Consider the following 56,192-nt stretch of genomic DNA (forward strand, 5'->3'; position numbering starts at 1 on the left):
TCTGGTCGCAGCCGAAGCCGACGACCAGGGCGCGGATGCGCGCATCCTGCTGGCTGCGCCAGTGCAGGAGAAGAGATTGCTGGACTTTGGTCCACATCTGCTGCATGAAGAGGTTCAGGTCGCCTGGGACCGAAACACCCGCAGTGTGCGGGCACATAGAAGGCTGCGAATTGGAGCCATTACGTTGAAAGAGAGCGGCATTGCACAGCCACCCGAAGATCAGGTGCTCGAAGCATTACTCTCGGGAATACGTATCGAAGGGCTGGATTGTTTGCCTTGGACAAAATCATCACGACAGCTGGCGGACAGGATGCGCTTTTTACATCATCATTTGCCAGAATGGCCTGATCTCATCGAAGATCATCTGACCGAAGAACTGGCAGAACATCTCAGCCCTTTTCTAACAGGCATGCGATCTGCTGCGGATCTCAAGAGATTGTCGATGCAGGATGTGCTGCTCGGCGGACTGAGCTGGGAACAGCGACAGCAATTGGATCGTGAAGCGCCTACACATATTCAGGTGCCTAGTGGTTCACGTATTCCGGTGGACTATAGCCGACCTGAAGATCCTACGCTCGCGGTGAGACTGCAGGAGATGTTTGGACAGCAGGAGACCCCGCGTATTGGCGGTGGTCGAGTACCACTGACCATACACTTGCTTTCCCCGGCGCAGCGGCCTGTACAGGTCACACGAGATCTGGCGAACTTTTGGCGGGAAACTTATTTTGAGGTCAAGAAAGACTTGAAAGGTCGTTATCCCAAGCATTATTGGCCGGATGATCCCCTCGAAGCGATAGCGACTAACCGGGCTAAACCACGAGTTTAGCTAGAATGTGTTTGCCAGCCTCGGTCTGGAAGTTGAGTCTGAACGTGCTCTGAATGGGCGAGTATGCGATCGGCAGATTAGGCGTCTTGAGCACTAACGAACCACGTGCAGGCCCTAGCGCGGTGACTCGCCGCATATCAATGGTCAACCATCCTCCTAGGCCTTCAAGGATATGATATTGCGGTGGAAGCGTTTGAAAGACAACAAGGCGGGTAATAACATAGCGAACCACTCAATTAGATGAGGAGGGATTCACTATGCAGAAGAAAATCGTAGGTGTGTTTAATACAGAACGTGAGGCATCATCCGCAATCGAGGGACTGAAAGCGCAAGGATTTACTTCAGATGAAATCTCGGTAGTTACACAGGATCGGGATGAACTGAAGGCCATTCGCGAAGAGATGGGTACAAAAGCACCCGAAGGTGTAGCTGCAGGTGCGGCAACAGGCGGAGTGCTAGGTGGAGTAGCTGGATTGCTCGCTGGCATTGGAGCATTGGCGATTCCGGGCATCGGTCCTATTCTGGCGGCAGGCCCTATTGCCGCAGCCTTTACGGGTGCAGCTGTAGGTGCAGGAGCAGGCGGACTTGTAGGTGGACTCGTGGGTCTCGGCATTCCGGAAGAGGATGCAAGACAGTATGAGGAATACGTGCAAAGTGGTAAAATCCTGCTACTCGTGGACTCTACGGATCGGGACACGGATGTTTATGACGTGTTCAGCAATAACAGTTATGTGAACCGGGACAGAATCGATGTCAATCGGGATGATGTTACGGTTGAGCGCACGGATCTCGATATGGAAAATCAAAGATTGGAAGCTCGGGATAAGGCCGCTCGACTTGGCAACAATACTTTTCTATAATAAATCGGATCACCAAAGACAGGATTCTTCAACTGGAATGATATATGTGAACCACCAGGTGGTCATCAGCCGGTTTCCTTAGAGGAAGCCGGCTTTTGTTCCTGTGTATGATGCATAAATGAACGTCAGAGGTTCAGGTGTTAAACCTGCCAAGCAGGGAATAACAATACATACAGTAATACGGCCAGGGCCAGTCCAATCACCAGCAACATCAGTGTCAGGAACCGAATTAATTTCGTGGATGCCTGGAATGTTTTTGAATTAATCTGATTGCGTTTTCGGTGGTAAGCGGCTGCAGAACACAGGATGATCAGAATGCCGCTGACTAAGGAAGTAATACCAATGATGATTGCTGCGATATGGGCCATCCGATCATAGGCCGTTGAACTGAAGCCGAAGCCAGCTGCGAGAAAGCCAATGCCAACCATGGCAATGCCGGTACGAACCCAAGCCAGAAAGGTCCGCTCGTTAGCCAGATGCTGTTGTACATATTTGGAGTCAATGGTAGTTATGTCTTGGTCTGTATCTGAGATGTGAATCACCCCGTTCATCAATATATGGCTTCATTGTACGTCGTTTTCATGGCAAAACCAAGAAAGGAGGCAGTCTGTTATGCCTCGTAAAGAACGAATTACAGAAATCGAGAGTCTGAGGGGAATTGCTTTTGCGGCGGTCGTCCTTCAGCACTCCATAGCACATTATTCCCTGGTCCCAGAAGCGGGACTGGAAGATGGCGTATTGCTCGCCATCCTGCTGATGCTGTCCAAATTTGCAGTACCTCTATTTATTTTTATCACAGGCATGGTGCTTTTCTATAATACAGGAGACAAGTTGAATTATGGACGTTTCATGCAAAAGCGATTAACCGATGTAATCGTCCCCTATATTATTTGGTCAATGATCTACTTCACACTCGCGCCTCGCGGCTGGAACGGATTTGGTTGGCAGGATATTCCTGACCTTGGTTTAAAATTAATCACGGGTAAGACGACCTCGCATTTTTGGTACATTATTATGCTTATTCAGTTTTATCTGTTGTTTCCCCTGTTTTTGCGGGCAATCCGTTATGTCTATAACCGATATGAGGCGAAGGGGCGCACAATAGCTCTTCTGATTTCCGGTGTGGTGTACCTTGTGCTCGCGGATCAATTGCGAAATATCGCCAGGTTCATGGAATGGTTGAATGTCCCGGTGCTGACCGATGCCTTTACAACCTATGCCGATCGAAATTTTCTGTATTTCTTTTTTTATTTTGTGCTTGGTGCGGCAGCCGGGCTATCGGTTCAACGCTGGAATGAGTGGATTCAACGTTTGCGCTGGGGATATTGGACCGTGTTTATAGTCCTTGGTCTTCGGTTTATATATAAGTTAATGCAAGAGTTCCAGAAGCCGGAGGGCATACAGATTACATTCTATACAGTCAGTCTCATCCGGCCGGATATGATCTTATTCCTCATTGCTTCCATCATGGTGATGTACCAGCTGGCTGGCAAGCTCCACAATATCAGAGTAACACGATTGCTGGCGTGGATTGGCGGGGTTTCGTACGGGGGCTACCTGATGCACATGCTGATGTTGCGCTACAGCTACATTCCGGATGAACAGTTTTATGTGGCATTGGGTTTAAACCCCGTAGTGCGCATGATCATCACCTGGCTCCTGGCGCTTACGTTATCCTGCGTACTCACATGGCTCATCTCTCGCGTAAGCTGGGGCAAGTGGATTGTGGGAACTGTACCGAAGTCCAAACCTGATTAAAAGGTGAATACATCATTATATGAAAAATTCAGAACAACAGTGAGTTGAAGGCCGATAAAGAGGACCGATAAAAATGAAGGCAGTAACCTGAAAAAAAAGTGACGCCAATACCACGACGAACACTTTTGAAATAAATTTTAAAATTTCATTACCTGAAAAATTCATAACAGAAAACTTCAAATCCCGCTCTACCTTACGTTTCTGCCTATCCATTTCTCCTTCTTGCCTTCCAACGCCCATGGATTAAAGGGAGAAGGACGGATAAAGATGGCAGAAGGGGAACATAAGTTTTATAATACTAGATATATAGAGCTGACAGGAGGGGAATGAACGTGGCTTTTATGATTGCGCAGCGGGCATTTATTAAGCTGTATCTGATTACGATGGTTGAACAGCATAGGGGATACGGCTATGAAATGCTGGAGGCAATGAAGCAGGAATTCAAAGCCTACGGTTATGTACCACCCCAGAGCGAGATATACCGGGCGCTGCATGAATTGGTTCAACAGGGTGTCTTTTATCGGACAAAGAAGCTGAAGGGCAGTGATCCCAAAGTCGATTTTCAGGAAATCGTTTTATATCACTTCACGGATGATGGTGCGGAGAAAGCTGAATTATATAAAAAACAGGTTAAGGCCGATCTCGATCGTTGTCTCGGCATGTTACACAAGGCAGAAGAGGACAATTACGGAGTGAAAGGAAGATAAGCATGGACAGACACTTACAGTGGGGAGTACTTGGTACATCCACAATCGCGAAAAATGCAGTCATTCCGGCGATTCAACAATCCGAACGGGGTGAGGTCTTGGCGATAGCCAGCCGCAGCAAGGAGAAGGCGGAAGCTCTTGCGAATGAACTCGACATTGCCAGAGCGTATGGCAGCTATGATGAACTCATTGCGGACCCGGATATTGAAGCTGTGTATATTCCTCTGCCGAACCATATGCATAAGGAGTGGACGATTAAGGCTGCTCAGGCTGGAAAACATGTATTATGTGAGAAACCGGCTGCTCTGAATTCAGAAGAAGCGGCGGAAATGATTGAGGTATGTCAACAGCACGGCGTACTGTTTGCAGAAGCCATCATGTATCGATACCATCCAAAGCACAGACGTGTGCAAGAGATAATAGCCAGTGGAGAGATTGGTACGGTCAGAGCCCTCCATGGCAATTTCACCTGCAATACCGCTGAGGATAAAGACAATGTAAGGTTCAAAAGGGAGATGGGCGGAGGATCATTATTTGATCTTGGCGTATATCCAATCTCGGCAGCCCGCATGTATCTGGGGCAGGAGCCGGAAGCGGTAACGGTACACGCTCTTTTTTCGGAAGAACATGATGGCGTCGATATGATGGCTTCAGGACTTGTGGAGTTTCCCAATTCAGTAGCATTAACGTTTGACTGCGGCATGTGGGCCTCTGGAAGAGCCGAGATGGAGATTCTCGGTACCGATGGGCGGATTGAACTTCCTAAGGTGTTCGGCTGGGAGAATAGTGATATTCCACCACAGATTATCGTGCACACCGATTCCGTCAGCCGTGAGGAACGTGTATCGGTATCCAACTCCTATGTTTTGCAGGTGGAGACTTTTGCAGCCGCAGTGCTTGAAGGAAAAGCGCTACCGTTCAGTCCGCAAAATACCATTCAGAATATGCGTGTCATTGATGCATGCCTAGAATCGGCGCGAACCCGTCAACGGGTGCAGTTAGTGGATTAAAGCAGGAGCTAACATGCTAGCATGTTAGATGATAGGAAATGATCGAAATGGCAGACTCCATCCCCCGGGATGTGAGTCTTTTTTTATATTTAAATGTTATATTTATATATTTTTACAAAAATAGCAGTTGAATTTGATCTTTCCTCCAAAATGATGTGATATAAATAGTAAATAGATGGCTTGTTCACTATAATCTAGCAGAACGTACATCCTGGCAGAATTTACATCTCATATCACTTACATAGTGGCAACGTTCATCCATTTTAAGTCATTGGGAGGCGAATTTATGAAAAAGTTTTTGTCTACGGCTCTGCTCGCGGTTATGTTGACGATTGTTTTCTTCACAGGTTCACAGATCGCTCCGGTTGGACAGCAGAAGGCTTCAGCTGCAACGTGTACCATTATCAATACGTTTACTGGTGTGGCCAACTATCTCAGCGCCAACGGGCAACTGCCATGCAACTACATTACCAAAGCACAGGCAACGGCACTAGGCTGGGTATCTTCTCAAGGCAACCTCGCTACGGTTGCTCCGGGCAAAAGTATCGGTGGAGACGTGTTTAGCAACCGGGAAGGCTTGCTTCCAGCAGCGAGTGGCCGTACTTGGCGTGAAGCGGATATCAACTACACTTCCGGTTTCCGTAATTCGGACCGCATCCTGTATTCCAGTGACGGCTTGATTTACAAAACGACAGATCACTATGCATCATTTACTCGCTTGAAATAAGGAAGGACAGGACAGACATGAAGAGGGTAGTACTTAACGGTGAGGACTTTTCCAGCACAACAGAGCTGCATGAGCTATTGAAGCAAAAGCTTGAACTGCCAGACTTTTATGGTGCAAATCTGGACGCCTTGTGGGACTGCCTTACAGGCATGATTGAGCTGCCGCTTGAATTAACCTGGACGAACTACCAGATCAGCAAGAAACGGCTGGGTAGTGAAGCAGAGATGGTATACCAGTTGATGCTGGAGGCAGAAGAAGAGAGTATCGGATTTCAATTCAAGACTGAGGACTAGTACATGAACTACGAATCATAGCAGCAAATATTGGTGCAAAGAGAACAGACCATTCGGTCTGTTTTTTTGTGTTTATAGGGATATACACAACGTTAAAAATATTTTCACGAAAGGGTTGATTTTCGCATATCATACGTTAAAATAAAATTAACATTAAAAATATTTTCACGTTGAGAGGCGGAGTAATCATGAGCGAAGGTACAGTCGCACGCAAACAAGGGATCGGGGAATTAATTCGGATTAAACCATATGTGCAGTTTATGGTGAGTAAGGTAGTATCCAGATTCGGCGATTCGATTGATTCCATTGCCTATAGCTGGATGGTGTACATTTTGACAGGTTCAAAGCTGCTGATGGGAACACTGCTGGCAGTTAACTTTTTGCCAAGTATCTTTCTGGGGCTGTTTGTCGGCGCACTGGTTGATCGCATGTCGCCCAAAAAGGTGATTGTGCTCACGAATACTGGTCGAGGATTATTTGTTGGCATTACAGCACTATTATTTGGTCTGGGTGAGCTGCAAGTCTGGCATCTGTTCGTCATCACCATTCTGAATTCCCTTCTGGAATGTTTCGCGTCACCCGCTGAGGTATCCACTGTACCGCGATTACTTCCCAAATCAATGCTGCTGTCTGGTAATGCCATGGCATCATCTGCAACCCGGGTTGCAGAACTCGCAGGACTTGCAGTGGCGGGAACGTTAATTGCAACGGCAGGGATCACGTGGACGATATTGATCGATGCGGGCTTGTTTGCTTTAAGTGCACTCCTGATGAGCCGTGTGGGGTACCCGAAAACTCAAACATCATCTAACAATGAAAATAAAACATTAGAATCATCTGATTCTCCTCCAGCAAGAAAAAGTATATTCTCTGAAATGACAGAAGCCTTTCATTTTATGCGTAAACATGTGTTGTTACTGATCGTCTCCATTCTGTTTGCCTTTGTTAACTTTTGTCTGATGCCATTCAATGTTCTTCGCACGCCATATGTCATTGAAACGTTGCACGCCGGAGCGGGAGGATTAAGTCTACTCAGTGGGCTGATTGTGGCAGGCATGGTACTGAGTGGCTTGTGGCTGTCTCATCGAGGATCGAATTACCGTAAAAGTGTGCTGGTCATTGTAGGTATTGTCATGTTGGGGCTCAGTTATGCCATGACCGCACTCCCGGCTTACATGACGTCCTACCAGCTGCCTGTTGCTGCTGTCTTTTGTCTGATGATGGGTATGGGGATTCCACTTGCTACAACACCCCTTGCGTCCTATCTCATGGAAGTTACGCCTTCCGAGATGCTTGGCAGAGTGTATGCCCTTCAAACTATGCTCGTCGTGAGTGTTGCTCCATTAGGTAGCTTGGTTTCAGGAGCCCTTGCCGATTGGGTGGCATTGCCGATTCTATTTATCGTGTTTGGTGTTTTGCTTGCCATGTCAGCCGTTTTGGTGCTTCTGAGCAAGACTTTCCGCACCGTTCTATAAAAAGGCTTCCTCAAACGTGTTATCGCTAGCCTGTTTTGACCGTAACCCTGTCCGGACGGTATAATATACACATGATGGGCAACAGGTACCCCGGAAATGAGGATACAGGTATGCAGCGCAAAGTACTTTCAACGATTGAAGAAATCAAGGTCTACTCCGATCCGTATCGGATACAGATCATGAATATGTTTAATAAACAGGGTAGACCCTCTACGGTTAAAGAGATCGCAGACCAGATGGGCGAAGTGCCAGCCAAGGTACATTATCATGTGAAAAAACTGGAGAAAATCGGTCTGCTCACCATCGTATCCACTCGTGAAATTAATGGAATCATCGCCAAATATTATGAGCCCTTCAAGGGAGAAATCCAGCTCCGTAACGAAGATGAAGAGAATTCACCTTTGAAGGAGGTATTTCGTTCCGAAACCTTCAAATTGTTAAATGAAATGTTTGAGCAGAGCCGTCGGCGATTCATGAATCAGGCGGAAAACGGGGACCGTATGTTTATCTCAGATATGACGTTGTATGCTAGCCGGGAAGAAGTAGAGCAGTTGTACAACAACATTACGAAGATGTGTGAACCCTATTTAACGAAAGACAGGCATGATGCGGACCAAGAGGTCTTTCATTTATTCAGTTCCCTATCCAAAGATACGGTGAATAAGCCTGCTTCGGGAACCACTGGGAAATTGAAAAAGAAGGCTTCACCCGATAAGGGCAAGTCCGCTGCCAAAACGTCAAGACCTGCTAAAAAGCAGAAGGAATCCTCGTCTGGTGGTCAGGCGGAAGAGTAACCGAAGCATATTCATCGGCTTTATTGAAGTTCCGTCTGTGTAAAGATGATATGCTGGACCAAGAAAAAAAGCCGCCATTGGCGGCTTTTTCATGCGTAATTTGGCATGGTGAAAGACATGTACCTATCTAAGCGTAAACGACCTTAATTCGTTCATAAACTACATGTTTTCATCATAATCTTTCACGTCACGTTTGGCTGCAGTTGCGGGGGAGTTCGATGTGCCATATTCCTCGACGGCTTCCCAGGCGTCAGCGTTATCGAACTTGCCAGCATTGCGCTGTCTTACTTCACCGGCACCACTTGGCGGCATCGTCATGACTTCCTCCTCAACGGGCCGTTCGTTGCTTAACTCGCGGTTAGGCGTATCATCGATACAGTAGGCTGTGTAAGGGATCGCTTCGAGTCGTTCAAAGGGAATATCCTTACCACAGGTCACACATGAGCCATACGTTCCCTGTTCGATTCGCTCCAACGCTTCATTCACCTGGTTGAACTCGTCGGTTAACGTATCATCTATCGCCAAGTCACGGCTTCGCTCAAACGTCTCCGTACCAGCATCTGCTGGGTGATTATCGTATGATGACAGCTCGCCAGTTGAATCTTTCAGGGACTCGGCTGGAGCACCGTCTTCCATGCTGGATTCAAAATGACGCTGTAGGTTTTCACGTTGTTCCAAAAGAGCGTTTTTCAGCTCTTGAAGTTGATCTTTGGTTAATGTACTCATAAGGACATGCTCCTTTCCCGCAATGGGGTTGTAGTCAGTCCTTACCCGAATTTCATAAGAAGCAATCAGTTTCATGTGTAAAGAGGGTCGTTCGATTTTATATCTGACGGATAATGTGTTATAAAAAATATAGAGAGAAAATGCGGCGGTATCGAAGATCTTCTTGTGCTTACCGCGGCGCGTTTGATAATGGAGGGTTGTCAATATGGATGAGCATATGAAACGAAGATTGGACAAACAAAGACAATTGTTCAAGCAATTGGGCGTGCAGCTCGACGCTTTATCGATTCATGAAAAACAATTCAATTATAAACTTCGTGGTTATGATCCGGATGAGGTGGATGCCTATCTAGATTTGGTTATTAAAGATTACGAACGTTTCTATGCCAATATAGCGGATCTGATGGACAAGTGGCAAGAGCAGCAGTTAACGATTCGGGATCTGAAGTCATCGGCGAAGCCAGTGGAAGATCCAACGAAGATTGATCGCAAACAACTGGATGATATTGTGAAACAATTGGAGTACAGCGTTCGGCAGTTAAAAATCCGGGCACGCCCTGAACAGGACCTGTTTTCCGAGTAAGTCTACACATCTGGGATGATATGAAATCAGCATTATAATGCTCAAATAAAAGGTGGTTAATCATGAGTACTCATTTTTCGGTCAGTGTGCATTGTTTGTTGTTGTTGTCTTTCAGCGCGCCTGAACGAATCACTTCGGCACTGATTGCAGGTAGCGTGAATACCAACCCTGTTGTGGTCAGACGTATTCTCGGCGGGTTGAAAAAGGCAGGACTTGTGGACTCCTCACCAGGAACGAGAGGATTTTACCTTGCCAAGCCGTCAAGCGAAATCACATTAGCCATGATCTATCAGGCTGCCAAGGATGAAGGTCCATTGTTTCCGATTCACGGTAACTGTAATCCGAATTGTGATGTTGGCCTTCGTATTGATAGCCTTTTGACCAATTTGTATCAGGTTGCCGAAGCAAAGGTGGAACAGTTTTTCGCATCCATTACCCTTGAAGATATGGAGCGTTCCTGTTCCCAACTTGAAGTTCTTCCAACACATGCCGAATAAAGCGTAATGTAAGGGAAAGGGAAGGTGTGCTGTACTATGAAAATTATTGTCATCTCGGACACTCATTTACCTCGAAGAGCACGTAAATTACCCGATCCCTTGGTTGAGGCGCTATCAGATGCTGATCTGATTCTCCATGCGGGGGATTGGTCGGACTGGAGTGTGCACAAGCTGCTCAGCGCTTATGCACCCGTTGAAGGTGTTGCCGGTAATACGGACCCACCTGAAATAGGTCAAAAACTCGGGTTCTCCCGTATCGTTGAAGCGGACGGTTTACGTCTTGGTCTTGTACATGGTCATCTGGGATCGAAGTCTACAGAGCAGAATGCGATCCACACTTTTGCAGGACAGCAGGTGGATGCTGTGATTTTTGGACATTCGCACATTCCAGTGATGCATACGGTCAATGATGTGCTGATATTTAATCCGGGCTCTCCTACGGATCGGCGCTTTCAGCCCCAATATTCTTTTGGTATCATGACGACACATTTAGGGAAGTTGCAGGCGGAACATGTTTTTTATGATGTAAAATAGAAGTTGCAAACCAGGCATCTCGAATCAGAAGGATCTTCTGTTATTCGGGTGCTTTTTGTTATGTATGCATTCAAAAGGGAACTTGCAAGTTATCTCTGAATGGGGAATATGGTCCGCTGTTTATCTGTCATTCATCTCTTCTCGTTGCCCCCTATGGTGGCCTTCGTATGAATGATACAATGCGTTTACAACAATAAATTGAATACGTTTACATAAGGAGATGAATGTTGATGAAATTGTCTGTATTCACTGTTGCCACACCGGACTTGACCGCAGAAGAATTGGCTTCTGCTGCAGCCGCAGCAGGCATTGAAGGGATCGAATGGAGATATCGTGGAATACCGGCGGATGCTTTGTCCGAAGAACCTTCTTATTGGAGACATAATCGTTGCTCGATAGATCCGGATCAATGGGAGGAACAGGTACCTGCATTTTGTGAAGCGGCAAAAAAGCATGGCAGACAGTCGATTGCATTGGTGCCATATCTGAGCTGTGGAGATCTGCTTGCCACGGAGCAAGCATTTCAAACGGCACAAGCCTTAGGGGCATCCATGATGCGTGTTGGGGTTCCCGGCTATGATCGCAAAACCAGTTATCCTGAATTATACAAACAAGCTGTGCATTATCTGAATGAGGTTCAAGAGATGGCCCAACAGTATAAGGTAAAAGCTGTAGTAGAGACCCATCACCAAACGATTGCCCCCACTGCATCACTGGCTTATCGGCTCGTGCAATCGCTGGATTCACAGCATGTAGGAGTATTGTACGATCCAGGTAACATGGTCCATGAAGGATATGAGAACCATCGTATGGGACTGGAATTACTGGGACCTTATCTGGCACATGTGCATGTGAAGAATGCGGCTTGGTTCAAGGATGAATCAAACAAGAATTCGAATTCCAGTGTGAATGAACAAAATACAGAAATCTTGCTAACATCAAACTGGCATTGTCAGTGGGCCCCCTTGACTGAAGGCGTGGTGAACTGGTTGCAAGTATTCCGTGACCTTAAATCCGTTGGGTATGATGGATATTACGGGATTGAGGATTTTAGCGGGGTCTTGCAATCGAAGGCGATGTTACAGCATTTTGCAGATGTTTTTGCCGAAATTGAACGTCGTGTGGACGAGGAGGTACAGGTATGAGTTTGGTTCGAGTAGCCGTTATTGGAATTGGGAATATGGGTGCAGCCCATGCCAGAACGTTGGTAGCAGGAGAGGTACCTGGTGCAGAACTGGTGGCTGTGTGTGATGTGAGACAAGAAATGGAGAGCTGGGTATCCAGCAATCTTCCGGCTTCAGTCACCTATTGGCAGGATGCGGAGCAGATGATGTCATCAGGGACGATTGATGCGGTAATTATAGCAACCCCGCATTATGACCATCCCGAAAAGGCCATTCAGGCTTTTCAGAATGGTTTGCATGTCATGATTGAGAAACCTGCCGGAGTATACACCAAACAGGTACGCAAGATGAATGAAGCCGCGGCTACCAGCGGCAAAGTGTTTTCCATGATGTATAACCAGCGAACCAACCCTTTATATATCAAACTAAAAGATCTAATTGCCTCGGGAGAACTGGGTGAGGTACGGCGTACCAACTGGATTATTACGAACTGGTATCGCTCTCAGAGCTATTATGATTCAGGCGGCTGGCGGGCAACGTGGGCTGGTGAAGGGGGCGGTGTCCTGATCAACCAAGACCCTCATCAACTGGACCTGTGGCAATGGACCATCGGCATGATGCCGGTGCGTATGCGTGCCTTCTGTTCATTCGGCAAATACCGGAACATTGAAGTGGAAGATGATGTAACGGCATATGTCGAATATGAAAATGGAGCAACAGGTGTATTCGTGACCACAACGGGGGAAGCACCAGGCACCAACCGATTCGAGGTCAATGGGGATCGTGGGAAAATTGTCATTGAAGATGGTCAGTTGACCTTTTGGCGTCTTCGTGAACCCGAGCCTGAATTCAATCAGAGATTTACCGGAGGATTTGGACAGCCGGAATGCTGGAAATGCGAGGTGCCGATTACCGGTGTGGAAACCGGACATCCTGGCCTGATTCGCAACTGGATCGATGCTATCTTGAACGGGACACCGCTCATTGCTCCCGGTGAAGAGGGTATCCATGGTTTAACATTGTCTAATGCCATGTTGTTGTCAACCTGGACCGATAACTGGGTAGATCTGCCGATCGATGAGGATTTGTTCTATGAGCATTTGCAGCAGCGGATTGCCAGTTCAAATACAAAGAAAGACAAGGCAGAGAGTGGCAGTCAACCTGCTGATCTGTCAAAGACATTTAAGTAAGTGGAACTTATACACCAGGCTGAACTTAAGGCGTGTACAGGATAACTGAACCGATAAACGGAAAATCCAATTGAATTGGAAAGGTGGAGAAGGTATGGCTAAAGACGGCATGTTTTATGCACCAAAGAGTCTGAAAAAAGAGATCGTATGCGGTCCAGGTGAGTTTACCATTGCTGCTGTGGCGTTGGACCATGGACATATCTACGGTATGGTTGGCGGGCTGGTGGAGGCTGGGGCAACGCTCAAATGGGTATATGATCCTGACCCAGCTAAAGTCGAGGCTTTTCGGAAACAGTTCCCGCAGGCACAGATCGCGGCATCTGAAGCGGAGGTACTTGCTGATGATGAAGTGCAGCTCGTAGCCGGAGCAGCCATTACATCGGAGCGTGCGCCACTCGGCATGAGAGTCATGGCCGCAGGCAAAGATTATTTTACGGACAAAGCCCCCTTTACCACACTGGATCAACTGGCCCTTGCGCGTGAAGAGGTTAAACGCACTGGGAAGAAGTATATGGTCTATTACAGTGAGCGTCTGCACGTGGAAAGTGCGGTCTACGCCGGACAACTGATCGAACAGGGAGCCATTGGCAAGGTTGTACAGGTTATGGGGACGGGGCCGCATCGATTGAATGCGGGTGGTCGGCCTGAATGGTTCTTCCAGCATGAAAAGTATGGCGGCATCCTCTGTGATATTGGAAGTCATCAGATCGAGCAGTTTCTGACCTTTGCTTCATGTACAGATGCAGAAGTGGCCTTCAGTCGGGTGAACAATTTCAATCATCCACAATTCCCAGAACTAGAGGACTTTGGCGAAGCATCACTTATCGGCAACAACGGGGCTTCCGGTTACTTCCGCGTAGACTGGTTTACACCGGATGGTCTGGGTACATGGGGCGATGGGCGAACGGTTATTTTGGGAACGGACGGATACATTGAGCTGCGTAAGTATATCGACGTGGCCAGAGAGGCTGAGGGCGATCAGGTGTACTTGGTTAACCACGAAGGGGAATACCGTTATAGCGTCAAAGGACAGGTCGGTTATCCATTCTTCGGTGAACTGATCCGGGATTGTCTGGATCGAACAGAGAATGCGATGACACAGGAGCATGCGTTTAAAGCGGCAGAACTCTGCTTAATTGCACAGCATAAGGCAATGAGTGAGAGAGTGGTATGGAGCAGTGGTGGGAAGTAAAGGGTTTTATTTAAGATAGTAATAGAATATGTAGGTGGAGAGCGGCCTGATGTAAAGGCCGCTCTTTTGTTTGTTGTAGTACCTTCGCAAATGGAACAATATGGTTTATTATGTATGTAGTTCAGAAATTGGCTTGATTGTGTGTTGTTTATGAAGTACATAAATTAGATGTTATACGGAACACTTCGAAAGCAGGAAAACATGAAAACAAATAAGGCGATGAGAAATTTATTGAATGAGCTTGCTAAATCAAAGGAATCGATCAGTTCGAATTTATTTAACCCTACTTTTCATGAATGGGACGATTGCATTTTAGTTGATGCTTCAAGTTTAAGAGAGACAGATTCTATTGAAGAAACCATTTATCAAGATCGAACAGATTTAGAAGCCTCAATTAATCATTATCATATAGAGGATTTAAGGACTGGAATAAAACTCATTTCGAATTGGAGAGAGAATATAAAGTTGAACTACCCTGAAAAAGACTTTATTTTAATTTTAAGTTCTACAATCGAAGGAGAAGATGTGGTGATTAGATTCTATCAATTTAGAGATCATGAACCTGAATGGATTAAACTAAACGATCTTGAAGGTTATAAAGAAGAAGCTATTTTAGTCATTGAGATTTTGAATGCAGTTCAATGAAGCGAAGTGCTTCGTATAACATAATATTCATGCTTTGGCTCCGATGGAGCCTTGGTCTGCTAGATGGATTTCGAGGAGGCATTTCGGCAGACAACCCCTTTGGGGTTCATGAATACAGAAACGTTATGCGAAACCCAGTAAAACATATTTATAAGTCTGAAGGAGGAATAATGAAAAACCTATTTCTTATTTTATCTTTTATACTGATCCTCACGGGATGTTCAATACAAAAAGAGCAACAAAAAAAGGATTTGGCAAGTGAGATGGATAGTGTTATCAATTACAAGTTGAACGCAGTAGAAGCGGAACATGCAGAAAAGGTCAATCAATGGTTAGCGAAAGCGCGAGATACTGGAGAAGTAGGACAATATTTCATTTATCAAGATGGTACTAATAAAGAAGATTTGTATTCTTACGTATATCGAAAAGGCTATATCGATTATGAGGTTTCATTTATTTATAACCCAAGTGATCCCAATAATAAAGGAAAGATTCATGTTACAGGGCTCAATAAAGATCTAAAAAACGACAATTTTGTACAAATCAAATCTATGAATGATCTCTCAATTCTCTTCATATTATCTGATGAAAGTTTAAAGAGTAAATTAAAAGATTAAATTGAGGTATTTCAAGGAAGACGGGGAATCGCATAACAATATATTCACGCTGCGGCCTGACGGCCCTTGGTTCGCCCGATGAGGAAGAAGCTGAATGTGAAATCAGGCGAACAACCCTGCGAACCTAACCGCATCGCGGCCGGCAGTTGAAGCTGCCTTAAGGTTCTCGGGTTCGTGAATACGGAAACGTTAAGTGAAATTACTGAAGAGAGGGAAAGTACTTGATTTTAGAATATTTAGATAAATATGCTCAGAAGGCTTATCGAGAGGTTACTTCAATAATAACTTGTCCAACTTTTTTATTTTCTAATGACCCTAATCTTACCAGAAATGAAGCAAATTATAATTACGTGTACATCCATGGATTCAATAGACTTATAAAGAATAATAGAATATCATCAGATCAATTGATTGAAGTGTTTTCTTTTCTTGAGAAAGAAATTGAGATATACCTTATGAAGCACTACACAGGTAAAAATTTTATGTATTACCTGAAGGCGGATGCTCTAGTCCCGGCATTTACAATAACAATTGTATCGCATTATGAAGATAAGGAGGTGCAAGAAAGTGTATCTTTATTTGAATTAATTGATTGGTACAAAGAAAATGCATGTTTTGATGGATTGGAGATAATTGCGAGACAGATAAGTGATGAAAGTAAAGAAGCAGAGTCTAAAGGAGCTTTTCCGGATTCAGTAAAAACATATACAAAGACAATTAATACCTAGACAGCAATTCAAAGAGGTTCGTAACTCCACTTAACATAATATTCACACATCGGGCATACGCCCTCGGTGCGGCTGAGGGATTTCAGGGAAGCAGGAGCAGGCGGACACTTCCGACTCCGTCGGACGTCGTGAATACTGGAACGTTATATGTAATAGCTGCAAAGAAATAATAAAAAAAATTTAAATTACTTTGGAGGTAAGTCGAGATGGAAAGCAGAAAAATCGATAGTAATGAATTCCCGATATTGGAATTTGATGAATCGCGAGTTGCAATAATAGAGGCAACTAATTTTATCAAGCCAAAAGAAGAATTTGAATACTGTGTAATAACATTTTTTCGAGATGTAATTGAAAAAATGAAAACGGAGGGAAAGTTGAAAGAAGTTGCATCTCTACATTGCGAGACTGTAGATTTGCCAATATATGAAACATATTATCAAGGAAAAAAAGTACATATTACTTTGGGGTATTTAGGAGCTGCAGGTTCAGCAGGATTCTTAGAAGAACTGATAGCCTATGGTTTTCAGAAATTTATAGTTTGTGGTGGTGCAGGTGTATTACAGAAAGACATTGCTGTTGGACATGTAATAGTACCAGTTTCGGCAGTGAGAGATGAAGGAGTATCATACCATTACATTAAGCCATCAAGAGAAGTTGAATGTAATCTAGAGGTATTAAAATTCATAGAGGACGATTTTAATATACATAATATAAGGTATATTAAGGCCAAAACTTGGACGACAGATTCATTTTATAGAGAGACTAAAGAAAAGGTTGAGTTGCGGAAAGCAGAAGGGTGTGTAACTGTAGAAATGGAAGCAGCAGCATTTATGGCTGTTTCACAATTTAGAAATGTAAAATTAGGTGTTATCTTGTATGGCGGTGATGATTTAAGTGGTGTCGAAGGGGATAGTCGAAGTTGGAATAGCAGATCAGAAATAAGAGAAAACCTTGTTCAAATATCAATGCGGATATGCAGTTCTTTATAACTGAAATAGCTATAATCCATTTATTAATGCATTTATTAAAAGGGAAATGCTAAATAGACAACACCGTATTCACGCTGCGGCCCCTGATGGGTCTTTGGTCTGCAAGGCGCATTTCGGAGAAGTGGATTCAGCAGACAACCCTGCGAGGCTAAGTGGCTGAGCCACCCGGTCTTAGCGGACCTTAAGCCTCTCGGGTTCGTGAATACAACAACGTTATGCACCATTACCGGTAAATATTAAAGATAATCTTTAAGGAGATAATTTATGAAAGGTAAGATACTCTTCTTATTTTTTATTACGATAATGTTTTCATCTTGTCAAAATATTAGTCAATCGACTACTTTGAATAGCGAAACTAAATCAATAATGAATTCTGAACTGCCTCCTGATGTAGAGAGTAAAGGTAATGGAACAGAATCGAAAGAAATAACTGAAGGTCGATCAGAGCCTTCTAACAATGAAGTGTTATCCATGAGAATTGGGAATTACGATTTGAAAGGAGAATTTTATGATGAAATGCTTCGAAATCCTATAGATCATGATTATGAATTAGAATTTAATGAATTTCAAAATTCCAAAGAGATTATTACAACAATGGGATGGGGAGCGTTGGAAAGCAAATATACAGAAATTTGGGATGAAGAGTTGAATCAAATATATAAAAAGCTTCTTTCTAAGTTGGATAGAGAACCAAGAGAAGCACTAATCGAATCGCAGAAAGAATGGTTACAGTATCACTTAAGGGAAACAAAATTTGTAGAGAAGACATTTATTAATAATGGTTACCTTGGATCAAAAGGATCGGTAAGCCTAGGCACGGTTATACGGGAGAGAATTAGGGAAAGAACAATGCAATTATTTGAATATCGATATTTGCTAGATAGTGAAGTTGAGTTTTTATACCAAAGTAAAAAATAGAGTTGGAATCTTGATCAAAGGTTTCTAGGTGATGCTTCGAAGACAGTAACGGCGCATAACAATGTATTCATGTTGCGGGGCTACCACCCTTGGTTATCAGATGTATAATCATGGAAGAACACTCAGACAACAAACGACCCAGCTTAAGATAAGAGCTATCTAAGGCTGGGTCGTTTCGTGAATACAAGAGGTTATGTGAAAGATATTCAGATCTAAATCAGAAGGGAAGCCAAACATAATGATCAGAGTCGATGTAGCTTATTCCTTAATTACTGACCCAACCAATTCCAAAATATTAATGGTAAGGAATGTAGATGATTCTAGTGACCGATGGTCACTTCCAGGCGGGGCTGTTGAAAGAGAAGAAGCATTAGAGCAAGCAGCAATAAGGGAAGCTAAAGAAGAAACTGGACTAGATATTAAAGTTCATGGAATAGTGGCAGTAAATGAATGTAAATTTCCGAAAAAAGAAGAACATGTAATATTTATAACATTTAAAGGTGAGGTAATCGGTGGGAATGAAGAAATAGTTAGACCTAATGAAATTTCTCAAATAGCTTGGATTGATATAGAGAGGGCTGAACAATTAATGCCTTATTATAAAGATGGATTAAGAAGACTAATAGATGGACATGAAATAACATATTTTAACGAAGGCAATAAGTAATTTTGTTAGTTGTTCGCGAGGTCCATTTCCCTAAGATAAGAGCTCTCTAAGGGGAATGGACCTCGCGAATACAGAAACGTTATTTGAAACTTTGGAATGGCGGAAAAAAGAAAAAACAATAAAGGAGATTACCTCAATGTGTACTAGTTTCGCTGTTCATTTAGACAAGACATTTATTGGTATGAACTTCGATATTTCTCGAAGACCAATCAAAATTATTATGATTGGCGAAGATCAACTATTAGTCCTTCAGAATGATGATGGACAATTTTATCCAGCCTTCGGTTTGAATAGTAGTGGTACATTCATGAATTTATTAATGGTCGATCCAATTGAAGAAGGCAAATATAGACGTGGCAAGAATTGCGTACATATCATGAAATTGTTTGATGAAATTCTTTCAGGACGGATCGAATTATCTCAATTAAGTGAATATTTAACCAATAACGTAATTGTTAATGTCCCGAGTCATAGTGTCCACAGTTTGATAGCCGGGAGAAATCAGAAGACATATATTGTTGAACCTGGAAGAAAGAACATTGATATTAACTCTTCCGATAGGGACTTCATGGTACTAACTAATTTTCCTGTATCGGATAATTTCAATAATGAATATAAGAATGTTGAAGGACCAGGAAAGGATAGATATATAAAGGCCTATGAAGTCATTACAAATAACAAAGAAACATTTAATATTGAAACAGGCCTTAACTTGCTTAAGGGTACAGCTCAGGAAAGTGGGGATTATCCAACCCAAATTTCGCTTATATTTGTTCCAGAAGAAAGTAAAGTTCATTTTACTTTGAATGGAGATTTTACAAAGATATTTGAATTCTCATTTATCCATAAGCAAATTCAGAGTATTGAAGGTTTTACAAGCAATAATAGTCTTAAACTCACCAAAAAAGGTATATTACTTTCAGAACTTGAAGATTGGTAATGATTGTATAGATATAGGAATAGGAATTCGAGAGTAATTCAATGAAGTACTAAACATCACATAACACTATATTCACGTTTAGGGCCATTCGGCCCTTGGTCCGACCGGAGTTAAAAGAGGATTAAACGAGGTATTTCAGCAGCAGGGAAGTAGATTCAGCCGGACCCACCCGCAACCACCTAACCGCATCGCGGCCGGTCCTTAGAATCTTAAGGTGATGAGATGTCGTGGATACGAGAACGTTAAGTGAAAGATCGGTATATACCATAATAGAAATAGGAGAGAATCTTATGGACCGCTTGGTAGTCATGACGGTAGGAAAAACTCATAGTGGCAAAACTACCTTTGCCAAAGAATTAGAATCGGTATTACAACAAGCTATTGTAATTGATCAAGATAATCATGCTGAATTTATTAATGAACACTACAAGAAACTTCGCCCTACAGAAGGCCCGAACACTTTAAAATTCTCTGTCACTGACGCAATTGTTAACTATGCTACGGAGCAAAGCAATTTCCACATTATCTTAAGTAACTCTAATTTGAATAAATCAGGAAGAGCAAAAGTTCTCCGATATTTTCATAATAAAGAATTTAAAAGTATTATTGTTTATTTTGATTTACCCAATGATTTACTGAAAGACCGTGTAATACGTACGCAAAGAAGCAAGGCTATATTTAGAAGTGCATCAAGCTTTTTGGAAGTATTGGAGAGACAAGAAAATTTTTCAGAAATACAACCTAGTAAAGATGAAGCAAATTATGTATTTATCATTAAGGATCCCAATAATACAGCGGAAATTATTCAACAAATAATAGCAATCACGGGTACTAGATGATTCGATGAAGGCTGATCCTTCAGATAACATTATATCCAAGCTGCGGGGTTTACGCCCCATTGTCGTCCCGATTTATAATCATGTTAGATAATCGGACGACACACAAGCCGACCTAAGATAGGAGCTATATAAGGCCGGATCGAGTCGTGAATACAATATCGTTAGGTGAAATTACTGTAAAGCAGGTCAGAGAGGAAAAACAAAGATGGAAGACCTATATCTTTTAATACATGACCCATCTAAAGATATTTCCACAAAAATTGACGAGATAGTAGACGACTTTTGGATATGGTCAGAGAAGCAAAAGCAGTACTAGAATGAGAAACCACAATGAATGTGAAACGATTATAGATAAACTAAGTGAAAGATCATAGGGCCCTTGATCTACCTGAAGTATATTTGAGAAGAGTAATCAGGCTGGTACCCATTCTCCTAAGATAAGAGCTATAAATAGGGAATGGACGTCGCGAATATTTCAATTATCGGAAAGATACGCAAATCTATAATTTAAACATTGAAGGAGAACTAAATGGCGACTATAGCACTGATAAGGCATGGTAGCACGAGTTGGAATAAAGAAGGACGAGCACAGGGTAACTCTGATATTCCGCTGGATCAGGATGGGATTAATCAAGCAGAACTTTTAGCAACGAGATTAAGATCAGAAGACTGGAATCATATTTATTCAAGTACTTTAGCAAGAGCAAAGCAAACTGCTCTTATTGTAGGGAGTGCTATCGGAGTAGATATTCACTTTGATGATCGTCTTCGGGAAAGGTCCGGAGGATTGATTGAAGGTACTACTGAAGAGGAACGAATAGAAAAGTGGGGAACAGGTTGGATAGAATTAGATCTTGGAATTGAGCCAATTGAGATCGTCCAAAAGAGGGGTGGAGGGTTTTTAGAAGAAATAATGATGAAGCACCAAGGTGAAAAGGTGCTGGTGGTTTCTCATGGTGCCTTAATTCAATTTAACTTTATCAATTTAGTTCCTGATTTTCCTACAAAAGATTTTGGCAATACATCAATAACTATTTTAAAGAAAATAGATAATCAATGGACATGTGAACTGCATAACTGTACAAAACATCTAGAGGGTAATATCAAAGAAGGCTAATCCATCTAATAACACCATATTCAAGCTTCGGGGCATTTGCCCTCGGTCCGGCAGAAGTTAGAGGAATATTCGGGGCTAGATTTTCAGTAGCGAGGAAGTGGAATCAGCCGGACACATCCAATCGATTAAGTGCGTTGATGTGTACCCGGCAGCTTCCTGCCTAAAGTCGATAGGACGTCGTGAATACCCGAACGTTATACGAAACACTTCGAAAGCGAGAAAAACATGAAAACAAATAAGGCAATGAAGAATTTATTGGATGAGTTATCTCAATCAAATAAATTCATAAATTCGGATTTATTAAATCCCAATTTTATTGAATAGGATAATTGTATCTTGATTTTAAGTTCTACAATCGAAGGAGAAGATGTGGTAATTAGATTCTATCAATCTAGGGATAATGAACCTGAATGGATTAATCTAAACGATCTTGAAGGATATAAAGAAGAAGCAATTTTAGTAATTGAGATTCTGAATCTAATTCAATGATGAGAAGTGCTTCGTATAACAAAATATTAAAGCTTCGCGCCATTCGGCCTTTGGTCCGGCAGATGCTTTTCGGGGATATGAAAGCAGTCGGACAAATCTTCACCGACTAACTGCATCGCGGCCAGCTCCTGACGGAGACTTAAGTCGGTGACGTCGCGAATACGAAACGTTATACAAAATTGGCATAAAGATAATACCGCATTGGAGGCGATATTATGGTGGTACACAAAATTGAATTATCCCAAGAAATATTAATTGGTTCATTTACTAAAGAAGTAACTCCAATCATTTCAGTGTCATCTGGTGATTCCATATGTTTTGAAACATTAGACGCAGGTTGGGGTACTGGGAGAAGTAATAGTGAGAGAAGGAAACCATTTTCAAGAAAAGAAAAAATTGATGGAGGCCACGCCTTGGTGGGACCTATTTATATTGAAGGTGCTAAGAAAGGCATGACTTTAGAGATTGAGTTTAATGATATTATACCTGGGCAATATGGTTTTACTGCTGCAGGTCAATATCCTAATTGGCAAAACCAGAAGTTACATTTGACCGAATTTAAGGAAATTAGCCTTGATTGGAAACTCGATAATAAATCCATGGTGGGAGTATGTGAAATCAACGGCAACTCCTTCTCGGTTTCATTACGACCTTTCATGGGCGTTATTGGAATGCCTCCAGATGACATAGGAATTCACTCTACTTGGCCGCCACGATATTGTGGTGGAAATATTGATTGTAAAGAGCTTGTGAAAGGCAGCAAATTGTATCTTCCTATTTCTGTCGATGGGGGTTACCTTGCTATTGGAGATGGTCATGCTTTGCAAGGGGATGGAGAAATCAGTTGCCAGGCTATTGAATGTCCGATGGAAGTTGTTGATATAACTGTAAATTTGATTGAAGGCATAGATTTGTTAACCCCCCAAGCTAATACTCCCGCAGGGTGGATTACTTTTGGGTTTCATGAAGATCTTAATGAAGCAACCGTTCAAGCTTTAGATGGAATGCTTACCTTGATGGGTGAGTTGTATGGTTTAAATCGTGTTGAAGCTATTGCTTTAGGGAGTTCTGTTGTTGATCTACGTATAACGCAAATTGTAAATGGGGTTAAAGGGGTACATGCCTGTCTCCCACATGGAATTTTGAAGTGATTCGAATGTAGCTCAGTACCTGAAATAAAGAAAACACATATGAATATCTTTCATGATTTTAATGTTTAGTGGTCTCAACTCATCATTAAGGAGAACCAAGCAAAAATGTACGATTAGTCATACGATTTTCCAATGAATAAGAATACAAAAGAAAGGATGTGGTTCGTTTGTTTGCTGTAGAATTATTCTTCAACAAAGAATTCGATGAGTACGTCAGAAAAGTATGGATGCACTTTGACAAAAAGGGAATCAGTTATTTTATGAATAGATTCGAGAACTTAAGTCCTCATATAACACTTGCCGTATATACGGATATTTCCGATTTGAAAGGATTTAAAGAACAACTGGAAATCTATTTTGATAATGTTTCTCCTCTTCGTTTACGATTTGATATCGTAGCTACCTTTCCAACCTCGGGAACGATATTTTTAGCCCCAACCATGACGGACGAACTTCAACGTGTACACAAGGATTATTATAATAAGTTAGACAAATATAATAATCAAGCGAGTATATATTATAGTCCAAATCAATGGAATCCACATTGTACCCTGGGAACACAATTAAGTAGAGAAGCGATAGCTAAGGGAATTCATGATGTAGTAAAGGAATTTGAACCTATGGATGGGATCATAGAAAGAATGAGTTTAGTGAAGATTGAGCTGTCAGAAGTAGGGAACAGGAATATAACCATATTTGAACAATCTTTTGAAAGTTAATTCAAAGAGGTCAGTTACTGCGTATAATATTATATTCACGCTGCGGGTATTCGCCCTGGTTCCGAAAGGAGTCGGAGCATACGCTGGGTAGTAAAACACAAGGGAATGGACGTCGCGAATATATCAACTTTATGTGAAATCATAGTGTGATATTTAATGAAAGCATCTAAAGGAGGCTTGTATGAAGACAATTATCTATATGGTTAGGCATGGAGAATCACCATACAACGAAGGAAATGAAAGAACAAGAGGGCTTACCCCAAAAGGAAAGATCGATATTGAAAAAGTAACGAAGTTACTTATAGGTGAAGGAATAGACATGATTATATCAAGTCCTTACACTCGAGCAATTCTGAGTGTTGAAGGATTGGCCAAGCACTTAAAGTTAGAAATTAAAGCATTCGAAGATCTTAGAGAACGACATTTTGCATCTTATAATATTGAAAATGCAGAGTTAATGTCTAGTATCAGAGAGAGTTTTAATGATTTTGATTATACCTTGCCGGGTGGAGAGTCCAATGCTGATTGTCAGAAAAGAGCACTCTCAGTTCTAAAACCCTTACTAAAAGAGAACAGAGGGAAGAAAATAGCAATCGGGACTCATGGTCTTGTGATGACTTTGATGATGAATCATTTTGATTCAGCTTTTGGTTTGGAGTTTTTGAATCAATTAAAGAAACCAGATATTTATAAAATGCAATTCGAGGACTTAGAATTAAAGAAAGTAACAAGAATGTGGAATGATTAAATTTCCTAAGGTATAGAAAGAAAACTGTGATCTTACTTGAAAGAGTATTCACGCTGCCTTGGTCTTGCTGGAAGCAATTCGGTGAAGTGTGAGCAGGAAGACAACACTGAGAGGCAAACTGAGCAAGCGCAGCCGGATTTTTTGGTTCTTAGACTTCTCGGCGTCGTGAGTACAGGAACGTTAGATGAAAGCATCCAAATAAAATAAAAACATCTAAGAAGAGTAAAAAGAAAAAATGATAAAATCTATTAGTATTGATGCATGGAATGGGACCACATTTAAGGAAGAAGTCATTGTGAATCCTACATGGATGGACACTTTAAGTTTTTTAAGAAAACTCGATGGAGATAAATTTACATTAGTATTTTTTGAGGTATCAGACACCGATTCAGCATTAGTTGGGGGCGGACCTGAATATTTCATTGTGTCTATTACAATTGATGATACTATATATACTCTTATGAACGATAAACAGGATAACTGTGAAATTCCCCTGGTTGTTGGTGGTCAGTTAGGCAATTATTGTGATAACATTTGTATAGAATTAATTCCCATGCTTGAAGTAATACGGTATTTTTATGAAACCGGAAAACTACTCGAATTACATAAATGGAAACAAGAATAAAATTACTCTGAATGTAACTCGAAGAAATGAGTGACATCATCTAATGGGCAGCAGGGTTCGTGGTCCGGAAGAGCAGATTCACCGGACACTTTCAACCTGCTAATTGGCAAAGCCACCTGTCACTAATTGCCTAAAGCCACTTAAACATTGCGACTTAAAAAAACTGCGAACGCTTACATAAAGGCTATGAAATTATGCGTTACTGCAGGGAATGATGATGCTCCTAATAGCCTTGTTTTTAAAAGTAGGTTGAGGTCTCAATTTTAGAAAAGGATGGTGTTTCTTGTGTCGAACAACAGACAACTTACAAGATCTCAGAACGCAGCGATTGAATATATAAGTAATGACGCAAGATCCCAAAAAAGAGAAGCTCAAGCATCACTCAAAGAAATTTTTCATTTTTCGAATATTCCTTGGAACACCTTTGAAGAAGCAGTTCATAAGATTAAATCCCATGCAAGGGTGGCTTTGCATTTTCATCCGGATCGTCCGGTTTTAGATATGAAAAGTGTTGCTCAATCTTTATTAGAGCAGGGAATCTATAAAAGTCAGTTCGAGACATTCATATCCAATGGGAGCGTATCTGCATACGTAGGTGGTGCAAGAGATCTTTGGGAGGAAAAACTATTTGGCGGAGCATATCAGTTAGAAGGTGCAACCAACTTTGAACGGCCAAAGTATGGTGCTCTTCATTTGTTGTTACATCCGGATGGACCGTCTCCACGATTCGGCTCTTGTTATTTTCTTTTAAAACCGAATGCTTCATATCGCTGTACGTTCACTTACGGTGGCTCTCAAGATGCTCCAAAGGAAAAGGGGACATATGAGGAATTAGACGATATTTTATCTGCGCTTTTTACGGATGCTTTCTTTCGGGATTATGCTATTGGAGAAAAAGATCTTACTCCTAAAAAATTGATAGATCAGCTATTGTACAATCTGGAACGTCCGTTAGAGGATCCGTCAAAACTGGCCCCACATCGGAATCTTAACCATTTTATCGAAACTCAAATTCATGGAGATATATATCTTGAAGATGATGTGGAAATTTTAGTGGCTGACCCATCGTTCAAAGGAACGGAAATAGGGAATTATTTAGAGCAAATCTGCATCAAATATTCCATTGAACTATTTTGGCATATGGGATTTGCGATGCGTGTAGAGGAAGTGCCCTCTGATTTTAGGGGTCCAACCATGCCATCATTAGCGAAGCGAATTGCAAGGAATGGTCACATCGACGCAAGTGTGATCGGGAATGCTGTCAACGATTTGAAACGCAATCCTGATCTTTGGTCTGACAGAGGTAATTACGAAGAAGTGCTTCAGGAATTAAAATACATGTGGCATATACTCGTTCGATATGGTAAATCGATTGCTGACCAGAGTAATTAATTTTTACTGGAAATACTGGTTGAATCAGTGAAGGCGGGGTTCGGAAGTACATTTTTAGTGGAGATCATAAGAATCATAGACACTTTAAATATAACTCGCGCAAAGGAAGATGAGAAAATGGATAAAGGGAAAATTATATTTCTGAATGGGGTAACCAGTTCTGGTAAAACTTCAATCGTAGAAGCGATGCAAAATTACGATGAACCCTTTTTTTATGTTGTGGCCAATGATCTTTTTGAAAATACGATTGGTGATAAACATTTGCAAACAGACTACTGGAAGTATTTAAGTGAAGCCATCATTCTAATGTATCATACAGCAAAATTATTTTCGGATCATGGAAAGAATGTTTTAATCGATGGGGTACTTGTTGAAAGGCCGGAATTAAAGCCACATTATGATAAAGTCCAAGATATATTTGATGGATATCCTTTGGATATCGTTAAGGTGTACTGCCCGTTAGATCTTTGTCGTAAGCGAAATATAGAACGTGGTGACAGAAGAGAGGATCAATCCGATGAGCAAAATAAAATAATGTCGCAACACATTCGCTATAGCTTTTCAGTGGATACGAGTTTGAATACGCCGGAAGAATGTGCAGAAATGATTATCACATCACTATTCAAGGAATAATGATTTGAAATATCAGTTTAAGGAATCAGAATCAGGTAAACAGACTTCAAACTTTCATTAAGGGGAGGAAGAAGTATGGGTTCAAGAATAATGCATCTGATTGTGGCAAATAGAATCGCAAATTCCTTATCTATAGTAGATAAAACGCCTTTTTTACTTGGAAATATTGCGCCGGACGCAGTTACAACAAAAGATTCATCACATTTTTTTGCTGGTGAAATTCAGGATTATTCAAGGAACGTGGACTATAAAGGATTCTTACATAAGTATCGATCACAGGCAGAAGACCTTTATGTTTTGGGTTATTTCACACATTTAATTGCGGATGATATATGGTTAAAAGGTTTTAATTTACCTTGGTTAAGGAACAGAATGGAAGCTAATGAGGAACTATATAATCAGTATCATAACGACTTTAGATTATTGAATGGGAAGTTGCTTGAACATTATGGATATAAAGAGGAATTAAGAAACAGGCTTAATCACATTCCAACAATACCGGATTTAGAGGAAGTTAAATCTACAGATGTCAAAAAGTTTGTGCCATATATATTTGACGATTTGGATTATGACAAAGAAATTTTGATAGAAGCCCTTAATGTTTTTACTTTTGAGCAGATCATTGGTTACTTAGAGACATCAGTCGATATGGGAATATTGAATATGAAGTATATAAAAGTAAAGTACAATTTGTAAATCAATTCTATGAAGTCGCATGGTAGCTGCACGGTCTAAAGATATGAGAGCAAGTCAATCCGCAATGTCATGTGGCTCTAACGGACAGATTAATGGTAAATGAAGGAGTGAACTATAATTCGCCGAATACTATTTAGGTATAAATAAGAAAAGGAGGATTATATTATGTGGTTTTGTTGTGTGTATAAAAAACCGATAAGAATCCGTAATCACCCTCAATATTAAAAATTGAGGAGGAATAAAATGAGAATAAATAACAATTATTTAAAAGAACAATTAAAGCATGTGTATTGGTTAAATGGTGGTTGTTGCGCGGGAAAGACAACGATGACAAAGAAATTTGTTGCAGAGTTAGGATTTCAAACATTGAGCGATAATGTCTTGAAGTATAGACCATTCACTAATCCGACTGAATATCCTGCTCTTCAATATCCCCATCCAGGTTTAAACTGGGAAGAGTGGTTTAATAGGCCTACTGATGTGTCTTTTCCATGGCTTTGTGAAATTGTTGTAGAAATGATGGAATTTTTCGTTATTGATTTATTAAAGATGCCAACAAATAAACCAATCATTATCGATTTAGGAATAATGCCTGAACACATTTTACCCTTTATTCCTAAAGAAAAAATGATGTGTCTTTATACATCTGATGATGAAATAGAAAAGCTATATTACTTTAGAGAAGACCATAAGATGATTTTGGATGTTATTAACCTTACATCAGATCCAGCGGAAACGATTAAACATGGCAACAAAACAATGGTGAAATTCTCCAATGAAATTAGAAATGCCTGCGTTAATAACAATATCAAAACACTTGAAAGAACACCTGACTTGGGTATAGAAGAACAATTCAGATTAGTTTGTGAGCATTTTGAATTATGATATGAGCATCCTTTGTTAATTTTATATGTAATACGGGTCAGGCTACCGATATAAGGTAGCCTGTTTAAATAACGGGACATGATAGTTTGGTCATAGTGAATTATATAAATCATGCACCTCCTGACGTCCTGTCTTTAGTCAAAGATATGAGCCGTAATCAGATAACAATATGTTTACGCAGCGGCTCCCTTACGGAACCTTGGTCTGCGGAATGAATTTGAGGGAAGTTGGCTCAGTGAAACATTCGACTTCGTCGAACAACGTTAATACAGGAGCGTTATGTGAAATGCCGGATATATATACAAGGAGCGAAAAATGAAAAAATGTATAGTGTTTATATTATTCATTTCAACCTTATTAATGGGGTGTAACAAGAACGAGCTAATATATAACGCCCCAACCAATGAACAAATCACTGATTATGTAAATAGTCATCGTTTAGATTTACAAGATAGTATATGGATTAAGGACTCAGCAATCATTTTACTCGAAAATTCATTAATTACCCTTTATACAGATCAACATGGGAAGGTATATGACCAAAAACTATCGTGGGGAATAAATTATTCAGATCCTGTGACTGTAGGAAACGGAAATCCATATATAGCAGTCATAATTAATAACAAGATGTTAAGTTCTGGAGCTGCTCGTATTTTTATTACTTATACTGATGGTAAGTCCTATTCAAGAGGGATTAAGGAAAAGAAGGGTTATCTGATTCCTAATACTCAAATTAATGAAGTAGAAAACTTAGTAATATTCGACAATGAGGGTAAAGAACTTTACAAGAAGTAAACGGAGTAGCCCCCTTCAGTTACGAATTGATCTTTACCACCGAACTTGGAGAGCAAGAAATATAGTTTATGTAACGTGTATAAGGCGCATTAGTGTTTTATTCTTCACTGGAAAATTTATATTTTATGGGGGATTGAAATGGAGATTGTTTTTAGGGATAGCAACCTATGACCACTATTTTGGTGAAGCATTTTTTGCTACTAAACCAGGGTTTGAAGAATTGGAAAAAGATATATTAGAATATACCACTACTACTTTCAGTAATGAAAATGGCCTTGGGATTGCGGTGAATGACAAAGATACTCACACTCTAGATTTATTACGCAGTAAGAAGTTTGTGGAGAATGATCTGACTGAAAACATACTTGAACTTACACTACAGAATGTTAGCCTTGATTATGTAAATCCTGAAGGCGTAATTTTAAAGAATATGGATGTTAATAATGATTTGTTTAAGTATCGGAAATTATTATGGAAAGGCTTTAATCATGAAGGTCCTGTGCCTGATGATGAAATCACCATTGATAAGAAAAAAAGAATGTTGTCAGCAAGAAATATGAATTCATTCCTACATATTGTTGCTGAAAATGAAGATGGGGCATACGTTGCTTATTGTGGCTTATGGTACAGTCAAAAAACGGATTATGTTTATGTTGAACCTGTATGTACAATTCCGGAGTATCGGCAGAAGGGGCTTGGAAAAGCAGTGGTATTAGAAGCCTTGAAAAGAGGTCGGTCCTTAGGTGCTGAAAAAGCATATGTTATTTCGGATAGTTCTTTTTATAAATCATTAGGCTTTCAACAGCATTCTTATTATACTTTCTATTGGCATAACATTTGAAATTTACTCAAGCCTCTCGGGTTCGTAAATGTAGGAAACGCTATTTAAAAGTGGAAGAATTGTGAGAAAGGATGAATGCATGAATATTCAGGACCTCCCAATTGAAATAACAGAACTAATCGGAAAAGTTCAGGGGGCTGCAAGATCAATTACGAAGAGGCATTAAGTAAACGAATGGAGCTGCGAACAAAATTATATTGAGGGGGTTATCATGGTGAATAAACATAGTGTTTATGAAACAAACAGCTCCTATTGGGATACGAAAGGAAATGACTTTTTAAGAGCAATCGTGCTTCCTTTTTATGGAGCATTTGTAACAGAGGAAAAATGCCAACTTTTTGGCGATGTCTCAGGAAAAAAGATGTTAGAGATCGGCTGTGGAGATGGTCAATCTTTGCAATATCAGGGAGAGCGTAAGGCTGCTGAACTATGGGGCATGGATATATCAGAAAATCAAATTGAAAAGGCGAAGCAACATCTGACAACGTGTGGTCTTTCAGCAAAATTAATTTGTTCTCCTATGGAAGAAGAATCTAACATCCCTGTGGATTATTTTGATTTTGTTTATTCGATTTACGCCATAGGCTGGACAACAGACCTAGAAGGTACCTTTTGTCGGATCGCTTCATATTTAAAAAAAGATGGCATATTTATTTTTAGTTGGTCTCATCCAATTCACAAATGTGTTGTTGAAGAGAATAATAGATTGGTTTTTAAAAAGTCTTATTTTGATGAATCTTGGTATTCGGTCGCTCCTGATTTTGTTCAAGGCGAGCTAACTTTGTCTGATCGTAAACTATCAACCTATATAAATGCGTTAGCGAAAGCAGGGTTTGTTATTGAACAAATGATTGAAGAAACCGAACAGGAAATAATCCAATTGCATGATGAAAATAATGATCTCGTAAAAAGAGCGAAGATGTTTCCTGTAACCTTCGTTATCAAAGCAAGAAAACTTTGAGTCTATGGGGGTTACTCATGGTAACGTTAAAATTACATACAGAGAAACCGATTCTACAATCTGAACTAATGGGTCTTTATCAAGATGCTGGTTGGTGGCCTAACCGAGATGAGAATGGAATATTACAGCTACTTGTTAGTGGTGTTGCAGTAGGAGCTTGGAAAGATGATATATTAGTTGGTTTCTGTAGGTCTATTTCAGACGGAATATATCGGGCTTATGTAGAAGATGTTGTTGTATTAAGTATGTACAGAAATAAAGGAATAGGAGAACTAATGGTCAAAAGACTTCTAGATGAGTTAAAAGATATTGACGTTATTAGTTTGTTTTGTACAGAGGATTTGGGTGGTTTTTACGAGTTGTCAGGTTTTAAACGGACAAAGCAAATTGTAATGCATTATAAGAATCAAGGAATTTAAGGTCGGCTCACGTGGTGTATACGGGAACGTTATGTGAAAGAAATGTAAAATCATAAAAAAGGAGCATTATTGAATATGAGAACGTTGTAAGAATTGTTTGAAATTGAGTGAAAAACTTTAAAACCGAAGGAGATGGTCACTATACTCCTAGTATATTTGCGGTATTATCTTTATGTTTTGGATCATAAATTAAACGTTCTTATCGAATGTTGGAAAGAAGGATTATATCTTCAGGGGATAATCCATGACATGTCTAAATTCTCTCCTCACGAATTTTTTCCTTATGCACGTAAATTCTATTCAAATCAGAAGGACGAGGATACCGAGCTGAGATGGAAGAATGCGTGGCTGCACCATCAAAATCATAATAAACACCACTGGGAGTATTGGATAGTAAATAAAAATACTAGAGAAGCCTTACCAATGCCAAAGAAATATTTGATAGAAATGGTATGTGACTGGCGGGCTTTCTCAAGAAAATGGGGGCGTAAAGTTAAAGAAACTAATTTACCAGAAAGAATGATGACATCTGAAAGTATAATATTACACCCAAAGACAAGGGAAGAACTTGAAAATTTCATGAAGAAAAAACAACAATAATAAACATATTGAAGAAGGTGCACCTTTCATTGTTTAACCTGAAAATATCAAATAATAAAGCATTCATTGAACTGAATGATTATGTCTTACAGGTAAAGAGTAAAATATCTGCTACCGCTGCTGCGACATATATTATTCATAATGATCGTATCGTGAATGAATGGTACTCAGGAGTACATGACAATTCTAAACATAGTCGATTAGTTGATGAGGAATCACAATTTAATGTTGCTTCAGTTCGAAAAACATTTTTAGGATTTGCTATTAGTCTTGCATTACATGAAGGTAAGGTCAGAAGTATAGATGATCTTGTTATGGACTACTTGAATGAGTTAGATAGGGAAGTACTAAGGCATATAACAATACGACATTTGTTAACCCACACTCATGGTTTAGGTGATCTGCATAATAGATTGTTTCTTCAAGGAACCGACTGGAAGTACAATAATACTGGTGTTAATCTGCTAATCGAGATTATTCGGAAATTATATAAAATCCCTGTATCACAATTACTCGAAGAGCGTTTATTCTCACCTATGGGCTTTAACCAAACAGGATGGAGGAAGGAAAATAATGAAAAATTAGTATGGCTCAATGAACAATATAAGGATGATCAAGGTAACCAGGCCAACTTATTTATGAGCACAAAGGAACTAGCATATTGGGGTTATCTGCATTTGAATAAGGGAGCTATAAACGGGAATCAGATACTTCCTAAAGAAATATTTGAGCAGACAACCACTATAATTAGTCCTCCTGATCTGGAACAACAATTGCCGAGAAACGGTTTTTTTTGGTTTGTGCAAGATCAACCACGGTCTTTTACAGAATTAGGTGATAAACTTCCACACGGTTCTTTCCAGTCTCTGGGCGCCACTGGATGTGCCTGTCTTGTCATTCCTAAGTGTAAAACTGTTGCGGTAAGAATGTATAATCAGACTGGACAAAATCCGTTAGGGTATGACTATCTTAAGGATATCAAAACATTTGGGGATTTGGTCTGTAAGTACATAGAAGATATATAAACCGTGAACTTGGCTTAAATGATAATGATAAATTTTTACTGGATAAGAATATATGTTCTGATATAATTGAACTAAGAATAGTAAATCTCTTCCTCTAAATTTGGTTACAAATAAAAACAGTGAGGTGAGTGAGATGGAACAAAGAAATGCGCCAGAGGTAAGAATTGAACTATGGGACGAAGGAGATTTAGATTTGCTTCGCCAATTAAATTCGCCTGAGATGACAGTACACTTCGGAGGACCAGAGACTGAGGAGAAAATCCTAGCTCGTCATAAGCGCTATTATGAAATCGCACAAAATGGAACAGGGAAAATGTTTAAGATCCTCTTGCTTCCGCATCTTGAAGTCGTGGGTAGTGTAGGGTATTGGGATCAGACCTGGAAAGAAAAATCTATTTACGAGATAGGCTGGAGTGTTTTATCTGAATATCAAGGTAGAGGAATAGCGACAGAAGCAACAGCGAAGGCCATAGCTTCTATCCGTTCTGAAAAGAAGAAACATAAATTCATTCACGCTTTTCCTAAAACCAAGAATCCCGCTTCGAATGCCATTTGTCGCAAGCTGGGCTTTTCGTATATTGGTGAGTGTGATTTTGAATATCCTATTGGGAATATCATACGATGTAACGACTGGAGATTGGCAGTCGTGGAAAATTAAGATCAAGAGCATGAAGGAAATTTTATATCAGTTGCACGACTTTCTCCATATTTCAGGCAGATGAGAAACCATCTGCTTTTTTTTGCTTGATTTACTTCATATATGTAATAATATGGTTAGTACTTAGTGCATATAATTTGCTGATTAAAGGACATGATGGATGCCTAGTTTCTATGGATTATATTTATTTGAATCCTAGAGATGCTGAGTGAACTACTTAAACCATTAAGGAGAACTAAAATGTCGCAGTTTCCCAAGTTAGAAACAAAAAGGCTTGTATTAAGAGAACTAACACAGAATGATTCCAGAGATATATTTCAATCTTTTTCATTGGATGAAGTTACGAAGTTTTATGATGTGGAGAGTTTTACAACCATTAAACAAGCAGAAGAATTAATTCAAAGATGGAATGAAAGATTTGAATCAGGTCAAGCTATTCGTTGGGGAATCACTCTGAAGTCGGAAAACAAAGTAATTGGAACATGTGGCTTTCATGGATGGATGAAAAATCATTATAAAGCTGTCATTGGATATGAACTAACACCAGAATATTGGCATCAAGGTTATATGACTGAGGTGGTTGAAAAGGTAATTGAATATGGCTTCAATAATCTTGGTTTAAACCGAATTGAAGCATTTGTAGAACCAGCAAATGTGGGATCAAGAAAGGTTCTTGAGAAAATCGGCTTTATAGAAGAAGGCATATTGAAGGAAAATTATTATTGGAAGAATCGATTTGTTGATAATTCCATTTATGCAATTCTTAAGAAAGACTATAAAGTTCATTAATAACTAACGAAAGAAGGATAACCAGATGATTACAATTAGATTTGTTTCAAATGAGGATATCCCACACATCCAGTCCATAGCTCATGAAACATGGAATTATACTTATAAAGGCATATACTCCGAAGGCTACATACAAAATTTTCTAAGTAGAGCATATTCAGATGAGAATTTAAGTCGATCTGTCGAGAGAGATCTTCAAAGTGCCAAACGGAGTTTTTTAATAGCTGAATTCAGTGGCAAAGTCGTTGGATATGCTCAAACAAGAAAAGTGAAAGAAGAAGAATACGAATTGCTAAGAATCTATATACGACCTGAATATCACAAAATGGGAATAGGTAAAGAGTTTATTCAGAGATTCACTCAAGATTTAAAGCCAATAAATAAACTGTTTGCCTGGGTAGGGAAAGAGAATTATATAGGAAGAGCATTTTATGAGAAAAGTGGATTTAAAGAAATAGAAGAAATGATCGAAACCATAGAAGGGCACAGTAAAACGCAAGTTAAATATGAATTAGAAATCTCCAAGGGAAAGGTGGTTTCATAGATGTTTTTTCTTCAAATGTCGGGATTTCCTGGTTCTGGTAAGTCAACTCTTTCAAGACGGATAGCTAAAATAACAGGTGCCATAATTATTGATCATGATATCTCAAAGTCTTCCATATTAAAATCCATTGGGGATAGTAATTTAGAATTAAAAGTTTTAGGTATGACTTCATATAATATTGATTGGGCCCTGATAGAGTTTTATCTCTCCCAAGGCTATGACGTAATATTCGATAGTCCATGCTTTTATTCTGAGATGATTGAAAGAGGTTCGTCATTAAGTAAGAAGTATAATGCTAATTATAAGTACGTTGAATGTTACCTGAATGACTATCAGGAAATAAGTAAAAGATTACAACATCGAGAACGGATGATAAGTCAGATTTCGGGCACATCTGAAGAAGAGTTTAGAAAAAATATTAATGAAAGTAAGAGACCTAATGATATTCAATGTTTGCTTGTTGATTCGTCACAACCTATAGAGATGTATTTAAATAATGTTTTAAATTATATTGATGAAGAATAAGTGATGTGTCGTGAAATCGAAGATCTAATGAGAAAAAATGCAAACGCTTTAAAACATTTTCCGAAAGTCATGATTCTAAGAATAAAGAAAGAAGGCTGAATTTGGTGGTGCATGACATCTTATTACATAAATTTAAATATAGTACACTGACTGAGCTTACCGGAGGTTACACCAACAGCAGTATTTTACTTGAGGGATCAGATCCTCTGGTCGTAGCAAAGATTTTCAATGGTCTTAATCGTGATGCGATAACAGAAATTAACTGTTTAACCCTATTGAATAATTCAGGTGTGTCGCCAAAGATTCATGACTATTTTGAAGACAACGGTTCACAGTACATTATTATGGACTATGTGCACGGAATTAACAGCCAGAGATTTCTTGATGATGGAGACATTCATAGAGCTAAGGAAATCTACGAGTTGCTTGGAAATCATCTTGCAAAAGATATTCACTCATTAAAATGGAGAGATGGTGACCCTGACCTGCCAATCATAGAACTGATAAATATTGATATTGATGATCTTAACTATGTACCGAATAATCAAAAGGGAAAAGTAAAACAGATACTTAATGTATCAGTTATAGGGGAGAAAACCTTAATCCATGGAGATTATGGACCGCATAATGCAATTTTATCTAATAAATTAATATCTATTATTGATTGGGAGTGGGCAGGCTGGGGGAATCCACTGCAAGATGTCGCATGGGTAATATGGTTTGTACATTTACATTATCCAAACTTCTCTCGGGAGTTGTCTGAGATTTTTATTAATGCGTATAGTAAATTTTCAGATCTTAAGATTACCAATGAATTAGTGAAGGTATACTCAGTTTCAAGAGTAATTAATGTTTTAGATCGGATAAAGTACACAAATGAAGAAGTGAAAAATGAATGGCTACGAAGATTGGAATGGACATTGGAAACCAATTTTGTAGGATGATTTGTGGATGAGGCACCCCTTACATAACATTTTAAAACTAATCCCCCCTGAGAGGACTAGATATATCTATGAATCCACCTAAGCATATCGTTTCAGCGGCAGCGATTGTAATGAATGAGAACAATGAAATTTTACTAGTCCGGGGACCTAGAAGAGGATGGGAAATGCCTGGAGGGCAAGTGGAAGAAGGAGAATCCTTACAGGATGCCGCAGTCAGGGAGACAAAAGAAGAATCAGGGATTGATATAGAGATTATTCGATTTTGTGGAATATTCCAGAATGTGAAGGGTTCAATCGTGAATACATTATTTTTAGCAAGACCGATTGGGGGAGAACCCATAGTAACTAGTGAAAGCCTAGAAACAGGCAGGATATTTTCCAATAGAAGAAGCATTAAATAAGTTGACTTGGAAGAACTTTAAACAACGAATTGAATATTGTTTAAGGCCAGATTTACAACCATTTTATATTGATTTCTAAAGGGATTTAATTAATTCATGCTGGGGGCGGCTAGAATTTTAGTTTATGGGATCGCCCGGAGAAAAAATGTGAGGTACTTGGTTCAGTCGCTTTATACTCTGCGATCATAAGTCACGACCGTGTGCTCTCACCTAACTTCTCGGATTCCTTATACAGAATTCTTCAATATATAATTACATAAAGAATAATGGAGAGCTAATGGATAATTATTATGAACAACTAATTGCGGGGATCCCTTGTATATGGATTAAGCCCAACTGTCAATCTAAAGGGATACTCATTTTATATCATGGATGGGTTTCAAACATTAAGGATTACATTTTCTTTGGTTCATTGATTTCTGGTTGGGGATACACGGTTATCATACCTGAAATTCCATATCACGGTACCAGAGGGGAGCTTAACTATTTTGATCCTAAAGAAATACAAAAACATTTTTGGAAGGTCGTTATTCAGACGGTTGAAGAGGCTGGAGATCTTATTTCTGAATTAACCTTACATGACAAGATAGTGGGAGTGGTCGGTAATTCTACTGGCGGTTTTGCAGCTGCAGGTGTTTATGCAAATAACATAAGTATCAAATCTGCAATAATAATGAATGGTTCATGCGCTTGGGAAAGATTTGAAGAACTTATTTGTGAAAGAGATAGAAGAACACCTTGGACTTCAATAGATAAGGATACAATCTTAAAGCTAGATCCGGCTAAATTAAGGAATATGAAGAATAAAGAGATGCTTATTTTACATGGAACAGAAGATACAACTATTCCAATTGATAGTCAGAAGTATTTTATGAAAGTCATTGAACAGAACAATAAACTAAATAATTCAGTGCAATTTTTTGAGTACTCCAAAGTAAATCATCAAATTACTTTAGGCATGTTAGAAGAATCTAAGAGATGGTTAGATGAGCGGACACATAATTAAATCCTGAAGATAGTAGTAGCTACTTATAACAAATAGTCCCATATCAGGGCATTTGCACATCCAGGTCTGGCAGGAGTTCGAGGAGTATTAGAAGAACTAATTGGCAGTGATTGTAATCGATCTGCGTTTGTTGAACTCAAATAAGTTTCTCGGGTTCGTGAGGACAACAACGTTATAGGAAATCAGAGCAAAGATGCAATAAAAAAACACCTTTTCGGTTGTTTGGTAGATTAGATCATCAAAATTAAACTACAGACTGGAGTGTGCTCATGGAAATTGAAGTAGAAGTAATTCAGAGTATGTTAGTGAAATTTAAGTCTGAAAGAAAATGGACACTCCAGGTCATCTCACAATTATCAGAAGAAGATATCACCTGGTCGTCAAATCAGGAAAGTAATAGTATCGCAAATCTGGTTGCCCATATTAGGGGGTGTGTCCACTCGAGAATTGAAACGATATTTTATGATATTGCTGATTCAAGAGACAGGGATAAGGAGTTTGAACATGGACTTAAAATGACGATAGAAGAAGCCTATAACATGACCAAGGAATCATTCGATATTATCATTCAATATCTCGAACACCTCAGTTCCAACCCAAATTTGTTGTTATCTCAACCTTTCATTAATCGTCCCCCTCTTACATTCAGTCAAATAAATAATGAAACAACGGTTTTGAATCTAATGATAGCAATGGTAAGAGAAATTCATTATCACACGGGTCAAATCATATATGCAGCCAAAACAAGGAAAGGAGAGCTAGTTTGGCAATACGATTGATATCAACACACATCTTTAACACGATAATTTCATAGAAGCAGAACACAAATTTTAATAACGGAGGATGATATGAAATGGAAATCTCATTATCCAAAGCAGGACTTAAAGAAGCTTCAATCATTCACGAAATGCAAATAAAAGCATTCATGCCTCTATTAAATAAATATAAAGACTATGAAACAAGCCCAGCAAATCAAACGGTAGAACAAATAGAAGATCGAATAAATCAAAGCTATACAGATTATTACCTAATAAGAGAAGCAAATATTCCTGTGGGGGCCATTAGAATAGTAAAAAAAGAGAATAAAATCTATCGAGTAAGCCCTATATTTATTTTACCCGACTATCAAGGGAGAGGGATTGCACAAAAAGTATTTTCAATAATTGAAGATAGGTATAGCGATGCGAGAATATGGGAGTTGGCTACAATCTCAGAAGAGCAGAGGAATTGTTACCTTTATGAGAAATTAGGATATAGACAGAAGGGAGATACGAAACAAATTAACGACAAGATGACAATTGTGATTTATGAAAAACGCTTGACTTAGGTTATCAAAAAAAAGGTCAAAACATTGAAACTGATGAGCAGTTGAGATTTATTTATGGAGAATCCATTAGATTTTTCTGATGTTGATCGTGCTGGAATTAAGTATTACTTGAATCATCAAGGATTTTGAGAGGAGCTGGGATTGATGGATTTTATATATGGAGAATATCTTATCAGTGATAACAAAGAACTTATGGACATTCATGCGGTAAAGGGTTTCTTATCTAGAAGCTATTGGGCCAATAAGAGATCCGATGAAAAAATTGAAAAGTCCATCCATTCTTCAATATGTTTTGGAATTTATAAAGAAGAAGTTCAAGTTGGTTTTGCAAGGGTTGTCACAGACGATGCGACAATGTATTGGCTTTGTGATGTATTTATTCATGAGGAATTTAGGGGCCAAGGACTTAGTAAGAAACTAATTGAAGTGATTACACAATCGGATCGCTTTAAAGATTTAATGGGGTTACTCGGAACATTAGATGCACATGAATTATATGAACAATATCAATTTAATAGAAATAGTGAACGCTTCATGATAAGACTTCCTGATTATTTGAGGATGTGATGACTATGAAGAAAGCTATTTATTTTCTTTCTTTGATCATTGGAATCGTTTTTATAGCCCTTGGGGTCCTACCAGCTATTTTTGACCATCCATACAATGATGAACCAAACTCCGGGCCGGCAAGTTTTTGGGAACTGATTCTAATCATTAGTTACGAACAATGGATATTGTTTCTGATTGTTGGTCTGATATTAAGTCTGTTCCCTGCGTTAAAGCTACGGAAGACATGAAGGGAGATTTTATCAATGTACAAACTTAAAACAAAAGAAACAGACAACAGCGTCATTGAATTTATTGAAAGTGTTGATAGTCCCAAAAAACGTGAAGACGCGTATCAGCTATTAGATATTTTCTCTGAAACAACAGGGTATAAAGCAAAGATGTGGGGACCGAGTATTATTGGATTCGGCGCCTATCATTATAAATATGAATCTGGTCATGAAGGTGATGCACCACTGGTGGGCTTTTCTCCTCGAAAAGCAAAAATCAGTTTGTATTTTGCTACAGGTGATGCAGAACGAGAGAATCTATTAAAGGACTTTGGAAAACATACGACAGGAAAAGCATGTGTATACGTCAATAAAGTTGCAGATATCAATTTAGATGTATTACAAGCGTTGATCAACCAATCCATCAAGTTCTTGAAAGAAACCTATCCGGATCATTAATTTCTGTACACTGTTATTATTGGAGGTCACGTGATGAAAGAAGAGAACATTCATATACGTTGGGCGAACGAAAATGATGCAGAGGACCTTCTTAAGCTCAATGATGCTTTTAATGGCATAGGTACATCCGTAGAAGAAGTAATAGATAGCCTTGCTTTATCTAATGAGTTGATTGCTCTAGCTGTGATTGACGATCAGGCAGTTGGATTCGCTTGTGCTCAATATTTTAAATCTTTTTGTTATCGTGCACTCCAGGGAGAAATCACAGAAATGTATATTACCGAAGTTGCCCGGAGAAGAGGATTAGCTACGTTACTAATTGCTTTTATAGAGGAGGAACTCAAAGCACGAGGTGTTACCAGTGTAAAGATCCTGACAGGCCCAAGAAATGAAATGGCTATAAAGACATACGAAAAATCAAACTATGCCAGAACGGAAGAAGTATTGCTACAAAAGAAACTGTAAGGAGCATAATCGAATGTCTGAATATTATTGGGATAATAAAATTGAATACCTTAAAAATACGAGATGGCTTTACTATAATGACGATTACCTTCAATTTTTAGTGCATTTTGTTTGGAAGATAGATAAACCTGTAAGCGTTATCGATTATGGGTGTGGGTTTGGTTATTTGGGTCTTAAACTGCTGCCTTTGTTACCAAAAGGGTCAACCTACACTGGAGTAGATAAGGGTGAAACATTAATCAATGAAGCTAAGACGATCTTCTCCCAACTTCCCTATGAAACAGAGTTTATTACTTGGGATATAGAAGACGTTGTATTGAAGAGGAAGTATGACATTGCATTGAGTCATGCTTTTTTATTACATATGGATGACTCTGTGAAAATACTCCAAAAGATGATTGAAAGTGTACTGGAGGGTGGAAGAATCATCTGTTTTGAACCTCATTGGATTGGGAGTATGGCGAACTATCATGTGGAGGGCGTTGAACAAAGTGAAATCATTAAACTAGGCGTTTTACAGAGATTATTTGAACAAGATCATATACGTACAGGTAAAGATGGAAATATTGGAATGCGATTACCTATATTAATGAGTCAATTGGGATTAACGAATGTGGAATGTAGAATGAGTGATAAGGTCAACTTTCTAGATCAAAACATGGACTTTACCCAAAAAAACATTCTCTATCACTCAATTAAAGAAGATGGTATAGGACAGGATCCTGGCGATTCAGTAGAGGTAACCAAACGTTTATCAACTCGGGGCTTAACCCAAAATGAAGCAAAGGCGCAGTATGAAGCGGAATTAACATTTTCCAAGGTATTTGATGAGGAATCTTGGTTGACTTATGCAGCCAGCATGAAGATTTCATTTGGAACGGTACGAAGGGAAGAGTGATAAGAACTGTGGTTTCACGGATTGCATTTTGTTATTGCTAATTGAATGCAGAGGATCTTTTGATTAAAGGGAGCTTGTTATTTTTACTTAGAAGTATTGAATCTAGAACATAAAAGGAGGGATTTAAGTGAAATTTATTGTGTCTGCAAGTGTGATTGTCCTTAATGAGAACGATGAAATCTTACTTATGAAGGGACGGAGAGGCTGGGAAATGCCTCAAGGCTGTGTGGAAGAAGGCGAGACCATCACACAAGCTGCTATTCGAGAGGTGAAGGAAGAGACTGGCATTGATATTGAACTTATTAAGTTTTGTGGCCTATATCAGAATACTACGCGGGGAGTATGTAACAATATATTCACTGGAAAACCGATTGGAGGAACTCTAACTACAAGTATTGAAAGTGATGAGGTTGGTTTCTTTACATTAGAACAAGCCAATGAAATGATAACCTGGGGGAATTTCAAGGAGAGAATTCACAAAGCATTGGATGAGAGCACTCATCCCATTTTAGTTGAGTTCTCTGAATAACATATGGATGAAGGTATCTTGAATCATAGCTAAACAATATGGATTCAAGTAAGTCAATAATCTACTCCAACGAAATATAATTCGGCAAACGAAAGGGATATTTGAATGAACCCAATTACTATAGAACCAATCGATAAAACGAATTGAGAAGAGGCGATCGCAATATCTTTACTTGAAACGCAAGTAAATCTTGTACCGACGGTCATCGAATCTTTAGCATATGCCTACGTGAAGCCGTGGGATGCAGCTTTTGATCCATATCTTTTGCGTGAAGGCGATAAAGCTTTCGGTTTTTTCTATTTATCGTACACACCAGCTAGTACGGATAATTATTGGATTGGAGGATTTCAAATAGATAAGAACTATCAAGGAAAAGGATTAGGAAGTAAATCACTTTATACGATACTTGAATGCATCAAGAACAAGCACCCACAATGCCAAATCATTTCACTAACTGTAGAAAAAAATAATGCACATGCAAGAGCCTTATATGAGAAGATAGGATTTATTGATCAGGAATTGGAAAATCAGGATGGTGAAGTCGTATATAAAATGAAATTGAAATAAACAGAAATCGGTCATTTTGAAGGTGCAATGATCCATTTTCATGTAAAAGGCGGGGATAGTAAGGTGTACAACGATCTCACTAAAACGATGACCACAGAAAGGCTGCTGTTAAGATTATTTACGAAATCAGATGCTGAAACCATTACCAGACTATGTAATGACTACAACATTTATAAGAGCACACTCACATTACCCTACCCATATACATTAGATTGTGCAGTGTCTTGGATAGAGCAACATAACGAAAATTTTAATGCGGATAAATTATATGAATTTGCTATTTGTGATAGGGAAACAGGTGATTTGTACGGGGCAATAGCATTATCTAATCAACAACGTTACGATAACGGGGAGTTATCTTATTGGGTAGGTCAGCCGTTTTGGGGAAAAGGTTATGCAACGGAAGCAGCTAAAGCCATGTTAGACTTCGCTTTTGATGTGAAAAAATATCATAAGGTATATGCGCGACACTTTGCTTCTAACCCGGCATCCGGACAAGTTATACAGAAGATTGGCATGATAAAAGAAGGAGTACTGGTGGATCATGTCAAGAAAGAAGACCGTTATGAGGATCTGATTTGCTACGGAGTAGTGAGAAATAAAGTGGAAATATAAAATTCAAACCCAACGCGGAGGAATACATAATGATAATTAAACCGGGTAAAAAAGTTTTACTTTCATGGATGGATTGTTATGTACCGGAAAAAGATTTGTTTTTCCTATCAAAAGAACATCTTGATTATGAATTTGACTTTACCGATGTACTATTAATGCCAAAAGAGGAGTTCTATAACCACAGCACTTATAGGCAAGTGAATTATGTGAATGGTTACGAGTACTGGAATATAAAGAACGTTGATTATGTAATCATTGCGGATAAAGAATGGATAGAAACCATTCCTGAAGATAAGAAACGATTTTTATTAAATGCACAAGTGAAAAGTGGAAGAGGGCTTGTTTTCCCTGTTACATTTGTACATGATTTGGCGGAAATACCTGCAAGCTATGTGATGGATGGACATGTTATCCTTCAGCGCTTCATGTGGGAGAAGCTGAACAAATCATGTAAAGAGCAGATACTTACGACATTGGTTTACGAATGGTGGGATAAAGGGGAATGTGAGAAGCCACCTGAGTCGCTATCTTCTTTTCTAAAACCATATGCCAATTCGTTTGCTAGTTCCCAAGGTGCAAATTGCCTCGCAGCTGTTTTGTTTGCAATCTCCAAAGGGAAAAAGGAATGGTTTATCTATGAATGGGTACATCAAAAAACATTTCTAGAGAAATTAAAACAGTATGATTACGAGGAGTTATTAACTGACGAACTACATCATGGGGACGTTGTCCTATGGACAGATGAGAATGGGATCATTCAACATGCAGCATATCATCTGGGAGAAGAACTATATTTCAATAAAGATGGGCAAACGATATTCAACCCGTGGAAGATACTCTCTAAAGAGCAGCTGTATAGGGAGTGGGAGCATCTAACCATTGTAAAGTATAGGCCATGTAATGAAGTGTTTTGATGGGAATTAAAATGGAGTTCCCGTACTTTTATTTGGAGGTAAAGACATGAATCGACTGATTCCATCCATAGATTTAATTAAAGAAATTGAACTCTCTGAAATCGATTATATGACAGATCGCATGCTTGCTATACAGAGTCGGGACAAAAATCCAGAAGGAATTGATATTCAGCAGTTTGGAAATGCCGTCTGTTTCTACAGTAAGACCATGCCATGGCCCACGTTTAATACGGTGAAGGGCTTAACAAATAATGATCTGGAACACATGGATGCAATCATTGATTTTTATAGACAGCGTGATCGAAAGGTTCAGTTCGAAGTTATTCCATCTGTGGTGGATCAGAACTTCTTGAAACGTTTAACCGACTTAGGCATGTATACATCGGGATTTCATTCATCTCTGATCATCAAACCAGAAGAAAAAAAGAATCACTCAGATCATATCCAAATTCAAGAACTTGAAGAGGATCAATTCGAGCTATACGCGACCATTCATTGCAGGGGGGCCGGTTTGTCGGATGACGGTATCCCTTACGTCGCCCAGAATAATAAGGTTCTTTATCACCGTCCAGGTTGGAAATTTTACATCGCATATGTCAATGACATCCCTGCAGCGGTAAGTGTTCTGTTTATTAAAAATCAAAAGGCATCCTTAACCTTTGCAGCAACATTACCTGAGTTTAGAAATCAGGGTGTACATCAGCAGCTTTTGAATAGAAGAATAACGGAAGCCTTGAATAAGGAATGTAATCTGGTGGTAGGGCAATGTTCATTTTTATCTCAAAGCCATCGAAATATGGAGCATGTTGGCATGAAATTGGGATATATCCGAACAGCATGGACTGAAAGATAAGAATCAATTTGAATTAGGAGGCAGCTCATGAACAATACAAATAAAATCCTGGGTGCGGTTCTCATGATTAGCAGTATTTTTATTTCAACCTTAGATAGAATTTCCGTGAGAATATCTACAGCCATAGTGGAAGCGGGTTACGCTTCAGGTGGGAAAACACGCGAGATAATCCCAGCAAGTGATAATGGTTTCACGGGTTTTCTCGTATATTTCTTATTTTTCGTCGGATTTGTGTTATTGATTGCTGGATTCCCTGGGAATCCCAGAAAGGATAAAACAAATAGGTACACACAAAACAGATCTTAGGAGGGGTTCATTTTGCCTGAGTACGAAGAAGCCCTAAACGGAGGCAATGTGAATAAGGTTGTAAAAGTAGGTAGCACAGTTCGTCGTGACGCTATACCGAATCCGTATGTATATGAATTGCTTAAGCACCTTGAAAAGGTGGGCTATGCGCATTCCCCTAGATATTTGGGAGTAGATGAGCAGGACAGAGAAATCCTTTCTTACCTGAATGGTGTGGTTTCGGGAAATGACTATCCTGAGATTGAAAGTTATATGTGGTCTGATGAGACCTTAGACAAAGTAGCGAGGCTTTTAAAAAGCTATCATGATGCTACAATGGATTTTGTTTCATCTACGGTTTCTTTAAATAACTGCCCAAAGGTATCTTCAAAGGAAGAAGTAGTCTGCCATAACGATTTTGCATTGTATAACGTTGTGTTTAAAGATCGGCTTCCTGTAGGAATCATTGATTTTGACATGGCAGGGCCTGGTCCGCGTCTATGGGATATTGTTTACAGCTTGTATACCTCTGTCCCATTAGCAGGTTTTTCACCGGGTAAAGATGAAAGAGAAGTTGGTCCATATAATAAACAGGATCATGCATCTGAGCGGAAAAGACGTATAGCGTTATTTTTTAACGCTTATGGTATGGATGTGCCGACAGATCTGAAGGAATGGGTGATTTCTCGAATTCATTTCATGTGTACCACACTATCTGATCGGGCGGTGTCTGGAGAAACAGCTTTTATCAAAATGATTGAAGAGGGTCATTTGGCTCATTATGAGAAGGAAGTAAGGTTCCTTGAGAAGCATTTCGGTGATTGGAGTTAATTGAACGTTTTATGCTATAGAAGTAATTATGGGAAAGATGATTCAGCTTGAATCAAGCTGTGGTCGTTAGAGGTGAAGTAGTATGAAAAAGCGTTATTTAATACTTGGTTTATGTATTGCTATTGTTGTTTTCATTGTTTCTTTAACTGAAGCAAGAGAGGAAATCACTATATCAATTAAGCCTGACGAAGTTGTTAATGCTGAAATATATAATTTTGTTTTACCTTCTAATGAAGGTGATCTCCAAATGATTAATGTAACTGAGACAAAAGATATCGCCCACGTATTAACCAACTTAAGTGAAATAAAGCCGAAGGACAAAGGATTATCTTTGGATGGAGATTATTCCATTATATTTAATAAGAATGATGGCTCCAAACTTGTATATATGTATGAGCAAGGAACACTCACAACTTCCACCGGATTTAAAGGTAGAATAACCAGTGACAACATCATTAACAGGCTGTGGGCCAGCCTTGATTATCCTGTTCAAAATGTAACTAAAAATGAACTTCCATCGGATCTTAAAAAAACGAAACGGAACGAGTGATATTATTGTGATCAGATTAATACCTACTACAAGAGAGAACTGGAAAGATGCATTAAACTTACAAGTTCAAGCCAATCAAAATCATTATGTTCCATCAGTAGCCGAGTCCCTAGCGAAGGTGCACATTCGTCCAGATGGGGATGAGTACAAGTATCTACCATTTTGCATATATAACACGGAGGATAGCTTAGTTGGTTTTGTCATGATCACAGTCGATGAAACAACAGCTTGGTCCTATTGGTTGAATGGTTTTATGATCGATGTAAGCTATCAAGCTAAAGGATATGGAAGAGCAACGATAGATGCAGTAATTAGCTATATAAAAGAGAACTATGTCCATAGCAAGTGTTTGAATTTAACGGTATGTGCAGAGAATGAAGTTGCCAGAAAGCTTTATGATAAAATGGGTTTTTCAGAGACCGGAGACGTATATGATAATGAAATTGTATATCGATTCGTTTTTTAAAAAGCATTTTAACTTACTCCTACTTCTGCTTAACCAGTACAACACCGATGATGATGACCACAAGCCCAATCCACGTTTTCCAAGAAGGAACTTCCTTCATGAACCAGTATCCCATCCATATGGAGATGAGCACTTCTATGCATTTGGCAATGACCAGGACATAGCCCAGTTGACTGACAGCTTTCATTCCAAACTTGACGCCGTATCCTACGCTCAGATTAGCGGCTAGAAATAAAGGCAGCATCCAAAGATGGAATTTAAATGTGGACAAGAACTGAGTGTCAATATGCTTGCTTTGATATGAAAAAATAATGTTGATACAGGCTAAGCCAGCAAACATGAGCACAAAGCTGATAAGGTACAGCATAACATCACTCCCAAGGATAAGTAGTATGATTAATGTTTCCTCGAACCAAAAAATTTATCCATGGGCATGAAATGCTGTTAGCGAAGATGTGGGTTCCAGCTAAACCGATGATAGTGAGGATGTTTCGACGGGTCAATGATTCTGAAAATCAGACTGTAAACAGGCGATATTCGTTATGTTCAGTCAAGTGATCTGGAAAACATTTCAATGATGAATTTTACATAAAAGCAATGTAGAATTCATTAAAATCCACACGTCCTTTTATATACTTAGTTTGTTTGACTCAGCGAACTAAAAGGACTAGGTGGTCGTTTAAATGTTAAAAAAACGAGACTTTCACGAATGCCACTCACTGTATGATTTGATGGTGGACACCGCTGTTTTTCCATACGTTCGTCATAAGTGCCGATCTTATGAGGAATATTTATTTGCAACCAAACAGGTGATTGATGAAGAAGAGCAAAACACATGTATTTCCAGAACGATCCTTAATGAGCTGGGACATCCCATCGGAACCATTGATTTATATCACATGGAACATAAGACAGGTTTTCTTGCGACATGGATTGGAGCCCCTTATTTCGGAAAAGGTTACAATCAACGAGCAAAGGAAGCCTTTTTCGCTGAGTTGTTTCTTCAACGTGAAATTGAAACAGTATTTCTTAAAATTCGAAAACAAAACATTCGATCCAAGAAAGCGGTTGGGAAATTGCCTTATGTCAAATTAGCCACTGATATATACCACGAAGTGTATAAGTTGATAAACAATACGGAACAAATTTATGATTTGTATTACGTGAATTGTTCTGACTTTATGGCAAGTGAAGAGATGAAGCATGTGGTTGCTACGTATTAACTAAAAACGTCTTTCGATATCTATTCAAACGAAATCCCGCCAGGTTTGTCCTGTCGGGATTATTATTATTTTCTTTGACAGTCCATAATTTTGTGGATAGGAAACAATAAGTAAGGATGCAGGAATATGGAAATTAAGGTCGAAAGAAGAGATATAAGCAAGAATTCAATAACCTTATAAACAAGTCGCAAAGTATATTATTTCTGGGGTGAAGTAATGGAGATCAAAAAAATACAGAATCTATCCAATGATGATTGGCTTCAACTTGGAAGCTTTGGATATAAATCAACTCAAAAATATGAGCTTACCAAACAGGAGACACAAGGTTCCTTTAGTATGCTTTTAACGTTAATAAATCTAGATGACATCTACGAAAAAGAAGAATTGAACAGTACAGATGATTTGGAACGATATGAAGAAATCATACAACTGGGATTTTCTTATGGAATATATATAGATGGGAAAATCATAGCGCTCGCAATTTGTGAACCACAAACTTGGAATAATACGCTGATGATATGGCATCTTCAGGTTAATGAAAAATACATAAGAAAAGGATATGGAAGATTGTTGATCAATAAAGTGAATGAGATTGCCCAGGAACAAGGCTTCAGAGCGATCACGTTAGAAACCCAGAATACGAACGTTCCAGCCATTCATTTTTACATGCAATGTGGTTATCAAATTGAAGGAATTGATGTATCACTATATTCAAATAATCATAGCCAAAACGAAGAAATAGCTTTGTATATGAGAAAGAAGATCAAACAGAGTATCTAGGTATTATCTTGAAACCGCTTAAATCTATGATGTTTGGTGAGGAGAGAGTCTGCATGATAACGCTCAGAAAAATAACACTGGATAACCGACGTTCTATATTTAACCTGGAAGTTTCAGAAGAGCAGCGACAATATGTTGCATCAAACCTTTCAAGTGTTGCATCGTGTTATATTCTTGCAACCAATGGCGGCTCACCGTTTCCACTTGCCATTTACGCAGATGAGCAGCCTGTAGGTTTTGTAATGATAACTTACGGAATCACGGGTTATGATCTTCCTGTGATTGCTGACAATAGCTATTGTATTTTGCGACTGATGATTGACAAGCAGCACCAAAGCATGGGCTATGGCCGGGAAGCATTAAAGAAAATATTGGAGTTTATTCGAACTTTCCCAGCTGGACCTGCACGTTATTGTTGGATTCCATATAGTCCTGATAACTTGGCTGCCAAAAAGGTATATGAGAGCTTTGGATTCCATGAAAATGGTGAAGTGTGCCATGACGAGCTCATAACAGTATTGGAACTTTGAATTCTATTTTTAGAGGGGGACTTTATAACAAAGATTCACGCTCAATCTAATAGCTTTTGCTTTCCTATGTCGTAAAATAGAAGTTCAATAGTTGTATTATTTTACCATACATGATAACGTGACATAAAACCAACTATTTTAGTTGGAAATGTATTTTGGAGGTATGATCATGACTAATATCGCAAAGAATCTCACAGATCTGATTGGAAATACACCGCTATTGGAGCTTTCTAATTTTGCGAGAAAGTATCAAGTTGAGGCGAAAATCATTGCTAAATTGGAATACTTTAATCCAACAGGTAGTGTAAAAGATAGAATCGGATATGGAATGATAAAAGACGCTGAACAGAAGGGGTTAATTAACCAAAATTCAGTGATAATAGAACCGACGAGCGGAAATACAGGTGTAGGACTTGCTTTTGCAGCTGCAGCATTAGGATACAGATTAATCATAACACTACCTGAGAGTTTCAGTGTAGAACGTAGGAAGCTGTTGATCGCTCTGGGAGCAGAACTAGTTCTTACACCTGCCACAGAAGGAATGTCTGGAGCCATCAAAAAGGCTGAAGAAATTGCGGCTACAATCCCTAATTCATTTATACCTCAACAGTTTAAAAATCCAGCAAATCCACAAGTACATAAGGTAACAACCGCAGAGGAGATTTGGAGAGATACCGAAGGCAAAGTGGATATTTTTATTGGTGGTGTTGGTACAGGCGGAACCATATCTGGAGTTGGCGAAGCACTTAAACAAAGAAAAGAAAATGTGGAAATTATAGCTGTAGAGCCTTCGGATTCCCCGGTGCTTTCTGGAGGAACTAAAGGAGTGCATACCATTCAAGGAATTGGTGCCGGTTTTGTTCCCGACAATTTTAATAGATCTGTAGTTGATGAGATCGTACAGGTGAGAAATGAAGATGCATTTGAAACAGCTCGTTTTTTAGCTAAATCCGAAGGATTATTAGTCGGTATTTCGTCTGGTGCTGCTGCATATGCAGCAGTGCAAATGGCAAAAAGGCCAGAGAATAAAAATAAAAGTATAGTTGTACTATTCCCGGATACAGGGGAACGATATTTATCAACAGACCTTTATCCAGAAGCATAAGGTGAAAATATTAAGCTGCCCTCGCCGCTTAAAAGCATCGTTGCCGTTTCTTTGAAGAATAAACTGGTGAGGGCATGGATTCACAAACGTAATACGCAACCTCGGAAATCGATAAGTTTTGGAGGTAGTTTCGGTGACGAAAAAGCGGAAAATAGTAGTTGTTTTATTATCCATTGTATCTGGAATCATTGGTGTATATTTAATATTGAATCAATATATAGTGCTTGACCGAACGAGTCAAGAATTAGGCAATTATGATTTCGTTTCATCCCAAGCTGATGTGGAGGTTTTAGTTGAAGGAACAGGTAAACAAAATATACTAGGAGACAGAGTCTCTACTAAGATAAAAATTGTAAACATCTTATTTAACAATACCTCCAGTAATCTTGTTGAGGGAAATGAAATTGAAGCTAATGAGTATTTAGTAGTGCATCATAATATACAAGTGAGTGGACTGCAATGGACCCCAGGAAGAAGTATCTTCAGTATGGGCACAAGCTACAAACGATTGAAGAAAGGTGAACAAAAAACAATTCACTTAAAACTTAATAAAGAAACAAATCAATTTTGGATAATGCCTAAAGAGCTGGTTATACAGTGAACGGAAGGCTAATCAATGAAGTTATGGCAGCGTATATTCAATTCAATCTACATGCGTTGTAGTGACGAAAAAATAGTATAAGGGTGAACGCGATGACTGTTGGAAGAAAGGTTTTTGTTTTAAAGGAAAAATCACGTATTGATCCGATAAGTAATGAAACCAGAGAAGTGCTCATTAGTATATACTATCCTTCCAATCCAGTGGAGCATGAGTCGAAGTATATTTCGTTATTTGAACCTAATATCTCTTCCGCTGTTGATATGCTCTCAAGTATGGGAGTGGATAGGAATTATATTTGTAATCTGGATACAAAAATACATAATGATGAGAGTGTTGATATTACGGCTAAAAACTGTCCCATTATTTTTGTAGCCCCGGCTTTTGGTGTAGTTAGAGATATGTATTCCTTTTGTGTAGAACATTTAGTGGGGTGCGGATTTGTTGTCATTACTATAGGAGCCACTCATGAATCTATATTTTCCATTTTTCCTGACAGACGTTTTGTCCAGCAATCCAATGTGATATCTGAAATAGACAGCTTAGATATTCATTCTTGGAAACAATTATTGAAGCTTAGAGTAGAAGATATGAGTTTGGTTATGAAAAACGTAGATAAGGTCTTGGATTCAGATAAGGATCTTAGGGCCATAGTCGATGTGAATGAAATGGGGATCATTGGTCATTCATTAGGTGGGGCTGCTGCTTATGAATTGCTTAAAAGAGAAAAGAGAATTAAGGCTAGCATTCTATTAGATCCTAGTTTCCATTTAATGACGACGAAAAAGGAAGAGGGAGTATCTGTTCCGTTATTGGTAGCTCGGCAAGAGAAATGCTCGTTTGAAGAACTGGAAAATGAAATCTCTCCAGACCTATTACCTTTGTTACTGAGTGGGTATGAGTCTTTGTTTAACTCGAGTGATCAGAATAGTTCATTTATTAAATTAAACGGTGCTCATCATATGACTTTTAGCGATATCCCGATACATTACAACGAAGATGGGATAGAACACAAGCATTCCACTATTAATAAGTATATCTCTGCTTTCCTTGAGAAACATTTAAAGAAGGAAGAAAGTAAATTTCATGAGCTGCTGAAAAATAAGATTAATGATGGAATCGATCAAGTAAATAGTAAAGGACATGTTATTTAATGAGGGGGACTAGAAATGTTTAGATAACACACGCCTTAAATATTTTATAGGTAGTTAGCATTGATGAGGAGGAATGACGCATGGAATTAAATAATTGGTCTGAGGAACTTAATTCTTATGATTTATCAAATGAGTATTCCATTCAAAAGGCTGAGCCCGAAGAATGGGGACTGTATTGTTCAGTCTATTATAATATGGCCTATACTGGATTTTTTAGAGAGGAAGGCTACTTCAATGTTTCGCGGAATAACTCTTTTTGGATTTATAAAGGAGAGTCAAAAATCGGTGGGGTAAGGATGGGACCCAATACGTTATATCATCTATTCTTTATGCCCCCATTCAATGATTCATTTGAGGTACTGAAACTTCTTAAAAGAATACTAATAAAATGGTCTGATGCAACGCAACGTATCAAGATATATGAAATTCTCCCCGATCAAGTACATTTATTTACGAGGGCTGGATTCTGGCCAGATGAGTTCAGATGTCGCTGGATGCAGCGCCCGACAGATCATTTCAATGTGCATTGGGATCATGATTTTATAGTTAAGAGCCCCGAAATTATCGAGAATGAAACAGGTGCTAAGCAATACATTAATGAAGATGAAATCGCTCAGTGTGACTTTGACAGCTTTGTAGGAGGTTTTGAAGCCTTACGCAGAAAGAAAACATCCCTTGAAGACTTTATCCCGAACGAAGAAATCTATTTTACCAATGAGAACCTAACTCAAGCTTCTACGCTTGTATATGATAAGGTTACTGGACAGCTCATAGCCAACTGTCGCCTATGTTTGCAGGATAATCAAGCAGCAGTATATAGCATCGGAGTCAACTCTGCTTACAGAGGAAAAGGACTTGCTACACGCATGCTGCAAAGAGCACTGACTTCTCTTAAAGACAAGTATCCAGTTCTAAGGTTATATGTCATGGAAGGCAATGATGCCGAATCAGTTTATTTTAATCTTGGATTTGTTCCTGGCGTTCAAGAGATACAAACGATGTATGTTCCAGTACATGAGTAGTCACAGTTAAATTAATCAACTATTAACCCGAGTGGATCTTTTGGAATGGGGCAGCATCGCTGTTTCTAATCTCTCGGGTTTCTGTTGCTTGAGGAAAGGATGGTTATTATTGGGACTATATTAATGTTGGTAGTGTCTTTGTTTTTTGGTATTTTTGTTGTGAAAATCGGAATGGATAATTCCAAGAGTAATCAGTACACCAAAGAAATATTGCAAGAATTAAGAGAAATCAAGGAGATTCTAAGGGAAGAACGATGAAGACAACCTCAAGGAGGCGTTAGGGTGCTTTATGATTTAAAAGGCGAAGCCAATATGTCACCTGTTGTTGGGTTGTTATTTGCTGCGGTTATAGAAAACAGCCAACGACTCCAACGAATCACGGAAGGTATGTCGCAAGAAGAAATAGATTATAAAGGACCTAATAACAACTTCAATAGTACCGCTCAATTAATAAAACATATCACCTACGTCGATCTGAATTGGGCTTATCGAATAAAGGGATTACCACTTCCTCAAAACTTAAAAGAGCAACATGGCCCTATGATTGATGAAAATGGCAGTCTTCCGATGGTTCAAGGAATATCTTTGAGTACACTTATGTCGACATATGAAGGTGTCATAACCATGTTGAAGGACGCGTGTACACAATTAACGGATGATGATCTAGCGAGGATTGTCACTTTTGGGCATGAAAATGAGAAGCAAGCAACCGTACGCTGGGGTATGTGGCATATCGCTGACCACAGTCGTTATCATCAAGCTAACATTAATCAACTTCGAAGATGGTATCAAGAAGCTTACTAAAGAATGATGAGAAAGCGGTATTCGTATTGCATTTGCCTTTGAACAGCTAACAGCTCATAGAAAAAGCCGAACTTATAACATTGGAAGAGCGTCTAATATATAGCATCGTTAAAATTTCGGTTATTAGGAGCTATTCAATAATGAAGAAAATAAGTACTTATATTATAGTTTTATTAACATTGAGTTTAATCATTCTTGGTTCTAAATTTGTTGAATCTCAAAATCAAAGAAAAGAGCTTCAGAATTCTATTGATAATTCATTCAGATATGAAATAAGTAATGTTCAGCACAGCTTTAGTATGGTTCTTAATGATTATACGTATAGATCAATGATATCAAGTGTGTCTAATGCAGCTGCGATATCGGAACTAACTTCTTTTGAGAAACTGAATGATGATTTAGATATTAGTTTGTACCAATTATATATCTCACTTAGAGAGGAAAGATCCAAAGACAAAGTCTTATTACGAATAGAAGAACTTAGAGAAATATTTAGTATGTTGGTCAGGGATCCGATAAACCATGAGGCAACAGACAGAATAATTCAGATCAACAATGATACATTTTTTAATACAAAAGAAGAATGAGCACCCGGTGAGATGAGGAACATTCAGTTCATGTGAAAAACAAAGGAGGTGATTCCATTGGTAAACAAATAAAATGAGAAAATCTAAATGTTGATTTAAAAAAGCATGCAGATTTTCTCTCTTATGGATCAAGAATTTATTATAGAGGAGAATGAACATGCTAAAACAAATAAGTGAATCCATCTATTATCTATCTAACCAAAATGATAAAGAAAGACCAACATTGGGGTTAGTTTGCGGTGATAAATACAG

Annotated in this window: 74 protein-coding genes and 1 pseudogene (2 of these 75 cut by a window edge); 71 read left to right on the forward strand and 4 right to left on the reverse strand. The window is 39.2% G+C overall.

What is annotated here, in order from left to right:
- Positions 1–826: the final stretch of an ATP-dependent helicase HrpB gene (gene hrpB, locus BLS14_RS02045; RefSeq protein WP_090949170.1), read on the forward strand. It extends 1,691 nt beyond the left edge of the window; the window shows 826 of its 2,517 coding nt (coding positions 1,692–2,517); its start codon lies beyond the left edge, outside the window; the stop codon is at positions 824–826.
- Here hrpB and BLS14_RS32435 read toward each other — a convergent pair.
- A complete protein-coding gene (locus tag BLS14_RS32435; RefSeq protein ID WP_176854273.1) occupies positions 810–962 on the reverse strand; it encodes a hypothetical protein in 153 nt (50 codons plus the stop codon). The two genes, hrpB and BLS14_RS32435, sit on opposite strands and share 17 nt — an antisense overlap.
- A 121-nt stretch (positions 963–1,083) precedes the next feature.
- Here BLS14_RS32435 and BLS14_RS02050 point away from each other — a divergent pair, with 121 nt between their 5' ends.
- Positions 1,084–1,686, forward strand: a complete 603-nt coding sequence (locus BLS14_RS02050) for a general stress protein (protein WP_090949173.1) — start codon at positions 1,084–1,086, stop codon at positions 1,684–1,686.
- A gap of 140 nt (positions 1,687–1,826) precedes the next feature.
- Here the strand turns inward: BLS14_RS02050 and BLS14_RS02055 are convergent, their stop codons facing one another.
- Positions 1,827–2,237 (reverse strand): YidH family protein, encoded by a 411-nt coding sequence (locus BLS14_RS02055; protein ID WP_090949174.1) that lies wholly within the window; start codon positions 2,235–2,237, stop codon positions 1,827–1,829.
- A 61-nt stretch (positions 2,238–2,298) separates the two neighbouring features.
- Between BLS14_RS02055 and BLS14_RS02060 the strand changes: the two genes are divergently transcribed.
- From BLS14_RS02060 to BLS14_RS02090, 7 genes are all read left to right on the forward strand, one after another.
- Entirely contained in the window at positions 2,299–3,444 is a 1,146-nt protein-coding gene (locus BLS14_RS02060) for an acyltransferase (protein ID WP_090949176.1), read from the forward strand.
- Positions 3,445–3,776: 332 nt separating this feature from the next.
- Positions 3,777–4,151: a replication termination protein gene (locus tag BLS14_RS02065; RefSeq protein ID WP_063563231.1), complete on the forward strand. Its 375-nt coding sequence runs from the start codon at positions 3,777–3,779 to the stop codon at positions 4,149–4,151.
- 2 nt (positions 4,152–4,153) lie between these two features.
- Complete coding sequence (locus BLS14_RS02070) at positions 4,154–5,161, forward strand: Gfo/Idh/MocA family protein (RefSeq protein WP_090949178.1); 1,008 nt, start codon at positions 4,154–4,156, stop codon at positions 5,159–5,161.
- Between the two features lie 286 nt (positions 5,162–5,447).
- Positions 5,448–5,888, forward strand: a complete 441-nt coding sequence (locus BLS14_RS02075) for a ribonuclease (RefSeq protein ID WP_064639004.1) — start codon at positions 5,448–5,450, stop codon at positions 5,886–5,888.
- A gap of 17 nt (positions 5,889–5,905) precedes the next feature.
- Complete coding sequence (locus tag BLS14_RS02080; protein ID WP_090949180.1) at positions 5,906–6,181, forward strand: barstar family protein; 276 nt, start codon at positions 5,906–5,908, stop codon at positions 6,179–6,181.
- Positions 6,182–6,369: 188 nt separating this feature from the next.
- Complete coding sequence (locus tag BLS14_RS02085) at positions 6,370–7,656, forward strand: MFS transporter (protein ID WP_090949182.1); 1,287 nt, start codon at positions 6,370–6,372, stop codon at positions 7,654–7,656.
- A 110-nt stretch (positions 7,657–7,766) separates the two neighbouring features.
- Positions 7,767–8,450, forward strand: a complete 684-nt coding sequence (locus tag BLS14_RS02090) for an ArsR/SmtB family transcription factor (RefSeq protein ID WP_090949185.1) — start codon at positions 7,767–7,769, stop codon at positions 8,448–8,450.
- 159 nt (positions 8,451–8,609) lie between these two features.
- Here BLS14_RS02090 and BLS14_RS02095 read toward each other — a convergent pair whose 3' ends face one another.
- Positions 8,610–9,176: a TraR/DksA C4-type zinc finger protein gene (locus tag BLS14_RS02095; protein ID WP_076289586.1), complete on the reverse strand. Its 567-nt coding sequence runs from the start codon at positions 9,174–9,176 to the stop codon at positions 8,610–8,612.
- 205 nt (positions 9,177–9,381) lie between these two features.
- On the opposite strand from BLS14_RS02095, the gene BLS14_RS02100 reads away from it, so the two are divergent.
- From BLS14_RS02100 to BLS14_RS02355, 52 genes and pseudogenes are all read left to right on the forward strand, one after another.
- The gene (locus BLS14_RS02100) at positions 9,382–9,759 is read left to right on the forward strand and encodes a DivIVA domain-containing protein (protein ID WP_024630343.1); all 378 of its coding nucleotides are present in this window, start codon (positions 9,382–9,384) and stop codon (positions 9,757–9,759) included.
- A 62-nt stretch (positions 9,760–9,821) separates the two neighbouring features.
- Positions 9,822–10,256, forward strand: coding sequence for an Rrf2 family transcriptional regulator (locus BLS14_RS02105; RefSeq protein ID WP_076289587.1), 435 nt, complete (start codon positions 9,822–9,824; stop codon positions 10,254–10,256).
- 36 nt (positions 10,257–10,292) lie between these two features.
- Positions 10,293–10,790: a metallophosphoesterase family protein gene (locus tag BLS14_RS02110; RefSeq protein WP_090949187.1), complete on the forward strand. Its 498-nt coding sequence runs from the start codon at positions 10,293–10,295 to the stop codon at positions 10,788–10,790.
- Between the two features lie 230 nt (positions 10,791–11,020).
- On the forward strand, positions 11,021–11,935 hold the full coding sequence (locus tag BLS14_RS02115) for a sugar phosphate isomerase/epimerase family protein (RefSeq protein ID WP_090949189.1): 915 nt from the start codon (positions 11,021–11,023) through the stop codon (positions 11,933–11,935).
- Complete coding sequence (locus tag BLS14_RS02120) at positions 11,932–13,104, forward strand: Gfo/Idh/MocA family protein (RefSeq protein ID WP_090949190.1); 1,173 nt, start codon at positions 11,932–11,934, stop codon at positions 13,102–13,104. Before BLS14_RS02115 ends, BLS14_RS02120 begins: the two co-directional genes overlap by 4 nt.
- A gap of 94 nt (positions 13,105–13,198) precedes the next feature.
- Positions 13,199–14,296: a Gfo/Idh/MocA family protein gene (locus tag BLS14_RS02125; RefSeq protein WP_090949192.1), complete on the forward strand. Its 1,098-nt coding sequence runs from the start codon at positions 13,199–13,201 to the stop codon at positions 14,294–14,296.
- A gap of 201 nt (positions 14,297–14,497) precedes the next feature.
- Positions 14,498–14,941 carry a hypothetical protein gene (locus tag BLS14_RS02130; protein WP_072732452.1) on the forward strand — a complete coding sequence of 148 codons (444 nt, stop codon included), beginning with the start codon at positions 14,498–14,500 and terminating at the stop codon, positions 14,939–14,941.
- 29 nt (positions 14,942–14,970) lie between these two features.
- Positions 14,971–15,558, forward strand: a complete 588-nt coding sequence (locus BLS14_RS02135) for a hypothetical protein (RefSeq protein ID WP_176854275.1) — start codon at positions 14,971–14,973, stop codon at positions 15,556–15,558.
- 221 nt (positions 15,559–15,779) lie between these two features.
- Complete coding sequence (locus BLS14_RS02140) at positions 15,780–16,286, forward strand: hypothetical protein (protein WP_072732453.1); 507 nt, start codon at positions 15,780–15,782, stop codon at positions 16,284–16,286.
- Positions 16,287–16,492: 206 nt separating this feature from the next.
- Positions 16,493–17,275 carry a nucleoside phosphorylase gene (locus BLS14_RS02145; protein WP_090949197.1) on the forward strand — a complete coding sequence of 261 codons (783 nt, stop codon included), beginning with the start codon at positions 16,493–16,495 and terminating at the stop codon, positions 17,273–17,275.
- Between the two features lie 264 nt (positions 17,276–17,539).
- Complete coding sequence (locus tag BLS14_RS02150) at positions 17,540–18,193, forward strand: lysozyme inhibitor LprI family protein (RefSeq protein WP_072732455.1); 654 nt, start codon at positions 17,540–17,542, stop codon at positions 18,191–18,193.
- A 238-nt stretch (positions 18,194–18,431) separates the two neighbouring features.
- Positions 18,432–18,860 (forward strand): NUDIX hydrolase, encoded by a 429-nt coding sequence (locus tag BLS14_RS02155; protein ID WP_072732456.1) that lies wholly within the window; start codon positions 18,432–18,434, stop codon positions 18,858–18,860.
- 136 nt (positions 18,861–18,996) lie between these two features.
- Positions 18,997–19,800 carry a hypothetical protein gene (locus tag BLS14_RS02160; protein ID WP_090949200.1) on the forward strand — a complete coding sequence of 268 codons (804 nt, stop codon included), beginning with the start codon at positions 18,997–18,999 and terminating at the stop codon, positions 19,798–19,800.
- Positions 19,801–20,090: 290 nt separating this feature from the next.
- Positions 20,091–20,639, forward strand: a complete 549-nt coding sequence (locus BLS14_RS02165) for an ATP-binding protein (protein WP_072732458.1) — start codon at positions 20,091–20,093, stop codon at positions 20,637–20,639.
- Between the two features lie 529 nt (positions 20,640–21,168).
- The gene (locus BLS14_RS02170) at positions 21,169–21,756 is read left to right on the forward strand and encodes a histidine phosphatase family protein (RefSeq protein ID WP_090949201.1); all 588 of its coding nucleotides are present in this window, start codon (positions 21,169–21,171) and stop codon (positions 21,754–21,756) included.
- Positions 21,757–22,460: 704 nt separating this feature from the next.
- On the forward strand, positions 22,461–23,396 hold the full coding sequence (locus BLS14_RS02175) for an acetamidase/formamidase family protein (protein ID WP_090949203.1): 936 nt from the start codon (positions 22,461–22,463) through the stop codon (positions 23,394–23,396).
- 167 nt (positions 23,397–23,563) lie between these two features.
- Positions 23,564–24,115 (forward strand): 2'-5' RNA ligase family protein, encoded by a 552-nt coding sequence (locus tag BLS14_RS02180; RefSeq protein ID WP_072732459.1) that lies wholly within the window; start codon positions 23,564–23,566, stop codon positions 24,113–24,115.
- A 181-nt stretch (positions 24,116–24,296) separates the two neighbouring features.
- The gene (locus BLS14_RS02185) at positions 24,297–24,863 is read left to right on the forward strand and encodes a histidine phosphatase family protein (RefSeq protein WP_072732460.1); all 567 of its coding nucleotides are present in this window, start codon (positions 24,297–24,299) and stop codon (positions 24,861–24,863) included.
- A 295-nt stretch (positions 24,864–25,158) separates the two neighbouring features.
- Positions 25,159–25,488 carry a hypothetical protein gene (locus BLS14_RS02190; RefSeq protein ID WP_139295601.1) on the forward strand — a complete coding sequence of 110 codons (330 nt, stop codon included), beginning with the start codon at positions 25,159–25,161 and terminating at the stop codon, positions 25,486–25,488.
- Positions 25,489–25,773: 285 nt separating this feature from the next.
- A complete protein-coding gene (locus BLS14_RS02195) occupies positions 25,774–26,880 on the forward strand; it encodes a DUF3626 domain-containing protein (RefSeq protein ID WP_256336118.1) in 1,107 nt (368 codons plus the stop codon).
- Positions 26,881–26,997: 117 nt separating this feature from the next.
- The gene (locus tag BLS14_RS02200; protein WP_090949207.1) at positions 26,998–27,513 is read left to right on the forward strand and encodes a phosphotransferase-like protein; all 516 of its coding nucleotides are present in this window, start codon (positions 26,998–27,000) and stop codon (positions 27,511–27,513) included.
- A 75-nt stretch (positions 27,514–27,588) separates the two neighbouring features.
- Positions 27,589–28,209, forward strand: coding sequence for a zinc dependent phospholipase C family protein (locus tag BLS14_RS02205; RefSeq protein ID WP_090949209.1), 621 nt, complete (start codon positions 27,589–27,591; stop codon positions 28,207–28,209).
- A 243-nt stretch (positions 28,210–28,452) separates the two neighbouring features.
- Positions 28,453–29,094 (forward strand): DEAD/DEAH box helicase family protein, encoded by a 642-nt coding sequence (locus tag BLS14_RS02210; protein WP_090949211.1) that lies wholly within the window; start codon positions 28,453–28,455, stop codon positions 29,092–29,094.
- Between the two features lie 315 nt (positions 29,095–29,409).
- Positions 29,410–29,889, forward strand: a complete 480-nt coding sequence (locus BLS14_RS02215; protein ID WP_090949213.1) for a hypothetical protein — start codon at positions 29,410–29,412, stop codon at positions 29,887–29,889.
- A gap of 133 nt (positions 29,890–30,022) precedes the next feature.
- Entirely contained in the window at positions 30,023–30,730 is a 708-nt protein-coding gene (locus BLS14_RS02220) for a GNAT family N-acetyltransferase (RefSeq protein WP_256336119.1), read from the forward strand.
- Positions 30,731–30,941: 211 nt separating this feature from the next.
- Positions 30,942–31,691, forward strand: coding sequence for a class I SAM-dependent methyltransferase (locus BLS14_RS02225; protein ID WP_090949217.1), 750 nt, complete (start codon positions 30,942–30,944; stop codon positions 31,689–31,691).
- Between the two features lie 17 nt (positions 31,692–31,708).
- Positions 31,709–32,110, forward strand: coding sequence for a GNAT family N-acetyltransferase (locus BLS14_RS02230; protein WP_063563262.1), 402 nt, complete (start codon positions 31,709–31,711; stop codon positions 32,108–32,110).
- A gap of 132 nt (positions 32,111–32,242) precedes the next feature.
- Positions 32,243–32,710, forward strand: coding sequence for a DUF5662 family protein (locus BLS14_RS02235; RefSeq protein ID WP_090949219.1), 468 nt, complete (start codon positions 32,243–32,245; stop codon positions 32,708–32,710).
- A 29-nt stretch (positions 32,711–32,739) separates the two neighbouring features.
- The gene (locus BLS14_RS02240) at positions 32,740–33,735 is read left to right on the forward strand and encodes a serine hydrolase domain-containing protein (protein WP_090949222.1); all 996 of its coding nucleotides are present in this window, start codon (positions 32,740–32,742) and stop codon (positions 33,733–33,735) included.
- 133 nt (positions 33,736–33,868) lie between these two features.
- Positions 33,869–34,393, forward strand: a complete 525-nt coding sequence (locus BLS14_RS02245; RefSeq protein ID WP_090949224.1) for a GNAT family N-acetyltransferase — start codon at positions 33,869–33,871, stop codon at positions 34,391–34,393.
- A 240-nt stretch (positions 34,394–34,633) separates the two neighbouring features.
- The gene (locus BLS14_RS02250) at positions 34,634–35,182 is read left to right on the forward strand and encodes a GNAT family N-acetyltransferase (protein WP_090949226.1); all 549 of its coding nucleotides are present in this window, start codon (positions 34,634–34,636) and stop codon (positions 35,180–35,182) included.
- A 25-nt stretch (positions 35,183–35,207) separates the two neighbouring features.
- A complete protein-coding gene (locus tag BLS14_RS02255; protein ID WP_090949228.1) occupies positions 35,208–35,726 on the forward strand; it encodes a GNAT family N-acetyltransferase in 519 nt (172 codons plus the stop codon).
- On the forward strand, positions 35,727–36,251 hold the full coding sequence (locus BLS14_RS02260; protein WP_063563268.1) for a P-loop nucleotide/nucleoside kinase family protein: 525 nt from the start codon (positions 35,727–35,729) through the stop codon (positions 36,249–36,251).
- 104 nt (positions 36,252–36,355) lie between these two features.
- The gene (locus BLS14_RS02265; protein ID WP_063563269.1) at positions 36,356–37,195 is read left to right on the forward strand and encodes an aminoglycoside phosphotransferase family protein; all 840 of its coding nucleotides are present in this window, start codon (positions 36,356–36,358) and stop codon (positions 37,193–37,195) included.
- A gap of 68 nt (positions 37,196–37,263) precedes the next feature.
- A pseudogene (locus BLS14_RS02270) lies at positions 37,264–37,675 on the forward strand (NUDIX hydrolase).
- A gap of 198 nt (positions 37,676–37,873) precedes the next feature.
- The gene (locus tag BLS14_RS02275) at positions 37,874–38,602 is read left to right on the forward strand and encodes an alpha/beta hydrolase family protein (protein ID WP_063563270.1); all 729 of its coding nucleotides are present in this window, start codon (positions 37,874–37,876) and stop codon (positions 38,600–38,602) included.
- 269 nt (positions 38,603–38,871) lie between these two features.
- The gene (locus BLS14_RS02280) at positions 38,872–39,381 is read left to right on the forward strand and encodes a DinB family protein (protein WP_090949230.1); all 510 of its coding nucleotides are present in this window, start codon (positions 38,872–38,874) and stop codon (positions 39,379–39,381) included.
- Positions 39,382–39,455: 74 nt separating this feature from the next.
- Complete coding sequence (locus tag BLS14_RS02285) at positions 39,456–39,929, forward strand: GNAT family N-acetyltransferase (RefSeq protein WP_090949232.1); 474 nt, start codon at positions 39,456–39,458, stop codon at positions 39,927–39,929.
- Positions 39,930–40,073: 144 nt separating this feature from the next.
- Positions 40,074–40,496 (forward strand): GNAT family N-acetyltransferase, encoded by a 423-nt coding sequence (locus BLS14_RS02290; RefSeq protein WP_090949234.1) that lies wholly within the window; start codon positions 40,074–40,076, stop codon positions 40,494–40,496.
- Positions 40,497–40,501: 5 nt separating this feature from the next.
- Positions 40,502–40,726, forward strand: a complete 225-nt coding sequence (locus BLS14_RS02295; protein ID WP_063563275.1) for a hypothetical protein — start codon at positions 40,502–40,504, stop codon at positions 40,724–40,726.
- 15 nt (positions 40,727–40,741) lie between these two features.
- Positions 40,742–41,164, forward strand: coding sequence for a DUF1801 domain-containing protein (locus BLS14_RS02300; protein WP_090949236.1), 423 nt, complete (start codon positions 40,742–40,744; stop codon positions 41,162–41,164).
- 33 nt (positions 41,165–41,197) lie between these two features.
- Entirely contained in the window at positions 41,198–41,629 is a 432-nt protein-coding gene (locus BLS14_RS02305) for a GNAT family N-acetyltransferase (protein ID WP_090949238.1), read from the forward strand.
- A 13-nt stretch (positions 41,630–41,642) separates the two neighbouring features.
- Positions 41,643–42,527 carry a class I SAM-dependent methyltransferase gene (locus BLS14_RS02310; protein WP_090949240.1) on the forward strand — a complete coding sequence of 295 codons (885 nt, stop codon included), beginning with the start codon at positions 41,643–41,645 and terminating at the stop codon, positions 42,525–42,527.
- Between the two features lie 127 nt (positions 42,528–42,654).
- Complete coding sequence (locus BLS14_RS02315) at positions 42,655–43,056, forward strand: NUDIX hydrolase (protein ID WP_062324469.1); 402 nt, start codon at positions 42,655–42,657, stop codon at positions 43,054–43,056.
- Positions 43,057–43,284: 228 nt separating this feature from the next.
- Positions 43,285–43,623, forward strand: coding sequence for a GNAT family N-acetyltransferase (locus BLS14_RS02320; RefSeq protein WP_256336122.1), 339 nt, complete (start codon positions 43,285–43,287; stop codon positions 43,621–43,623).
- A gap of 87 nt (positions 43,624–43,710) precedes the next feature.
- A complete protein-coding gene (locus BLS14_RS02325; RefSeq protein WP_256336123.1) occupies positions 43,711–44,238 on the forward strand; it encodes a GNAT family N-acetyltransferase in 528 nt (175 codons plus the stop codon).
- A gap of 29 nt (positions 44,239–44,267) precedes the next feature.
- On the forward strand, positions 44,268–45,152 hold the full coding sequence (locus BLS14_RS02330; RefSeq protein ID WP_090949243.1) for a hypothetical protein: 885 nt from the start codon (positions 44,268–44,270) through the stop codon (positions 45,150–45,152).
- A gap of 46 nt (positions 45,153–45,198) precedes the next feature.
- The gene (locus BLS14_RS02335) at positions 45,199–46,005 is read left to right on the forward strand and encodes an N-acetyltransferase (protein WP_063563282.1); all 807 of its coding nucleotides are present in this window, start codon (positions 45,199–45,201) and stop codon (positions 46,003–46,005) included.
- Between the two features lie 27 nt (positions 46,006–46,032).
- Complete coding sequence (locus tag BLS14_RS02340; protein ID WP_063563283.1) at positions 46,033–46,311, forward strand: hypothetical protein; 279 nt, start codon at positions 46,033–46,035, stop codon at positions 46,309–46,311.
- A 12-nt stretch (positions 46,312–46,323) separates the two neighbouring features.
- Positions 46,324–47,121: an aminoglycoside phosphotransferase family protein gene (locus tag BLS14_RS02345; RefSeq protein ID WP_090805571.1), complete on the forward strand. Its 798-nt coding sequence runs from the start codon at positions 46,324–46,326 to the stop codon at positions 47,119–47,121.
- Positions 47,122–47,203: 82 nt separating this feature from the next.
- Complete coding sequence (locus tag BLS14_RS02350) at positions 47,204–47,671, forward strand: hypothetical protein (RefSeq protein ID WP_090949245.1); 468 nt, start codon at positions 47,204–47,206, stop codon at positions 47,669–47,671.
- Positions 47,672–47,678: 7 nt separating this feature from the next.
- Positions 47,679–48,137: a GNAT family N-acetyltransferase gene (locus BLS14_RS02355; RefSeq protein WP_371121223.1), complete on the forward strand. Its 459-nt coding sequence runs from the start codon at positions 47,679–47,681 to the stop codon at positions 48,135–48,137.
- A 19-nt stretch (positions 48,138–48,156) separates the two neighbouring features.
- Here the strand turns inward: BLS14_RS02355 and BLS14_RS32985 are convergent, their stop codons facing one another.
- Positions 48,157–48,324: an EamA family transporter gene (locus tag BLS14_RS32985; protein ID WP_256336124.1), complete on the reverse strand. Its 168-nt coding sequence runs from the start codon at positions 48,322–48,324 to the stop codon at positions 48,157–48,159.
- 496 nt (positions 48,325–48,820) lie between these two features.
- Between BLS14_RS32985 and BLS14_RS02365 the strand changes: the two genes are divergently transcribed.
- The 10 genes from BLS14_RS02365 to BLS14_RS02410 form a co-directional block, all read left to right on the forward strand.
- Entirely contained in the window at positions 48,821–49,360 is a 540-nt protein-coding gene (locus tag BLS14_RS02365; RefSeq protein WP_090949249.1) for a GNAT family N-acetyltransferase, read from the forward strand.
- 216 nt (positions 49,361–49,576) lie between these two features.
- Entirely contained in the window at positions 49,577–50,140 is a 564-nt protein-coding gene (locus BLS14_RS02370) for a GNAT family N-acetyltransferase (protein WP_072732477.1), read from the forward strand.
- Between the two features lie 53 nt (positions 50,141–50,193).
- Positions 50,194–50,670, forward strand: a complete 477-nt coding sequence (locus BLS14_RS02375) for a GNAT family N-acetyltransferase (protein WP_064638954.1) — start codon at positions 50,194–50,196, stop codon at positions 50,668–50,670.
- A gap of 169 nt (positions 50,671–50,839) precedes the next feature.
- Positions 50,840–51,775 carry a cysteine synthase A gene (cysK, locus tag BLS14_RS02380; RefSeq protein WP_090949251.1) on the forward strand — a complete coding sequence of 312 codons (936 nt, stop codon included), beginning with the start codon at positions 50,840–50,842 and terminating at the stop codon, positions 51,773–51,775.
- A gap of 133 nt (positions 51,776–51,908) precedes the next feature.
- Positions 51,909–52,376: a hypothetical protein gene (locus BLS14_RS02385; protein ID WP_090949253.1), complete on the forward strand. Its 468-nt coding sequence runs from the start codon at positions 51,909–51,911 to the stop codon at positions 52,374–52,376.
- 92 nt (positions 52,377–52,468) lie between these two features.
- On the forward strand, positions 52,469–53,527 hold the full coding sequence (locus BLS14_RS02390) for an alpha/beta hydrolase (RefSeq protein ID WP_090949256.1): 1,059 nt from the start codon (positions 52,469–52,471) through the stop codon (positions 53,525–53,527).
- 80 nt (positions 53,528–53,607) lie between these two features.
- Positions 53,608–54,549, forward strand: coding sequence for a GNAT family N-acetyltransferase (locus BLS14_RS02395; RefSeq protein WP_090949258.1), 942 nt, complete (start codon positions 53,608–53,610; stop codon positions 54,547–54,549).
- A 282-nt stretch (positions 54,550–54,831) separates the two neighbouring features.
- Positions 54,832–55,353 (forward strand): DinB family protein, encoded by a 522-nt coding sequence (locus tag BLS14_RS02400; protein ID WP_090949261.1) that lies wholly within the window; start codon positions 54,832–54,834, stop codon positions 55,351–55,353.
- 140 nt (positions 55,354–55,493) lie between these two features.
- Positions 55,494–55,940: a hypothetical protein gene (locus tag BLS14_RS02405; RefSeq protein ID WP_090949264.1), complete on the forward strand. Its 447-nt coding sequence runs from the start codon at positions 55,494–55,496 to the stop codon at positions 55,938–55,940.
- A gap of 157 nt (positions 55,941–56,097) precedes the next feature.
- Positions 56,098–56,192 carry the 5' end (the start) of an MBL fold metallo-hydrolase gene (locus BLS14_RS02410; protein WP_090949266.1) on the forward strand. Its footprint extends 763 nt past the window's final position, so 95 of the gene's 858 nt are visible here — the first part of the coding sequence; its start codon is at positions 56,098–56,100; its stop codon lies off the right edge, out of view.

It is taken from the genome of Paenibacillus sp. OK060 (assembly GCF_900101205.1).
Lineage (GTDB): Bacteria > Bacillota > Bacilli > Paenibacillales > Paenibacillaceae > Paenibacillus > Paenibacillus marchantiae.

Excerpts from the sequence above, each read along its gene's own strand:
- BLS14_RS02305 (WP_090949238.1), top strand. The coding sequence starts at position 41,198 with ATGAAAGAAGAGAACATTCATATACGTTGGGCGAACGAAAATGATGCA.
- BLS14_RS02285 (WP_090949232.1), top strand. The coding sequence starts at position 39,456 with ATGGAAATCTCATTATCCAAAGCAGGACTTAAAGAAGCTTCAATCATT.
- BLS14_RS02175 (WP_090949203.1), top strand. The coding sequence starts at position 22,461 with ATGGTGGTACACAAAATTGAATTATCCCAAGAAATATTAATTGGTTCA.
- BLS14_RS02080 (WP_090949180.1), top strand. The coding sequence starts at position 5,906 with ATGAAGAGGGTAGTACTTAACGGTGAGGACTTTTCCAGCACAACAGAG.
- BLS14_RS02370 (WP_072732477.1), top strand. The coding sequence starts at position 49,577 with ATGGAGATCAAAAAAATACAGAATCTATCCAATGATGATTGGCTTCAA.
- BLS14_RS02185 (WP_072732460.1), top strand. The coding sequence starts at position 24,297 with ATGAAGACAATTATCTATATGGTTAGGCATGGAGAATCACCATACAAC.
- BLS14_RS02060 (WP_090949176.1), top strand. The coding sequence starts at position 2,299 with ATGCCTCGTAAAGAACGAATTACAGAAATCGAGAGTCTGAGGGGAATT.
- BLS14_RS02390 (WP_090949256.1), top strand. The coding sequence starts at position 52,469 with ATGACTGTTGGAAGAAAGGTTTTTGTTTTAAAGGAAAAATCACGTATT.
- BLS14_RS02325 (WP_256336123.1), top strand. The coding sequence starts at position 43,711 with ATGACCACAGAAAGGCTGCTGTTAAGATTATTTACGAAATCAGATGCT.
- BLS14_RS02085 (WP_090949182.1), top strand. The coding sequence starts at position 6,370 with ATGAGCGAAGGTACAGTCGCACGCAAACAAGGGATCGGGGAATTAATT.
- BLS14_RS02310 (WP_090949240.1), top strand. The coding sequence starts at position 41,643 with ATGTCTGAATATTATTGGGATAATAAAATTGAATACCTTAAAAATACG.
- BLS14_RS02405 (WP_090949264.1), top strand. The coding sequence starts at position 55,494 with ATGAAGAAAATAAGTACTTATATTATAGTTTTATTAACATTGAGTTTA.
- BLS14_RS02075 (WP_064639004.1), top strand. The coding sequence starts at position 5,448 with ATGAAAAAGTTTTTGTCTACGGCTCTGCTCGCGGTTATGTTGACGATT.
- BLS14_RS32985 (WP_256336124.1), bottom strand. The coding sequence starts at position 48,324 with ATGAAAGCTGTCAGTCAACTGGGCTATGTCCTGGTCATTGCCAAATGC.
- BLS14_RS02135 (WP_176854275.1), top strand. The coding sequence starts at position 14,971 with ATGCTTTGGCTCCGATGGAGCCTTGGTCTGCTAGATGGATTTCGAGGA.
- BLS14_RS02155 (WP_072732456.1), top strand. The coding sequence starts at position 18,432 with ATGATCAGAGTCGATGTAGCTTATTCCTTAATTACTGACCCAACCAAT.
- BLS14_RS02055 (WP_090949174.1), bottom strand. The coding sequence starts at position 2,237 with ATGAACGGGGTGATTCACATCTCAGATACAGACCAAGACATAACTACC.
- BLS14_RS02375 (WP_064638954.1), top strand. The coding sequence starts at position 50,194 with ATGATAACGCTCAGAAAAATAACACTGGATAACCGACGTTCTATATTT.
- BLS14_RS02100 (WP_024630343.1), top strand. The coding sequence starts at position 9,382 with ATGGATGAGCATATGAAACGAAGATTGGACAAACAAAGACAATTGTTC.
- BLS14_RS02200 (WP_090949207.1), top strand. The coding sequence starts at position 26,998 with ATGGATAAAGGGAAAATTATATTTCTGAATGGGGTAACCAGTTCTGGT.
- BLS14_RS02245 (WP_090949224.1), top strand. The coding sequence starts at position 33,869 with ATGGAACAAAGAAATGCGCCAGAGGTAAGAATTGAACTATGGGACGAA.
- BLS14_RS02255 (WP_090949228.1), top strand. The coding sequence starts at position 35,208 with ATGATTACAATTAGATTTGTTTCAAATGAGGATATCCCACACATCCAG.
- BLS14_RS02235 (WP_090949219.1), top strand. The coding sequence starts at position 32,243 with ATGGTCACTATACTCCTAGTATATTTGCGGTATTATCTTTATGTTTTG.
- BLS14_RS02110 (WP_090949187.1), top strand. The coding sequence starts at position 10,293 with ATGAAAATTATTGTCATCTCGGACACTCATTTACCTCGAAGAGCACGT.
- BLS14_RS02210 (WP_090949211.1), top strand. The coding sequence starts at position 28,453 with ATGAGAATAAATAACAATTATTTAAAAGAACAATTAAAGCATGTGTAT.
- BLS14_RS02260 (WP_063563268.1), top strand. The coding sequence starts at position 35,727 with ATGTTTTTTCTTCAAATGTCGGGATTTCCTGGTTCTGGTAAGTCAACT.
- BLS14_RS02330 (WP_090949243.1), top strand. The coding sequence starts at position 44,268 with ATGATAATTAAACCGGGTAAAAAAGTTTTACTTTCATGGATGGATTGT.
- BLS14_RS02145 (WP_090949197.1), top strand. The coding sequence starts at position 16,493 with ATGGAAAGCAGAAAAATCGATAGTAATGAATTCCCGATATTGGAATTT.
- BLS14_RS02170 (WP_090949201.1), top strand. The coding sequence starts at position 21,169 with ATGGCGACTATAGCACTGATAAGGCATGGTAGCACGAGTTGGAATAAA.
- BLS14_RS02365 (WP_090949249.1), top strand. The coding sequence starts at position 48,821 with ATGTTAAAAAAACGAGACTTTCACGAATGCCACTCACTGTATGATTTG.
- BLS14_RS32435 (WP_176854273.1), bottom strand. The coding sequence starts at position 962 with ATGCGGCGAGTCACCGCGCTAGGGCCTGCACGTGGTTCGTTAGTGCTC.
- BLS14_RS02225 (WP_090949217.1), top strand. The coding sequence starts at position 30,942 with ATGGTGAATAAACATAGTGTTTATGAAACAAACAGCTCCTATTGGGAT.
- BLS14_RS02290 (WP_090949234.1), top strand. The coding sequence starts at position 40,074 with ATGGATTTTATATATGGAGAATATCTTATCAGTGATAACAAAGAACTT.
- BLS14_RS02340 (WP_063563283.1), top strand. The coding sequence starts at position 46,033 with ATGAACAATACAAATAAAATCCTGGGTGCGGTTCTCATGATTAGCAGT.
- BLS14_RS02250 (WP_090949226.1), top strand. The coding sequence starts at position 34,634 with ATGTCGCAGTTTCCCAAGTTAGAAACAAAAAGGCTTGTATTAAGAGAA.
- BLS14_RS02275 (WP_063563270.1), top strand. The coding sequence starts at position 37,874 with ATGGATAATTATTATGAACAACTAATTGCGGGGATCCCTTGTATATGG.
- BLS14_RS02050 (WP_090949173.1), top strand. The coding sequence starts at position 1,084 with ATGCAGAAGAAAATCGTAGGTGTGTTTAATACAGAACGTGAGGCATCA.
- BLS14_RS02165 (WP_072732458.1), top strand. The coding sequence starts at position 20,091 with ATGGACCGCTTGGTAGTCATGACGGTAGGAAAAACTCATAGTGGCAAA.
- BLS14_RS02295 (WP_063563275.1), top strand. The coding sequence starts at position 40,502 with ATGAAGAAAGCTATTTATTTTCTTTCTTTGATCATTGGAATCGTTTTT.
- BLS14_RS02120 (WP_090949190.1), top strand. The coding sequence starts at position 11,932 with ATGAGTTTGGTTCGAGTAGCCGTTATTGGAATTGGGAATATGGGTGCA.
- BLS14_RS02215 (WP_090949213.1), top strand. The coding sequence starts at position 29,410 with ATGAAAAAATGTATAGTGTTTATATTATTCATTTCAACCTTATTAATG.
- BLS14_RS02205 (WP_090949209.1), top strand. The coding sequence starts at position 27,589 with ATGGGTTCAAGAATAATGCATCTGATTGTGGCAAATAGAATCGCAAAT.
- BLS14_RS02130 (WP_072732452.1), top strand. The coding sequence starts at position 14,498 with ATGAAAACAAATAAGGCGATGAGAAATTTATTGAATGAGCTTGCTAAA.
- BLS14_RS02300 (WP_090949236.1), top strand. The coding sequence starts at position 40,742 with ATGTACAAACTTAAAACAAAAGAAACAGACAACAGCGTCATTGAATTT.
- BLS14_RS02090 (WP_090949185.1), top strand. The coding sequence starts at position 7,767 with ATGCAGCGCAAAGTACTTTCAACGATTGAAGAAATCAAGGTCTACTCC.
- BLS14_RS02350 (WP_090949245.1), top strand. The coding sequence starts at position 47,204 with ATGAAAAAGCGTTATTTAATACTTGGTTTATGTATTGCTATTGTTGTT.
- BLS14_RS02125 (WP_090949192.1), top strand. The coding sequence starts at position 13,199 with ATGGCTAAAGACGGCATGTTTTATGCACCAAAGAGTCTGAAAAAAGAG.
- cysK (WP_090949251.1), top strand. The coding sequence starts at position 50,840 with ATGACTAATATCGCAAAGAATCTCACAGATCTGATTGGAAATACACCG.
- BLS14_RS02150 (WP_072732455.1), top strand. The coding sequence starts at position 17,540 with ATGAAAGGTAAGATACTCTTCTTATTTTTTATTACGATAATGTTTTCA.
- BLS14_RS02280 (WP_090949230.1), top strand. The coding sequence starts at position 38,872 with ATGGAAATTGAAGTAGAAGTAATTCAGAGTATGTTAGTGAAATTTAAG.
- BLS14_RS02395 (WP_090949258.1), top strand. The coding sequence starts at position 53,608 with ATGGAATTAAATAATTGGTCTGAGGAACTTAATTCTTATGATTTATCA.
- BLS14_RS02160 (WP_090949200.1), top strand. The coding sequence starts at position 18,997 with ATGTGTACTAGTTTCGCTGTTCATTTAGACAAGACATTTATTGGTATG.
- BLS14_RS02070 (WP_090949178.1), top strand. The coding sequence starts at position 4,154 with ATGGACAGACACTTACAGTGGGGAGTACTTGGTACATCCACAATCGCG.
- BLS14_RS02095 (WP_076289586.1), bottom strand. The coding sequence starts at position 9,176 with ATGAGTACATTAACCAAAGATCAACTTCAAGAGCTGAAAAACGCTCTT.
- BLS14_RS02335 (WP_063563282.1), top strand. The coding sequence starts at position 45,199 with ATGAATCGACTGATTCCATCCATAGATTTAATTAAAGAAATTGAACTC.
- BLS14_RS02105 (WP_076289587.1), top strand. The coding sequence starts at position 9,822 with ATGAGTACTCATTTTTCGGTCAGTGTGCATTGTTTGTTGTTGTTGTCT.
- BLS14_RS02230 (WP_063563262.1), top strand. The coding sequence starts at position 31,709 with ATGGTAACGTTAAAATTACATACAGAGAAACCGATTCTACAATCTGAA.
- BLS14_RS02115 (WP_090949189.1), top strand. The coding sequence starts at position 11,021 with ATGAAATTGTCTGTATTCACTGTTGCCACACCGGACTTGACCGCAGAA.